At 46.6% G+C, this 57,671-nt stretch carries 49 protein-coding genes (1 of these 49 cut by a window edge); 22 read left to right on the top strand and 27 right to left on the bottom strand.

Annotation, left to right across the window (positions count from 1 at the left end; translation table 11 throughout):
* Positions 1-41 precede the first annotated feature (41 nt).
* The 3 genes from V5298_RS02720 to pedF all read right to left on the bottom strand — a co-directional run bounded on the left by V5298_RS02720 (position 42) and on the right by pedF (position 3,436).
* Positions 42-1,808 carry a PQQ-dependent methanol/ethanol family dehydrogenase gene (locus V5298_RS02720; protein ID WP_332929931.1) on the bottom strand — a complete coding sequence of 589 codons (1,767 nt, stop codon included), beginning with the start codon at positions 1,806-1,808 and terminating at the stop codon, positions 42-44.
* Positions 1,809-2,099: 291 nt separating this feature from the next.
* Positions 2,100-2,984 (bottom strand): substrate-binding periplasmic protein, encoded by an 885-nt coding sequence (locus tag V5298_RS02725; RefSeq protein WP_332929932.1) that lies wholly within the window; start codon positions 2,982-2,984, stop codon positions 2,100-2,102.
* Positions 2,985-2,989: 5 nt separating this feature from the next.
* The gene (gene pedF, locus V5298_RS02730; RefSeq protein ID WP_332929933.1) at positions 2,990-3,436 is read right to left on the bottom strand and encodes a cytochrome c-550 PedF; all 447 of its coding nucleotides are present in this window, start codon (positions 3,434-3,436) and stop codon (positions 2,990-2,992) included.
* A 233-nt stretch (positions 3,437-3,669) separates the two neighbouring features.
* Between pedF and V5298_RS02735 the strand changes: the two genes are divergently transcribed.
* The 5 genes from V5298_RS02735 to V5298_RS02755 all read left to right on the top strand — a co-directional run bounded on the left by V5298_RS02735 (position 3,670) and on the right by V5298_RS02755 (position 8,129).
* On the top strand, positions 3,670-4,905 hold the full coding sequence (locus V5298_RS02735; protein WP_332929934.1) for an ABC transporter substrate-binding protein: 1,236 nt from the start codon (positions 3,670-3,672) through the stop codon (positions 4,903-4,905).
* A gap of 4 nt (positions 4,906-4,909) precedes the next feature.
* The gene (locus V5298_RS02740; protein WP_332929935.1) at positions 4,910-5,866 is read left to right on the top strand and encodes a YVTN family beta-propeller repeat protein; all 957 of its coding nucleotides are present in this window, start codon (positions 4,910-4,912) and stop codon (positions 5,864-5,866) included.
* Positions 5,863-6,597: an ATP-binding cassette domain-containing protein gene (locus tag V5298_RS02745; RefSeq protein ID WP_332929936.1), complete on the top strand. Its 735-nt coding sequence runs from the start codon at positions 5,863-5,865 to the stop codon at positions 6,595-6,597. Before V5298_RS02740 ends, V5298_RS02745 begins: the two co-directional genes overlap by 4 nt.
* Positions 6,594-7,388, top strand: coding sequence for an ABC transporter permease (locus V5298_RS02750; protein ID WP_332929937.1), 795 nt, complete (start codon positions 6,594-6,596; stop codon positions 7,386-7,388). The genes V5298_RS02745 and V5298_RS02750 overlap by 4 nt, the downstream gene beginning before the upstream one ends.
* A gap of 75 nt (positions 7,389-7,463) precedes the next feature.
* The gene (locus V5298_RS02755; RefSeq protein ID WP_332929938.1) at positions 7,464-8,129 is read left to right on the top strand and encodes a response regulator transcription factor; all 666 of its coding nucleotides are present in this window, start codon (positions 7,464-7,466) and stop codon (positions 8,127-8,129) included.
* Positions 8,130-8,159: 30 nt separating this feature from the next.
* Here V5298_RS02755 and V5298_RS02760 read toward each other — a convergent pair whose 3' ends face one another.
* The 8 genes from V5298_RS02760 to V5298_RS02795 all read right to left on the bottom strand — a co-directional run bounded on the left by V5298_RS02760 (position 8,160) and on the right by V5298_RS02795 (position 17,808).
* A complete protein-coding gene (locus tag V5298_RS02760; RefSeq protein WP_332929939.1) occupies positions 8,160-10,859 on the bottom strand; it encodes a NahK/ErcS family hybrid sensor histidine kinase/response regulator in 2,700 nt (899 codons plus the stop codon).
* Positions 10,825-12,033 (bottom strand): nitric oxide-sensing protein NosP, encoded by a 1,209-nt coding sequence (nosP, locus tag V5298_RS02765; protein WP_332929940.1) that lies wholly within the window; start codon positions 12,031-12,033, stop codon positions 10,825-10,827. Before nosP ends, V5298_RS02760 begins: the two co-directional genes overlap by 35 nt.
* A gap of 66 nt (positions 12,034-12,099) precedes the next feature.
* A complete protein-coding gene (locus tag V5298_RS02770; protein WP_332929941.1) occupies positions 12,100-12,837 on the bottom strand; it encodes an ABC transporter ATP-binding protein in 738 nt (245 codons plus the stop codon).
* Positions 12,831-13,619, bottom strand: coding sequence for an ABC transporter permease (locus tag V5298_RS02775; protein ID WP_332929942.1), 789 nt, complete (start codon positions 13,617-13,619; stop codon positions 12,831-12,833). Before V5298_RS02775 ends, V5298_RS02770 begins: the two co-directional genes overlap by 7 nt.
* Positions 13,612-14,583 carry an ABC transporter substrate-binding protein gene (locus V5298_RS02780; protein WP_332929943.1) on the bottom strand — a complete coding sequence of 324 codons (972 nt, stop codon included), beginning with the start codon at positions 14,581-14,583 and terminating at the stop codon, positions 13,612-13,614. Before V5298_RS02780 ends, V5298_RS02775 begins: the two co-directional genes overlap by 8 nt.
* A gap of 8 nt (positions 14,584-14,591) precedes the next feature.
* Positions 14,592-14,864 carry a DUF4242 domain-containing protein gene (locus tag V5298_RS02785; protein WP_332929944.1) on the bottom strand — a complete coding sequence of 91 codons (273 nt, stop codon included), beginning with the start codon at positions 14,862-14,864 and terminating at the stop codon, positions 14,592-14,594.
* 106 nt (positions 14,865-14,970) lie between these two features.
* Positions 14,971-16,488 (bottom strand): aldehyde dehydrogenase family protein, encoded by a 1,518-nt coding sequence (locus tag V5298_RS02790; RefSeq protein WP_332929945.1) that lies wholly within the window; start codon positions 16,486-16,488, stop codon positions 14,971-14,973.
* A 141-nt stretch (positions 16,489-16,629) separates the two neighbouring features.
* Positions 16,630-17,808: a porin gene (locus tag V5298_RS02795; RefSeq protein ID WP_332929946.1), complete on the bottom strand. Its 1,179-nt coding sequence runs from the start codon at positions 17,806-17,808 to the stop codon at positions 16,630-16,632.
* Positions 17,809-18,410: 602 nt separating this feature from the next.
* Here V5298_RS02795 and V5298_RS02800 point away from each other — a divergent pair.
* Positions 18,411-19,703 carry an NAD(P)/FAD-dependent oxidoreductase gene (locus V5298_RS02800; protein ID WP_332929947.1) on the top strand — a complete coding sequence of 431 codons (1,293 nt, stop codon included), beginning with the start codon at positions 18,411-18,413 and terminating at the stop codon, positions 19,701-19,703.
* Between the two features lie 148 nt (positions 19,704-19,851).
* Here V5298_RS02800 and norR read toward each other — a convergent pair whose 3' ends face one another.
* Complete coding sequence (norR, locus tag V5298_RS02805) at positions 19,852-21,447, bottom strand: nitric oxide reductase transcriptional regulator NorR (RefSeq protein ID WP_332929948.1); 1,596 nt, start codon at positions 21,445-21,447, stop codon at positions 19,852-19,854.
* A gap of 233 nt (positions 21,448-21,680) precedes the next feature.
* Between norR and hmpA the strand changes: the two genes are divergently transcribed.
* The gene (hmpA, locus tag V5298_RS02810; RefSeq protein WP_332929949.1) at positions 21,681-22,871 is read left to right on the top strand and encodes an NO-inducible flavohemoprotein; all 1,191 of its coding nucleotides are present in this window, start codon (positions 21,681-21,683) and stop codon (positions 22,869-22,871) included.
* A gap of 24 nt (positions 22,872-22,895) precedes the next feature.
* On the opposite strand, the gene sugE is transcribed toward hmpA, so the two are convergent.
* Together sugE and V5298_RS02820 are read right to left on the bottom strand one after the other, a co-directional pair.
* A complete protein-coding gene (gene sugE, locus V5298_RS02815; RefSeq protein WP_332929950.1) occupies positions 22,896-23,213 on the bottom strand; it encodes a quaternary ammonium compound efflux SMR transporter SugE in 318 nt (105 codons plus the stop codon).
* 154 nt (positions 23,214-23,367) lie between these two features.
* Positions 23,368-24,276: an endonuclease/exonuclease/phosphatase family protein gene (locus V5298_RS02820; RefSeq protein ID WP_332929951.1), complete on the bottom strand. Its 909-nt coding sequence runs from the start codon at positions 24,274-24,276 to the stop codon at positions 23,368-23,370.
* 197 nt (positions 24,277-24,473) lie between these two features.
* Here V5298_RS02820 and V5298_RS02825 point away from each other — a divergent pair, with 197 nt between their 5' ends.
* Positions 24,474-25,160 (top strand): DUF3299 domain-containing protein, encoded by a 687-nt coding sequence (locus V5298_RS02825; protein ID WP_332929952.1) that lies wholly within the window; start codon positions 24,474-24,476, stop codon positions 25,158-25,160.
* 58 nt (positions 25,161-25,218) lie between these two features.
* On the opposite strand, the gene V5298_RS02830 is transcribed toward V5298_RS02825, so the two are convergent.
* From V5298_RS02830 to V5298_RS02865, 8 genes are all read right to left on the bottom strand, one after another.
* Entirely contained in the window at positions 25,219-26,583 is a 1,365-nt protein-coding gene (locus tag V5298_RS02830) for a 5-methyltetrahydrofolate--homocysteine methyltransferase (protein ID WP_332929953.1), read from the bottom strand.
* A 35-nt stretch (positions 26,584-26,618) separates the two neighbouring features.
* Positions 26,619-29,015, bottom strand: coding sequence for a TonB-dependent receptor (locus V5298_RS02835; RefSeq protein ID WP_332929954.1), 2,397 nt, complete (start codon positions 29,013-29,015; stop codon positions 26,619-26,621).
* A 144-nt stretch (positions 29,016-29,159) separates the two neighbouring features.
* Positions 29,160-29,552 carry a ribbon-helix-helix domain-containing protein gene (locus V5298_RS02840; RefSeq protein WP_332929955.1) on the bottom strand — a complete coding sequence of 131 codons (393 nt, stop codon included), beginning with the start codon at positions 29,550-29,552 and terminating at the stop codon, positions 29,160-29,162.
* Positions 29,553-29,578: 26 nt separating this feature from the next.
* Positions 29,579-30,136 (bottom strand): DJ-1/PfpI family protein, encoded by a 558-nt coding sequence (locus V5298_RS02845; protein WP_332929956.1) that lies wholly within the window; start codon positions 30,134-30,136, stop codon positions 29,579-29,581.
* A gap of 181 nt (positions 30,137-30,317) precedes the next feature.
* Complete coding sequence (locus V5298_RS02850; protein ID WP_416351136.1) at positions 30,318-32,573, bottom strand: polysaccharide lyase 6 family protein; 2,256 nt, start codon at positions 32,571-32,573, stop codon at positions 30,318-30,320.
* A gap of 55 nt (positions 32,574-32,628) precedes the next feature.
* On the bottom strand, positions 32,629-33,111 hold the full coding sequence (locus V5298_RS02855; protein WP_332929957.1) for a gluconokinase: 483 nt from the start codon (positions 33,109-33,111) through the stop codon (positions 32,629-32,631).
* A gap of 10 nt (positions 33,112-33,121) precedes the next feature.
* The gene (locus tag V5298_RS02860) at positions 33,122-34,366 is read right to left on the bottom strand and encodes an Nramp family divalent metal transporter (RefSeq protein ID WP_332929958.1); all 1,245 of its coding nucleotides are present in this window, start codon (positions 34,364-34,366) and stop codon (positions 33,122-33,124) included.
* Between the two features lie 50 nt (positions 34,367-34,416).
* A complete protein-coding gene (locus tag V5298_RS02865) occupies positions 34,417-35,184 on the bottom strand; it encodes a glucose 1-dehydrogenase (RefSeq protein WP_332929959.1) in 768 nt (255 codons plus the stop codon).
* 633 nt (positions 35,185-35,817) lie between these two features.
* On the opposite strand from V5298_RS02865, the gene V5298_RS02870 reads away from it, so the two are divergent.
* The 3 genes from V5298_RS02870 to V5298_RS02880 all read left to right on the top strand — a co-directional run bounded on the left by V5298_RS02870 (position 35,818) and on the right by V5298_RS02880 (position 41,122).
* Complete coding sequence (locus V5298_RS02870) at positions 35,818-38,754, top strand: TonB-dependent receptor (protein ID WP_416351137.1); 2,937 nt, start codon at positions 35,818-35,820, stop codon at positions 38,752-38,754.
* Positions 38,755-38,886: 132 nt separating this feature from the next.
* The gene (locus tag V5298_RS02875; protein ID WP_332929960.1) at positions 38,887-40,008 is read left to right on the top strand and encodes a polysaccharide lyase family 7 protein; all 1,122 of its coding nucleotides are present in this window, start codon (positions 38,887-38,889) and stop codon (positions 40,006-40,008) included.
* Between the two features lie 58 nt (positions 40,009-40,066).
* The gene (locus V5298_RS02880; RefSeq protein ID WP_332929961.1) at positions 40,067-41,122 is read left to right on the top strand and encodes a LacI family DNA-binding transcriptional regulator; all 1,056 of its coding nucleotides are present in this window, start codon (positions 40,067-40,069) and stop codon (positions 41,120-41,122) included.
* On the opposite strand, the gene arfB is transcribed toward V5298_RS02880, so the two are convergent.
* The 4 genes from arfB to V5298_RS02900 form a co-directional block, all read right to left on the bottom strand.
* The gene (gene arfB, locus V5298_RS02885; RefSeq protein WP_332929962.1) at positions 41,119-41,535 is read right to left on the bottom strand and encodes an alternative ribosome rescue aminoacyl-tRNA hydrolase ArfB; all 417 of its coding nucleotides are present in this window, start codon (positions 41,533-41,535) and stop codon (positions 41,119-41,121) included. The two genes, V5298_RS02880 and arfB, sit on opposite strands and share 4 nt — an antisense overlap.
* Position 41,536: 1 nt before the next feature.
* Entirely contained in the window at positions 41,537-42,451 is a 915-nt protein-coding gene (locus tag V5298_RS02890) for a DUF2608 domain-containing protein (RefSeq protein ID WP_332929963.1), read from the bottom strand.
* Positions 42,452-42,567: 116 nt separating this feature from the next.
* Positions 42,568-44,079 (bottom strand): acetyl-CoA hydrolase/transferase family protein, encoded by a 1,512-nt coding sequence (locus V5298_RS02895; RefSeq protein WP_332929964.1) that lies wholly within the window; start codon positions 44,077-44,079, stop codon positions 42,568-42,570.
* A 395-nt stretch (positions 44,080-44,474) separates the two neighbouring features.
* Positions 44,475-46,835, bottom strand: a complete 2,361-nt coding sequence (locus tag V5298_RS02900; protein ID WP_332929965.1) for a TonB-dependent receptor — start codon at positions 46,833-46,835, stop codon at positions 44,475-44,477.
* A 251-nt stretch (positions 46,836-47,086) separates the two neighbouring features.
* Here V5298_RS02900 and V5298_RS02905 point away from each other — a divergent pair, with 251 nt between their 5' ends.
* The 3 genes from V5298_RS02905 (at position 47,087) to V5298_RS02915 (ending at position 48,633) form a co-directional block, all read left to right on the top strand.
* Positions 47,087-47,386 carry a hypothetical protein gene (locus tag V5298_RS02905; RefSeq protein WP_332929966.1) on the top strand — a complete coding sequence of 100 codons (300 nt, stop codon included), beginning with the start codon at positions 47,087-47,089 and terminating at the stop codon, positions 47,384-47,386.
* A gap of 60 nt (positions 47,387-47,446) precedes the next feature.
* Positions 47,447-48,007 carry a CBS domain-containing protein gene (locus V5298_RS02910; RefSeq protein WP_332929967.1) on the top strand — a complete coding sequence of 187 codons (561 nt, stop codon included), beginning with the start codon at positions 47,447-47,449 and terminating at the stop codon, positions 48,005-48,007.
* Between the two features lie 164 nt (positions 48,008-48,171).
* Positions 48,172-48,633, top strand: coding sequence for a hypothetical protein (locus V5298_RS02915; protein ID WP_332929968.1), 462 nt, complete (start codon positions 48,172-48,174; stop codon positions 48,631-48,633).
* Positions 48,634-48,652: 19 nt separating this feature from the next.
* Here V5298_RS02915 and V5298_RS02920 read toward each other — a convergent pair whose 3' ends face one another.
* A complete protein-coding gene (locus tag V5298_RS02920; protein WP_332929969.1) occupies positions 48,653-49,441 on the bottom strand; it encodes a siderophore-interacting protein in 789 nt (262 codons plus the stop codon).
* 367 nt (positions 49,442-49,808) lie between these two features.
* Here V5298_RS02920 and V5298_RS02925 point away from each other — a divergent pair, with 367 nt between their 5' ends.
* The 8 genes from V5298_RS02925 to V5298_RS02960 form a co-directional block, all read left to right on the top strand.
* Positions 49,809-50,303, top strand: a complete 495-nt coding sequence (locus tag V5298_RS02925; RefSeq protein WP_332929970.1) for a hypothetical protein — start codon at positions 49,809-49,811, stop codon at positions 50,301-50,303.
* 557 nt (positions 50,304-50,860) lie between these two features.
* Positions 50,861-51,301: a MarR family winged helix-turn-helix transcriptional regulator gene (locus V5298_RS02930; protein WP_332929971.1), complete on the top strand. Its 441-nt coding sequence runs from the start codon at positions 50,861-50,863 to the stop codon at positions 51,299-51,301.
* Between the two features lie 101 nt (positions 51,302-51,402).
* Positions 51,403-52,149: an RIO1 family regulatory kinase/ATPase gene (locus V5298_RS02935; RefSeq protein WP_332929972.1), complete on the top strand. Its 747-nt coding sequence runs from the start codon at positions 51,403-51,405 to the stop codon at positions 52,147-52,149.
* Between the two features lie 180 nt (positions 52,150-52,329).
* Positions 52,330-54,888, top strand: a complete 2,559-nt coding sequence (locus tag V5298_RS02940) for an efflux RND transporter permease subunit (RefSeq protein WP_332929973.1) — start codon at positions 52,330-52,332, stop codon at positions 54,886-54,888.
* A gap of 11 nt (positions 54,889-54,899) precedes the next feature.
* Entirely contained in the window at positions 54,900-55,700 is an 801-nt protein-coding gene (locus V5298_RS02945) for an outer membrane lipoprotein-sorting protein (RefSeq protein WP_416351138.1), read from the top strand.
* Position 55,701: 1 nt separating this feature from the next.
* Entirely contained in the window at positions 55,702-57,003 is a 1,302-nt protein-coding gene (locus V5298_RS02950; RefSeq protein ID WP_332929974.1) for a hypothetical protein, read from the top strand.
* Positions 57,004-57,006: 3 nt separating this feature from the next.
* Positions 57,007-57,222, top strand: a complete 216-nt coding sequence (locus V5298_RS02955) for a DUF2892 domain-containing protein (protein ID WP_332929975.1) — start codon at positions 57,007-57,009, stop codon at positions 57,220-57,222.
* Between the two features lie 121 nt (positions 57,223-57,343).
* On the top strand, positions 57,344-57,671 hold the 5' portion of the coding sequence (locus V5298_RS02960; protein ID WP_332929976.1) for a glycosyltransferase family 61 protein. It continues 1,991 nt past the right edge of the window; 328 of the gene's 2,319 nt are visible here — the first part of the coding sequence; its start codon is at positions 57,344-57,346; its stop codon lies beyond the right edge, outside the window.

Raw genomic sequence — 57,671 nt, forward strand, 5'->3', positions numbered from 1 at the left:
TGACAGGAGGTTGGGACCTAAACCCTGTCACGATCCCCACGTTAAGAGCGAGGTAACTTGAAAGTCCAGACGGTACCGCCCTGATTAATGTCCTTGATGCGAGAGGCAACTTCACCACCCCATAAGGGCACGGCACCACCCCATCCAGAGAGCACGCTGATATATTGCTCTCCGTCCATTTCCCATGTCACAGGGGAACCGACAATACCTGAACCTGTATTAAACTTATAAACAATCTCACCGGTCTTCGCGTCAAAGCCCAGTAAATAGCCTTCAGGTGTACCGGTGAAAACAAGGTTACCGGCAGTGGTTAACACACCACCCCAAAGCGGCGCATTGTTTTTGTATTCCCAAACGATGTCACCGGTTTTAGGATCAACGGCTTTGAGCGAGCCAATATGATCTTCAAAGATGGATTTGATGGTAAATCCGGAACCTAAGTACGCAGCGCCTTTTTTATAGCTAACCGGTTCATTCCAGATATCCATCCCCCATTCGTTTGAAGGCACATAGAAAAGTCCGGTGTCCTGGCTGTAAGCCATAGGCATCCAGTTTTTGCCGCCTAAGAAGGAAGGGACAGAGAATACGGTTTTGCCTTTTTTGCCGTCTTCAGAGTCAGCAGGATTACCCGGACGGCTGTCTTCGTTAATGATAGGACGCCCTTTTTCATCCAAGCCTTTCGCCCAGGTAATGTCTTTAACAAAAGGGAACCCGCGTATAAATTCGCCGTTTTCACGGTTTAAGACATAGAAGAAGCCGTTACGGTCTGCCGTGGCGGCGGCTTTAACGGTTTTTCTGCCTTCTTTGTAGTCGAAGGGGATCAGTTCGTTTACACCGTCAAAATCCCAGCCGTCATGGGGTGTGGTTTGAAAATGCCAGACAATTTTTCCGGTATCCGGATCAATGGCCAAACGGGAAGAGGAATATAGGTTGTCGCCAGGACGCAAATGTGAGTTCCATGGTGAAGGGTTACCGGTACCCATAAGGATAAGATCTTGATCTGGGTCGTAGGTGCCACCAAGCCAGGTAGCTGCACCACCGGTTTTCCAGAGATCACCGGTCCAGGTTTTATTCGCCTGGCCACCGGTAATGCCATTTTCTTTACCGTTTAAGTAGCCCATGTGGCCTTCAACGGTGGGACGCGTCCAAACCAATTCGCCGGTTTTGGCATCACGGGCTTCTACTTTCCCTATAACCCCAAATTCGCCACCGGAGATACCGGTAATCACATTGCCTTTGACAATCATGGGAGCTGCGGTAAAGGAATACCCCGCTTTATAGTCACCCATTTTCTTACGCCATTTTACTTTTCCGGTTTTTTGGTCAAGGGCTACCAAAATGGCATCCAGCGTACCGAAAATGACCAGATCGTCATACAAGGCTGCGCCCCGGTTGATCACATCACAGCAAGGCATGATGCCGTCGGGTAAGCGGGCTTCATATTGCCAAAGCTCATCACCGGTTTTTACATCAATGGCGTAAATACGGGAATACGATCCAGTTACAAACATGACTCCATCATGAACAAGGGGCTGAGATTCCTGTCCCCGTTGTTTTTCTCCCCCTAAGGAAAAGGCCCATACTGGGTGCATTTTCTTTACGTTTTCGGTATTGAGCATATCCAAGGGGCTATAGCGCTGGCCTCGTGGTCCAAGGCCATACGTCAGAATATCTGAGGTGGTGGCTTGATCGTTGAGGATGTCCTTGTCGGTGACGCCCGCAGCCTGTGCATTTGACAGCGCACTTAGCGACAAGGCCAAACCGATAGCCGTGCTAATCAGCTGGCTTGTAACTGTTCGACTTTTCATAAGAATTCTCCAGTGGTTCAACAGGTGCTTGAGAAACATCTGCGTGTTCTCAAAACGCAATCAAACCGATACATTCGACTTGATTGTTGTTCGTTGTGTCTCCCGGTGCATATTGTTTTAGGCATAGAACATCACGGACGACGACAGTGTCAGTATTAGCTAATGTTTTTTTAACAACCATTCAACCTTGGATTATCATTTTTAATCCCTTGGTAGTAATACCCTCTTGTTTTTAGGGTCAATAAGGCGCTTCAACACGCCAAAATTGGCGTGTTGAAAAAGGCCGACAGGTTATTCGGCGTAGAGGTCGGGTTTTAGGTAGGACACCCCATAACGGGTAAAAATGGTGTTCATTGTGCCATCTGTCACCATCGGTTCGGTGATCCCTTCGATGGCATAGGCCAGTTGACGGTAATCTTGTTTTACCGCCATCCCAATATCCCAAGCTTTTACGCTCATGGAGGCCAAACCCACGGTGTTGATGGTGTAATTAGGGCGCAGTGTCACCGCCCATTGAAGTTGGCTTTGCATACCGGCAACGGCAGCAACGTCCCCTTTTTCAAACATTGTCACAGCCTCGCCGGTTGTAGTGGTATGAACAATGTTGTTGCGCAGTCTGCCAGCGAGGGTAGCACTGAGAAAAAAATCCGGTAATGAATCCAGTTCCACCGCGATTTTTTCGTACTGGAATATCGCTAGCGTTTCAATGTTTTCAGTTTTATCTGTATTGCGCAATAAGGCCCATTGCTCCCGATGATAGGGGCCAAACATCACCACCATTTCATTGCGGGGCAATCCGTACCCGTCTAAGGCATAACTGAATTTGCGGTCGTAGGGAACTCGCATCATCACGTCTGCTTTTTTACGGGTGATAATGTGCCCTTTCCATATGGCCTGACGTAGGTCGTCTTCTAAATTTTCATCGGCATTGATCCACATCCAGCGGGGCTCAACGCCGAGTCCTTTGGCGATGGCGGTTGCCACATCAATATCAATGCCTTTGGGCGTATCATTTTCAACAAAAGAATAGGGGGGGAAATTGTTATATACCGCAAAGGTCATATACCCAGTTTCGATGATGTCATCGAAACTTCTCGCCATAACGGAAAATGCGCTGAAAGCCAAAGTGGCAGTCAGCGCGAGGCCCGTTATCCAGCAACGAAATAAGCGAGCCATAGGCGTTACTCCGGCGTGCCGCGGGTCTCAATGTAAGATTTTATGGCCCACATTGCTTCCTGGCTTAAAATACCTTCAAAGGGCGGCATGTATACTCGTCCGTCAATGACGGCTCCATGGCGGATGCGCATTAAAAACCACTCATCGGCTTCTTCGGGGCTGAAAAATTCGTTTTCGTCGTTTAGTTTTCTAAGATCTGGCGTGATGCCGCCGGAAATCACTTCTAATCCATGACAACGGGCACAGTTTTGGTTGTAAGCAGAATCACCAATTTTAATGGCCAATTCATTACCGGTGAACGGGTTTGTGGCTCGCCATTCATCCCCTAACTGGGGAAGTGCACTGGTATCAACGGCCTGGGGTGTGACGTCGCCGTGGGCCAATACGTGTCCAGCTGATAACGCGAGAATGGCAGTAAGCATACTCCGCATGATAATTGAGAAATTTTTCATAATGCATCTCCAAAAGTTGTCAAAGTGTTTCAATGCTGGTTAGAAGTGGCGGACAACTTCAGTGGGTTTATGTTGTATTTGCGACACAACCAGGCACGTTTTAAACGGTATTGGATATGTACAGGGAGGCCAATTGTACTAAGGTAGTAAACCTTTCATCCTTTGTGCTCATTCATAATGGCGGGGGCATAGACTAGTATGCAGTATAGATTTTCCAGTACAGGAACGCTGATATGTTCGCCCACCAACGAGATACAAAGGCGACAGCAGGCTTAAAACACACACTTAAATATCTAACAAGACAGTGTGGCGCAGGGGTCGTATTGCTTTGCGGTTTCTGTTTGTCAGGTGCTGCCCTCGCGGATTTAAACATTCCCATTGCTTATGTAAAGCAGGTTTCTGATGAGTCTGTTGTATCGCTGTCGGTTTACCGTTCACCACAAAATAGCGGCGTTGCCGGTGCTGAGCTTGGGGTTAAAGACAGCAATACCACAGGCCGTTTCCTTAAACATCATTTTGACTTAACGGTGATTGAAGATACCCAGGCCGATGCCCTTATGGCATCTGTTACTCTCTGGCTTAAAGAGCATAAGGGGGCTTTGGTGGTGGATGCCTCCGATGAGGTATTGCAAGCACTGCTGTCAACTCCTGAAACGGCGTCTACCCTTATTATTAATGCCACCAATAAGTCTGATAAATGGCGTAAAAGTCAGTGTCAGGCAAAGCTACTCCATACCTCCCCGAGCTACGCCATGTTAGGCGATGCCCTGGGCCAATTTTTGATGGCTAAACGATGGCGAAAATGGTTGCTGGTGGAAGGGCAGAGCGAGGCTGATAAAGCCATGGCTGCGGCCTACGAACGGGCATCAAAACGCTTTGGTACGGACATTATTGCCCGCAAAACCTGGACCTTTAATACGGATCTACGGCGTAGCGCACAACAAGAAGTCCCCGCTTTTACCCAAGCAGACGACTACGATGTGGTGGTGGTGGCCGATACCCAAAATAGGTTCGGATATTATTTGCCTTATAACACCTGGTTGCCGCGCCCGGTTGTGGGCACCCACGGATTGACCGCCGTTTCATGGCATTCTGCCATTGAGCAGTGGGGCGCCGTGCAGTTGCAAAATCGGTTTTATGAGGGCTATGCCCGTGCCATGAATGAAGATGACTACAATGGTTGGTTGGCGGTGCGGGCCCTTGCTGAAAGTGTCACCCGCACCGGTGTCAACGATCCTGACCGCTTGTATGCCTACCTGATAAGCGACAAATTTGAATTAGCGGCATTTAAGGGCCGTAAACTGACTTTTCGTCAGTGGAATGGTCAGCTAAGACAGCCGGTTCCTCTGACTCAAGCCTATGCCCTGGTGTCCCAATCCCCCCAGCAAGGGTTTCTCCATCCGGTCACCGATTTAGATACCCTGGGTTATGACAAGCCGGAAGTGACCTGTCAGATGATAACGGAGTAAGGAAATGAAAAAACGGTTATTGGCTTTATCATTACTCATGAGTCACGGCGTTTTAGCCGATACCGCTTATGTGACCAATGAAAAAGATGACACCCTTTCTGTTATTGATACCAACACCTTAACGGTCATTGATACCCTTGAGGTGGGCATGCGTCCCAGAGGCATTATTTTTAGTCAGGATTTTCGCTATCTGTACATTTGTGCCAGTAATTCGGATGCGGTACAGGTGATGGATGTGAGCACCCACAAAATTATACACAACTTACCTTCCGGTGAAGATCCCGAGCAATTTGCCCTCCATCCTAATAACCGTTTTTTATATATCGCCAATGAAGACGATGCTGTGGTGACGGTGGTGGATACCGAAAAACGGGATGTGATCGCTCAAATTGATGTGGGGGTGGAGCCCGAAGGCATGGCCGCCAGCCCGGATGGGAAATGGGTGATTAATACCTCTGAGACCACCAATATGTTGCACTGGATAGACGCGAAAACCCAAACCCTGGTGGACAATACTCTGGTGGATCAGCGTCCACGACATGTGGAATTCTCTGAAGATGGAAAACGTTTGTGGGCCTCGTCCGAAATTGGTGGCACTGTGTCGGTCATCGATGTGGACAGCCGTACCATCAGCCATACCATTCGATTTAAAATTCCCGGTGTCCATCGAGATAAAATACAACCCGTTGGCGTAAAACTCACCTCGGACGGTAAGTATGCCTTTGTGGCCTTAGGGCCTGCGAATCATGTGGCAGTGGTGGATGCAAACACCTACGAAGTACTAGATTATCTTTTGGTGGGTCGCCGGGTGTGGCAGCTGGCATTTGCCGATAATCAAACCCGCCTGCTTACCACCAATGGTGTGAGCGGGGATGTATCGGTTATCGATGTCAACAAACTAAAAGTAATCAAAACCATAAAAGTGGGTCGCTATCCTTGGGGTGTGGCGGTGAAACCATGAGTTATGCGTTACAGGTCACGTCCCTGAGTTATGCTTATCAAAAACACAATGTGCTAGAAGGGATTTCCTTGCAACTACAAAAGGGACGGTTCTATGCGTTATTAGGGCCAAATGGGGCGGGGAAAAGCACCTTATTTAGCCTGTTAAGCCAGCTGTTGAGCACGAACACCGGTGATATCTCCATTAATGCTTATCCTATTCGCACAGCTCCCCGCAAAGCTTTGGCATCAATGGGAATTGTGTTTCAGCAAACCACGTTAGATACGGATCTGACGGTACGGCAAAACCTACAATATCATGCCAGTTTACATGGTCTTAATGCCAAACAGGCGAAAGACAACATCGCCCGGGAGCTGAACCGTTTTAATCTTGAACATAAACAGAACGCTAAAATTCGGGCGCTAAATGGTGGCCATCGGCGACGGGTTGAGATTGCCCGTGCCCTACTTCATGATCCCGCTGTCCTGCTACTCGATGAAGCCAGTGTAGGGCTGGACATGCCAACCCGTGACAGCATTAATGAACACATTCGTTATTTATGCAAAGAGCGGGGGATTACGGTGCTGTCCTCTACCCACTTAGTTGATGAAGTGCAAAGAGATGATCATCTTATTTTGCTGCATGCGGGTAAGATTTTGCTCGATGCGCCTTGTGAATCGGCGTTAAGCGCCCGGGGGGTTAGTGATGTGAAAACCCTCTATCGACAGCTCATCCAGGGAGAGACGCCATGAAATACTGGGCCGCTTTTTCCGGCATCGTCATACGGGAACTCAGACGTTTTTGGCACCAAAAAGCGCGCTTAGTGAGTGCATTGGTGCGGCCTTTATTATGGCTGGTGGTGTTTGCCGCGGGGTTTCGGGCCGCCTTGGGCATTGCCATTATTCCGCCATACAGCACCTATATTACCTATGATGTATATATCGTGCCGGGGTTGGCGGGCATTATCCTGTTGTTTAATGGTATGCAAAGCTCCTTGTCCATGGTGTATGACCGCGAGATGGGCAGTATGAAGGTGTTACTAACCAGTCCTTTACCCCGTCCATTTTTACTTGTTAGTAAGCTGGTGGCCGGTGCACTAATTTCGCTGTTGCAGGTGTATGCGTTTTTCGTGTTGGCTTGGTTATTTGGCATTGAGATGAGTTTGCTAGGTTACCTATATGCCGCGCCGGTGCTGTTTTTGACGGCCATTATGCTAGGAGCTTTAGGGTTGGTGCTATCGTCGTTTATCCGTCAGTTAGAAAACTTTGCCGGGGTGATGAATTTTGTGGTGTTTCCCATGTTCTTTCTTTCTTCAGCGTTATATCCGCTATGGAAGTTAAAAGAATCAAATACTTTTTTGTATTACGTTGCCCAGTACAACCCCTTTACCCATGGCGTGGAGCTTATTCGTTTTGCTTTATACGAACAGGCCAATGGCATGGCTTTTGTTATAACATCACTCACTGCTATAGTATTCTGCGGTGCTGCAATTTACGGTTATGATCCTAAACGGGGTATGTATAACCGAAAGGCGGGGCGCTAAAATGACAATTCGTGCTCGACACAGGCAGTAGGAATTGAATACTATTAATTATAATTTTACAATAGGTTTACGATTATGGTAGAAATCCTGGTTGCTGATGACCATCCGTTGTTTCGCTATGCCATTACGGATTTCGTAGAGCGAAACATCGCCGATACGAAGACCATTACCTGTACTGATCTGGACGCCGCCCTTGAGGTTGCAGAAGCCCAGCCTGATATCGACTTGGTGTTACTCGATTTAAATATGCCGGGCATGGATGGCTTAAATGGCATTGTCCGTTTTCGCAATCAGTACCCTGAAATTCCTATTGTTATTGTCTCTGCTGAGGAAGATAAAAACGTAGTATTACAGGCATTTACATACGGTGCTGTGGGGTTTATTACAAAATCTTCAAGCTGTGAGCAAATCGTTGCTGCCCTTGAACAGGTGCTGTCGGGTCAAGTCTATTTACCACCGGATATTATTCGCAAAAGTGGCGCAAGCAAACCCAAAGATGAAAATGCCAAGCAACAGATCGATCCAAAACTTATCGCGGCGTTAACCCGAAGACAATTATTGGTGTTCGAGTGTATCGCCAAAGGGAAGTCGAACAAGCAGATTGCCTATGAACTGAATATTGCAGAAACCACGGTGAAGGCCCATGTCTCGGCAATTCTCAGTAAACTGAATGTACATAATCGTATTCAAGCAGCGTTGTGTGCCGCCAGTATCGATTTTAATCACTATCTTATGCGTTAGAAAAACAAAAACGGGGAAATGAACAAACGCCTAGTCTGGCTGTTTTCCCCGCTGTGACATCAGGTTTGACAGGGCCAGTTTCATTTTATGGGGCTTCACTGGCTTATTGAGCAAGGAATAGCCTTGGGCTCGCACTTCCTGTCTTAAGGCATTGGTATAGTTAGCGGTGATCATGATCACCGGGATAGTCTCGCCAAGCACGGGTTTGATCATGGCCAGTGCGTCAAAACCGGTATCCTTGTTATCCAGATGATAATCAGCCACTACCACGTCCACCTTGATGCTTTCAAGCCAACCCGGTTGCGCGAGTTCTTCTAAGGTTTGTACACTGATAACATTTATTCCCCAGCCACCTAACAGCTTTTCCATTCCCTGACAGATGGCTTCGTCATTATCAATGATAAGCAAGTTTGCCCCTTCAAGGTGACTGTTGAAGCGGTCTTCGACCATCGGCGCGGGCGGTAAATCACTGGGTAAGCGCGGTTTCCCGTAGGGAATGAGTACACTAAAACACGACCCCCTTCCTTCAATGGAATCTACCTGGATACGGTGTTTCATGACCGTAGAGAGTTTATCGACGATGGCAAGGCCTAGCCCCAAACCTTGATCATGGCGTCGTTGTTTGGGATCGACCCGGTTAAACTCTTGGAATATGTCACTGAGTTTGTTTGCTGGAATACCAATACCGGTATCGCAGACCTGAATTTCCAAGCCTTCCACTCGACGGCGTGTACCAAGTAAAATGGCGCCTTCATGGGTATAACGGATGGCATTGGAAAGGAGATTTCGCAATATTCTCGCCAATAAATAGCCATCGGTATGGATAATCCGGGAGGTATTTTTAAAACGAAAGTGAAGCCCTTTTGCTTCGGCTTGGGGACGAAATTCGTTTTCCAGGTTGCCGAGTAATTCCTCAGCGGGAAAGTCATCCATCACCGGCTCTATCAGCCCGGCTTCCAGTTTGGAAATGTCCACTAGGGCGGTAATTAAAGACTCTAAGTTTTCCAGCGAATAGCTTAAAGATTGGGTCAATTTTTGGGCTTCGGGTTTGAGAGTTTGTTCGGCTAAGGCACTGACAAACAGTCGTGCCGAATTCATTGGCTGGAGTAAATCATGACTGGTGGCGGCTAAAAATTTACTCTTTGATTCGTTGGCACGATCGGCTTCCCGCTTGGCTTCCAGTAAGCTGATTTGGGCAAGTTGACGCTCTTCAATTTCCTTTCTTAACTGGGCGTTAATTTCCGAAATTTTCTTGGTACGCTGATTAACCCGCTGCTCCATGTAATCGTAGGCATGTTTAAGGGCTTGTGCGGTGCGCCTTTGTTCTGTGACATCTTGCTCAAGGGCAAAGAACCCCACCACGTTTTGGTTTTGGTCGAAATGGGGAATAAAGGTTTTGTTAGAAATCCGCTGACTACCGTTTTCCAGCGTGTGTTCCACTTCAAAATTCACCGACTGGCCCAACATGGCCCGTTTAATATAGATATAAAGGTTATTAAATTCTTCCTGGCCCAAAACCTGTTGTAAATGATGGCTAATGATTTCAGAACGGGAACGATGGAACCATTTTTCAAATTCCCGGTTTACAAACTCATAGCACATGTCTTTATTGACGTATGAAATGAGGGCAGGCATGGCGTCTGTAATTAAGCGAATGCGTTGTTCGCTTTCCTGCAACGCCCGCTGATGATGGCTTCTGTCGGTAATATCTGTAAGGGTATTTAGCATGCCACCAGAGGCAATAAGGTGGCTTTTGCAGAGTAAAACGATGCCGTTGGCTAGGGTGATTTCCGTCTCACAATAGCCATCGTCATCCCGATGCGCCAAGGGTAACATTTCCAATACCGGAGAAAGGGGAGTATCGGCAATTAATGCATCGTATTTGATGCCGCGATGAATGTCTTTATTGCCCAGCTCGGCAAATTCCACAAATTGCTGATTCCAGGTTTGCAGCTCGTTATTTTCATTAATCAAGGCCACCGCTTCGGTCATGTTCTCTAGGGTGGATTTGAGTAACTGGGCTTGTTCGGCCATGGCCGTCTGGTAGCGCAACTCCTCGGTTTGTTTAATGCTGGTGATATCTGTGTAAACCACCACTAAGCCATCTTCAGCGGTTTTCCGCTCTGACATTTGGATCCAGGTGCCATCTTTTAGTTTGAAGATGGTTTGGGTAATGGAGCTGGGAAAAGCACTGACTTTCTTTTGTACCTTGCAGCTATGATCAACTAAGGGCAAAGACGCCGCGGTGATTTGTTGAAATGTGGTGACACCCAATTGAAAAGGAATATTAAACCGGCGCCAGAATTCACGGCAACGGCTGTTAACCAAAACCATTTTTCGTTCCGCGTCAAACAACACAAAGGATTCCGAAATACTCTCGATGGCATCGGTAAGGCGTTGGCGATCTTGATCTGAGGATAAGCGGTTTTTCTCCGCTTCATGGCGGGCGTGTTCCAATTGTAAGTTGGATTCTTCCAGCCGGTGCAGGGTTTGCTGTAATTTGTAGGTGCGTTCTTTTACTTTGTCTGCCAGTAAGGCGGCATCTTCAAAGGACTGGTACGCGTGGCTGTGGTTGCCCCAGCCCATTTCTACCCGCCGCATTAAAACGGCGTTAATCTTTTTTAATTTTTCATTTTCATAACGCAGTTGTTCCAGTTCATCAGTATGACTACTATCGTCAACCGCAGGGTAAGGACTATGCGCCGGAAAAGGTGGGGTAGAATGGGTCATTTGGATATCCTATAGCAACACCGGTGAAGGTATGATTAAGATGCAACCCGTTGATTTGTTCACCATAGGTGCTAAAACCGATGACATTATGTTCCCTATATAACCCAGACATATCAGATTCTAATTCGAACTGATCAATTTCGGCACGTCGATGGATACAGTCAAAACCAATCAATAACTGAATTTCACCCACAGATTCTTCTAAACAATTAAATATCATTGAGGTGTGAGAAAGTAAACCGGGGGACGTCATCTTTGTTAATACCACACCAGAGTCGATGGCACAGAAAAACGTCAGGCTAAGATCATCATTCACGCGCTGGATACTGCGAATATAAAGCTGTTCGCCAATTTGAACAGCTAGAGGGTGCAGTGCAAAGGTGCGGGAATTAAGATCTTCCAACTTCAGATTATTTATTCGGCAATATTCTAACGCTGCAGGTTCGGCATTAAATTCCTGTACTACCCGGGCATCGGGTGACACCTGGGTGACCACGAGTTTTTCTTGCTGTGGCGCCAAATGATGTTGACTGAAGACCTCAAAACGGCAGGCCGTATTGATTAGCATGATCACCGCGGCATCACTGTAAAATTCGCCGTTGTAGTACACCTGGGTATCGACAAAATGCTGATCGTCACCGGCAGAGCCACCCACCAAAGGAATTTCATGAAGGCTGGTGCTAAGGGCATTGATAACCAGTTCTTCTTTTACGGATAACCCATCAAGTAGTGAAAGGGCAAAGCAGTGCTTTTCAATGGGGGATGGGGTAACGGCCTTTTTTCTCAGATTATCCAGCATTCGGCTAACTAAACTGTCTGAATCATCCGAGGTAAAGGTTGTCAGGTTTTCAATTAAGACCGATTCTACGGAAAATAAATGCTGACTTAAGCCAAACGCGCAGATGCTATTTTTGCGATAGCCCAGAGGGGTGATTTCGCCGGCGGTGGTACAGCCAATGACGGTAATGTCATCGAAGTACCGAGTTAGCTCTCGCGACAACAGGGCAAGAGGATAGCGAGTACAGCAGTAAAATACCACGCACGTAGGTTCACAAGGCGCTAATGCCCGGTAAATTTCGGCGGCGGCAAGCACAGGGTCGGCTTCTTCACTTCCTGCACGAGCAACGCCGTTGAGCGGTTGCTGAGAGACAGCCAGTTGTGATAGTTGACTCATGGATCCTCCAGATGTGTGGAGGAATAATATCTCTTTCACAATTGCTTAACAAGAATGTATTTACGTTTACATACAATTGTCATATTTCAGTTTTCCTGACAATAAACCGGGATATTTAGCGTAAAGTTGCTGACTTAACGCGGCCACAGCCTCATCGTGCATGTGACGTGGTCTGGGTAAATGGACCTGTTGTTCATGAACAAGTTGCATAGGGTTTGCGCGCAAAACGAGCACGCGATCGGCAATAGCAATGGCCTCCTTTAAATCATGGGTTACGTAAATAACGCTAAATGGCCTTTTACTTTTAAGGTCAATCAGCAGTTGTTTTAGGGTTTCCGCTGAGGGCGTATCAAGGGATGAAAAAGGTTCATCCATTAGCAAGATATCGGGCTCAAATAACATAGCTCGGGCCAAGGCGACCCGTTTACACATGCCGCCAGATAGCTGACCGGGATAAGCATGGGCGACGGCAGAAAGACCGATTTGGTGAAGTAGTTGATGTGCTTGCTTTGTGATAGCCGCACTTTGGATTTGTGCCACAAGGGTGATATTTTCCAGCACCGTTAACCAGGGCATCAAACGGGCTTCCTGAAACATCATGCTGATGTTTTTCGCACTGTTGTTTGCCACGGCTCCGTGAAAATGGGTATCTAGCCCAGCAATGATATTAAGCAGGGTACTTTTTCCTGCCCCGGAAGGACCAATCAGGGCTACAATTTCATTAGTTCTAACGGTACAGGTAAAGTCGCGGATCAACGGCTCATTACCTTCATAGGCCTTATGTTTAATATGCACGTTTAACATTGTCGCCACCGTGATACGTAGCGCTCAATAGGGCGCAAAATGAGACTTTCAATGGCGTACACAATGGCTACGAAGGCCAAGGTGTAGGCCAAAATGGCAGTAACATCAAAAAGTTGAAAATAGCTGGATAATTGGAATCCCACACCGCTGCTACATCCTATCAATTCAACCACCAATACAATTTTCCATACCAGAGCAAGACCACTTCGTGCCGCCGCCAGAAGGTATGGGGCGAGTTGCGGCAGATAGACCTTTAAAAAGGTGCGAATAGGGGATAAATGGTAGACCCGGGCCACATCGAGAAGTTTTGTGTCTATTGCTCTGGCACCTTCTCTTAAGGTAACCGTCACGTTGGGAAGTTTATTGATAATAACCGCAAGCAGTGCTGACTTCTCATTTAACCCAAACCACATAAAACACAAGATAATGGTAACCAGCGCAGGTACGTTCAGTAGCAGGGTGAGTAAGCCGTCGAACCATTCATCAATACGCCGGTAGTGGCCCATCAATAAACCTGCCGCCGAGCCGAAAATTAACGAAAGGCTAAAGGTGATCCCTACTCGTCGTAAGGTCTCGGCAAAATGAAACAGCATATTGCCATGTTGCAGCGCTTCTAGCAGCCGGGTGAAAACAGCTGTGGGAGGCGGTAACAGGTTGGGCGAAAATAGCATGACCACGCCTTGCCAAATAACAAGCATAAGCACCAAGGATAAGAAGCGATTTAGCCGTGGCCCAAACAGGCGCAGGATAATGCTTGCTTGTGGGTTGGTGATATCAGTCATAAGGCCACAGAATATCCGTTGGAACCTGTTCAAAATGGCCGGTGACGTTATCCTCGCCTTGATTGGCTTTTAGGTATTGATAGATCGCATCCATATTGGCTGCAAAATCAGGTTGTGGGGTGACGATGGCGCCTTGTCGGTATATTGTTTTTAAAGGTTCATGGGCCTTTGCTGCAAAGCGTTGAAAAGCTGGTAGTTTCTCCCAGATTGCGTCATGACGGAGCAGTTGTTGGCGGGCGTATTGCGATAAGGCCAGAAACTGCGCAATGGTGCTTGGGTGAGCGCGTGCAAATTGATCTTTAAACACCCATCCTAACATGGGAACGGAGGGGCTAACGCCCTGTTTGGCCAGCAGTTGTTGCAACGTGAGCAGCGTGGGCATGCCATCGGCGTTGAGCTGAGCCGCGTAGTGCCAAAAATTAATCACGGCGTCTAATTCCCCTTGTTGCATCAGTGCGTTTAGCATAGGGGCCGCGGCGAATTTAACCGTGAAATCTTTGTTTGCAATTAAACCGGTTGTTTGGTTGATGTAACTACGAAATAACACCCAGTTTTTGTTCTCTCGCCCACCGGCCACACCCAGGGTTTTGTTTTTCAGATCCTGTAGCGTTTCGATGTTGGCCTGGCCATTCACAACGAGATGTCCGGCATTGGTGGAATAGGGGGAAAAGCGATAGTGGCGGCCCATTTCTAGTTGCCGTACTACCCATAACCAATCGCTGAGTATGACATCCACCTTGTTACCTTGTAGCGCAACAAGGAGCGCTTGGGGAGAGGAGAGAGGCACCACAGATAACGATACGTTATAGGTTTTCTCGAGCTTGAGTTCCTGTATCGTCTGGATTTCCCAGTTGACGGTGCCATACTGCAAAACCCCCACCCGTAAGGTATTGGCCGCAAAAAGCGCGGGGGAAAAAAGGAGGCTGCTGACGGCTAGCAGCAATACACTCACTACGCTTTTCATTAGACACACTACTCAGCCGTAGTGGGGTCGATAATGCTAGTTACCTGATTGATTTCATTTGCCGGCAGGCCGAGTTCTTCGGCGTGTTTGCGGATCATGTCAGCGTCGGGGGCAATGTACACGCAATAGACCTTGTTGGCGGTGACATAGCTTTCTACCCATTGGATTTGGGGGCCAAGATTATTGAGCACGCAACAGGAGTTATCCGACGTCTCTTTTAACTGCTGTGCGGTGAGTTTACCTGCATCGGGAATATTTCTCTCTATGATGAACTTAGGCATGATGGTTCCTTATATTATTGGTGCTATTTGGGTGGCCATAACGAAGGAGAAAATGGCATCCGTTGTGTCAACGGATGCCTGGCTTACGCCTTCTCAGGCAACGCTTTTAGAAAAAGCCCAGAGGGTTGATGTCATAGCTCACCAGCATGTTTTTAGTTTGCTGATAATGATCTAACATCATCTTGTGGTTTTCACGGCCCACCCCTGATTTCTTATAACCACCAAAGGCAGCGTGGGCAGGGTAAGCGTGATAGCAGTTCATCCACACCCGTCCTGCTTGAATACCACGACCCATGCGATAAGCGCGGTTAGTATCCCGTGTCCATAAACCGGCACCTAAACCAAACTCGGTATCGTTGGCGATGGCCAAGGCTTCGGCTTCGTCTTTAAAGGTGGTAATGCCCACCACAGGACCGAAGATCTCTTCCTGGAAAACCCGCATGTCATTGCGGCCTTTAAGCAGTGTAGGTTCGATATAAAAGCCTTTGCTGAAGCCTTCGATATTGGCTGGACCACCACCGATAAGCACTTCAGCACCTTCTTTTTTACCCAATTCCAGATAACCTAAGATCTTGTCATATTGTTCGGCAGAGGCCTGGGCACCCACTTGAGTTTCCGTATCCAGCGGGTTACCCCGTTTAATTTGCTGCGTACGTGCTACAACGAGTGAGATAAAGTCGTCATACATATCTTCCTGAATCAATGCACGGGAAGGACAGGTACAGACTTCGCCTTGGTTAAAGAAGGCGAGAACCATACCTTCCACACATTTGCTCAAGAACTCGTCTTCTTGTTTCATTACATCGCTAAAGTAAATGTTAGGCGATTTTCCACCCAGTTCTACGGTTGATGGAATAATGTTGTCCGCGGCACATTTTAGAATGTGTGCGCCAACCGGGGTGGAGCCGGTAAAAGCAATTTTGGCAATCCGTGTGCTCGTTGCCAGGGCTTGTCCAGCTTCAGCGCCGTAACCATTGACAATATTGAGGACACCGGGAGGTAACAGGTCACCCACCAGTTCAGCGAATACCAGAATAGAGGCTGGAGTTTGTTCTGCCGGTTTAAGCACAACACAGTTACCCGCCGCCAAGGCAGGAGCCAGTTTCCAGGCAGCCATTAACAAGGGGAAGTTCCAGGGAATGATTTGCCCTACTACGCCAAGGGGTTCGTGGAAATGATAGGCCACGGTGTTGTTGTCGATTTCACTGATGCCGCCTTCCTGAGCACGGATACAACCGGCGAAATAACGGAAGTGATCGGCGGCTAAGGGTACATCGGCATTCAGTGTTTCACGCACGGCTTTACCGTTGTCCCAGGTTTCCGCTACCGCAAGTGTTTCAAGGTGGGCTTCAATGCGATCGGCAATTTTAAGAAGCAATTTAGAACGTTCGGTGACGGAAGCTTTGCCCCAAGCAGTTTTTGCTTTGTGAGCGGCATCCAGTGCCAGTTCAATATCCTCTGCGGTAGAGCGAGGAATGGAACAGAACACTTCGTTGTTCACCGGCGAAACGTTGTCGAAGTACTGACCTTTTACTGGGGCGACCCATTCGCCACCAATATAGTTGCCGTATTGTTCTTTAAACGTTACTACTGAGTCTGGTTGTCCAGGTGCTGCGTAAATCATAATTATTACTCCGGTTTTCAATTTTAAAAGCGTTGCCAGATGCCGGGATTTAGCTTACAGAGTAATGATAGTGCCCTGTTGCTCCGGCCCCGGTGACCGGAAATGAGTGTCCTGGTTTTCTCTGGCAATGAAAGCCAGGGCTTAGAAATTCACAATGCCACCAATGGCAATGGTATCGGTGTCTTCCGTCGCATCTCCGATGGATATTTCGTTCATGCTGTATTCAAGTACGAAGGTCACATTACTGTTGACGTTGTAGAACCATGCCGCCTGGGTGGCGTCCATTTCCCAAGGGGTTTCGGTTTCCACTTCTGTGTTGCCGTAAGATAAAACAAAGCGGTTATTGGTGGTTTTGTAAGAGCCCTGTACCAGATACCCGCTGCTTTCTACTTCGTCACCTTCTTCATACAAGAGACTTTGTAAATCCAGGGCGTTGTCCGTAGGGCCAAGTAAAAATCCGATGGCATCGCCAGAGAAACCTGAGGCATGTAAAGCAAAACTACCCAGGTTAACTTTTGCGCCGTAAGACACGCCGTTGGAGTCCACATCTCCTTCGATATCACTTTCAGTTGTTTGGTTCAGGAATCCAACCCACGCATTGAACATGCCGTCGTCAAACTTAGTGGTGTAGGTCAGTTCTGCTTCGATACGAGGCCGACTCTCTTCGCTTTCTCTGTTGGCGCCGTCATCGGTAGAGGTGTTTGATGGATCGATCAGTCCCACCGCCAGTTTGAAGCCACCGCCAAATTCCGGTGAACGGTAAGTAATTTGAGCGGTAGGGAAGGGATAGGTGTAACCACTACCAATGTTACCGAAGGACACGCCTTGACCGTCAATCAGCCCTAAGGTGTCATTAACGTTACCGTAGCCTTGTAGCATCTCATCCATAAAAATATTGCTGCGGTTAAACAGGGTAAAATCTTTACCAATTAATATTTCGCCCCAGTTGGCTCCTACGGTGGCGTAAAATTGTCTGACATCAATGCCGGTAGAGGTCAAGCCTGAGTTACTGTCATTAATACTGACCCAAAATGAACTGCGTCCACCCACTTTCAGGCCGTTGATGTCTTTACTGAAATTCATTCCCAACCAGTTGGGTAGGAAGCCCATTTTTACCCGGGATTGATCCCGTTCGATGCCAGTGATTTCACTGTCAGTACTGCTGTTTGCATAAAAGGTGTTAAATGAGGCGTCCACAGAGACGGTGCCCACTTCGCTATCGTCATACAGTGTGATCGCGCCAAAAGAGGCGGTGCTAACGAAGGTGGTTAAGGCGAAGGCAACAGGTCGTAATTTAAGGCGTTTGTTTTGGTTGTTCATGTGTTTTACCTTTTTAAATTGAATTTTTATTTGGTTGAGCAACATGAACTTCGATCCCGGGTCGCTCTCACCCATGTCTCTGATGCGTTGTCAGAAGACTGTTGTGATGTGTAACGAGTATTGTTGTCGGGGACAAAATTGAAAACTCCCCGATAGGGTCTTTTCCGTTACACTTTAGTCTTTTGCAATAACGGCACCATGGTATTGGTACCAAAGTAGTAGGTATGCCAGTGGCTTCAGGTCGGGTTAAAGAGTCGTAGAGAAATAGCCCATAATAGACCTCTAATATCGCTTCTCAGACTGGGGTTTTATGCTTACTATTTGTGCCCTCGTTATTACGAGAGAATAATGGCTACCGCTAAAGGTGATTAAGGGATAATCCGGTTTTTCCGAATCGTCCTTTAAATTATAGGATTAGTCGTTTTATTCATTGATAAATAGGATGGATGTCCTGATATAAGTGCCGCATCCGACATCCATCTCTCTTTTTCTTCATTATTGCGTTATGTGTACAAAACGGGGTTTTGAGTCGTCAGTTTTTCGAGCTATGAGATGCCCTACTGGCATGTTATAGCTGGAAAAATTGAATTTAAGGATCCACCATGAAAAAAATCGTCGTTGTAGGCGGGGGCGCGGGAGGACTTGAGCTGGTTACACGCTTAAGTAAAAAGCTGGGTCGTAAAGGAAAAGCGGAAATTATCTTGGTCGACCGCAGTAAAACCCATGTTTGGAAACCGTTATTGCATGAGGTTGCTGCCGGTGTCATCGATAAAAACTCCGATGGCGTTGACTATCGAATGCATGCAGTAAGGCACAAGTTTCAGTTTCAATTGGGTAATATGCGCCATCTGGATCAACAAAATAAGCGAATTGTGTTGGATCCCCTTAATGATGAAGAGGGTAACCAAATCCTTCCCGAGCGCACCATTGATTATGACTACCTGGTATTGGCCATGGGCAGTGTGTGTAATGATTTTGGCACCCCAGGTGTGGCCGAGAACTGCTATTTTCTCGACTCTCTGGCTCAGGCGGAACGCTTTCACAAAGCATTGTTAAACCAGTTGCTGCGGATCAACCAATCGTGCACCGAACAAACGGCCTTGCACGTTGCCATTGTTGGCGGTGGGGCAACTGGGACTGAATTAGCGGCACAATTACACCATGTGGCCAATTTGGCGCGGGCATACGGTATGCCAGAGATGTCAGCCGAACGGCTGCAAGTCTCCATTATTGAAGCCGGCCCACGTATTTTACCGGCGTTACCCGAGCGTATTGCCGGAGCGGCGAAAAAAGCCCTCACCGATTTGGGAATTCAAGTGCTAGAAGGAGCCATGGTCTCTGAGGCCACCAAAGACGGTTTTGTGACCAAAGAAGGTAACACTATCGAGGCGGATTTATTGGTTTGGTCTGCGGGGGTTAAAGCGCCGGATTTTCTTGTGGATATGGGGATTTTTGAGACCAATAAAGCCAATCAGGTGTTGGTGAATGAATATCTACAAAGCACCGTCGATGATCATATTTTTGTAATTGGTGATTGTTGTGGCTTTAAGCAAAAAGACGGTTCCTGGGTACCGCCTCGGGCCCAATCTGCTCACCAAATGGCGACCGTGGCGGCAGAAAATATCATGGGTATTTTCAACCACATACCGATGAAAGCATACACCTATAAAGATTACGGCTCACTGGTGCATTTAAGTAAGTACAGTACGGTGGGCAGTTTAATGGGCTCTCTGGTGAACAGCAGCATGTTCATTGAAGGCCGGTTAGCCCGCTTGGTGTATATCTCTTTGTACAATATGCATCAGTTTTCCGTTCATGGCTGGTTTAAGGGCACCATGACGTTACTCGGCCGTAAAGTCAGTAACTTTGTGGGGCCAAAATTAAAACTGCACTAGCGAAAAACGGTTAATGACGAAATATCACCGACAAGGTGAGATCCTGTCGGTGATTAGCCTTTCCTTGACGATAGAATAGCGAGATCTTTCACATTGAAATGACATTTTTTGTAGTCGTTCTCGTGGCTTTGCGACTTTTTTGAGCACGTTATTGGCTTGTCACCTGCTTATTTACCGTTATGCCAATGCGCTTAGCAAGGCGTGCTAAATTCGCTCTATCTACAGATAATTGCTTGGCTGCTTTTGACCAGTTTCCCTTGTACTGCGTTAAGGTTTTTAAAATCAGTTCACGCTGAAAGGCCTGAGTCTGATCTTTTAAACTAATGGGGTGATTTGTGGTGTCATCGACGACAGCTTGCTTAGAGAGAGTGTTCTCACTGACAGAAGGGAGCAGCGTTTGTTCACTGTTTAATTCATTGAGGTGTTTAGGGGTAATAATGGTAATGCCCTGAGGGGTTTCTTCCCTGGCGTACAATGCAGCTCTGGAGATCACGTGTTCTAATTCACGGACATTTCCTGGCCATGGGTATGCAATCAGGTGTGACAGGGTTTGTCTGGCCAAAGTGAGTTGTTGTAAGCCCAATTTACGCCGGGTTTGTTCCGCAAAATAACCGGCCAATAGCGGAATATCATCCCGTCGCTGTCTTAGCGGGGGCACGTGGATGGGAAAGGCGCCTAGGCGGTGGTATAAATCGGCGCGAAAACGGCGGGCTTTTACCTCTTCTTCCATACGTCGGTTTGTGGCGGCTACGATGCGCACATTCACTTTTACCGGTCGGTCTTTACCTACCACCTGAATTTCCTGATTTTGAATCGCCCGTAATAATGTTCCTTGCACTTCTAGCGGTAGTTCGCCAATTTCATCAAGAAACAAGGTGCCACCATCGGCCAGTAGAAATTTGCCTTGGCGGTCTTCGCTGGCACTGGTAAACGCCCCTTTGACATGACCAAATAATTCACTTTCTATGAGGTGTCTGGCGATTGCTGCGCAATTGACGTAAACCAGTGCCTTGTCTTTACGGTTAGATTGCTGATGGATGGCGCGGGCGACAAGCTCTTTGCCCACTCCACTTTCCCCTTCAATGAGAATGGTTAAATCGGAAGGTGCCGCCAGGCGGATGGTTTTGCTGAGCTTTTTTATGGCTTTACTATTGCCAATCATTTCTGCCGAGTTATGTTTCCCGCCTGCCTGTTCATTTAATTCCCGCAATATGTTTTGTGTGTGAGATGACTGGCTTTCAAGTTTGTCCATGCGGCGGGCCGTGGCCAGGATCCGCGAAACCAATTCAGCCATCACATCGAGGGCACCATCGTCGAGTTGATCAAACACATTGGGCTCTATGCTATCGAGGGTCAGTACGCCCATAAGCTGGGCGTGTTTGTATAAGGGTAAGCCCATACACGAATGTACGGACATATCTTCACTGTGACCGATAACCATGCCATCGTAGGGATCCGGTAACGGCGAGTCTGCGGGAAACCGCATTACGACTTTGCGTTGGCATATCTGGTGTAGCCGAGGATGCTCATCAAGCACGAAGCGCCGGCCCATGAGATCGGGACTTAGCCCCCGTTGCGCCATCGGCTCAAGAACGCCTTTTTGGTAAATTAATAGCGCTGCGGCATCACAGTTGATGGTGGCACATACGGCACCTATGATGCTTTCATAGATATTGCTGTGCTCTAATGCGGCGGTTAAATCCATGGCAAAATTGACAAGTGCATGGTTGGATAACTTGGTCATTATGGCGTCACCCTAAATACAAAGATATATTATGACACGATTTAGTCATTTTGACTCTTTTTGTATTATGTCAAAATGACACATAATTGACTTTGTATTTATAAATTATTGATATTAAGTGATATTTTAATTGGCATGAAGTTAGCTATGTGAAGGGTTAAGTAGTCTTTCTTTGTAATCGAAAAACCGCTTTTTTCTTTTATTCCTCATTTTACGTTAACTAGAGTGTACCCATGCTAAGTCAAACTCATATCGATACTGTAAAAGCGACCATTCCTTTACTGGCTTCTGCCGGCACGGCCATTACTGAACATTTTTATGTGCGCATGTTTAAGCATAATCCTGAGCTAAAAAATGTGTTTAATATGACTCACCAAAAAAGTGGCCGTCAGCCTGCGGCACTTTTCGCGGCCATTGCGGCCTATGCCCAAAACATTGATAAACTGGATGTACTCACCGACGCGGTGATGCGTATTGCCCATAAGCATACCAGCTTTAATATTCAGCCTGAGCAGTATGCGATTGTCGGCCATCATCTTATTGAAACCCTGCGAGAGCTTGCCCCTGATGACTTTACCCCTGAAGTTGAAGAGGCCTGGACTGCCGCCTATGGTCAACTGGCCGATATCTTCATCAAGGTAGAAGGTGAATTGTACGAATCACGGGCGCAAAAAGAAGGCGGCTGGAAAGATTTTCGTCGTTTTCGTGTTGTTTCTAAAACACCGGAGTCTGAACTGGTGACAAGCTTCGTGTTGGCCCCCGTAGATGGTGGCCCAGTGATTGATTATCTTCCAGGTCAATACTTAGGCGTGAAAGTGCGTCCCCAAGGCAGTGATTACGACGAAATTAGACAATACTCTTTATCTACCTCACCCAATGGTAAAACCTACCGTATTAGCGTGAAACGGGATGGTGAGGTTGATGCTGCGGGGGTTTTATCCCACTATTTACATGATCATGTTAACGAAGGTGATGAAATCGAAGCGATGCCACCGGCAGGGGATTTTTTCCTTCAACAATCCGACGCTCCCGTGGTGCTGATTTCAGCAGGCGTAGGGCTCACGCCGATGCAAGCTATGCTGGATACCTTAGTCCAACAACAGACGCAGCGCCCCGTTAGCTATTTGCATGCTTGCATTCATGAAGGTCAGCATTCATTTAAAGAACACGTTAAATCCTTGCAAAGTGCGCTGAACTTAACGGTTTATACCTGGTATGAACGCGCTGGCGAACTCAAAGAGGGTGAGTTTGAAGGCCGAATGGATATTGCTGCGATAAAATCCCAGCTACCGCTGAATGACGGCGAGTTTTATCTGTGTGGACCATTGCCCTTTATGTTGGGAATAAAACAACAGCTGCTGGATGCAGGTGTGGCGGATAATCAGATCCATTACGAATTGTTCGGCCCACACCAGAACCTGTAGTGTGCTCGCAGGTTTGTTGTCAATTTAAGCTTGGGATACTTTAAGGCCAACAATACCTGCGCATATTAAGCCTAAGCTAACGAGCTTTACCACGTCTGAAGATTCATCGAATAAAAGGATCCCCATGACCGCCGTGCCGAGGGCGCCGATCCCCACCCAGATGGCGTAGGCGGTGCCAACGGGTAAACTTTTTAGCGCCAATCCCAGTAAAATAAAGCTGGCCGTTAAGGAAACCACGGTGAAAACCGACGGCCAGAGCTTTGTAAAGCCATCAGAATATTTAAGCCCTACCGCCCAGCACACTTCTAAAATGCCCGCAGCAAATACAAAGATCCAGTTCATCAATACCTCTCAATTTTTATGAGGCCGTCCCCGATGAAAATTGAGCGGTGGGGTCGTCCCCACTTCCTGTTGTTCGTTCACTGAGCGCTATTATTTCCGAAGATGGGTCTTCTAGCAAACCATCACGCGCCGTACGATGTGCATTACGCCTGACTTAAGGCATAATTGCTAAGGAAACGGCGCAATGATCACTTAACATGGCCGCTTCGTGCATGTCAGCATAAGGATGTACCTGAACCGGTGACAATATGGATGAGGCAGAGATCCCCCCTAGGATAATATGATCAATGGGCACCGGATAACGGGGGTGGCAGCCAGTCATGTTATCAGTGGCAAGAATAGGGCTGGGTGTTGTGCTTAATAGGGCATGACGAAACCGATTTTGGGGTAAGGAAAGCCGGTGATTAAAATCGCCCATGATAACAAATTTGTGATGGGCAGCTTGTTGTTGGGCTACCCAATCTTCTAAGACGGAGGCTTGACGGCCATAAATTTGGCATGATCGCTCATCGCTGGATTGGTAATCATCAACAAAGCAGCCACTTTTTAAATGTACATTCAACAACGTGATGGGGCCTGACACTTCATCCACCGTAATGGCTAATCCGTAACGCAAGCCCGGCATGTTCAGTGCTAATGCTTTGAAGGTCTCGATATGGGAAATCGGCAGGGCGTTTTTTACCACAAAAGCCACTTTTTGTTGTGTCGATGTATAGCCCGAACCCCGACATTCATAAGCGGGACTATCGGGGCGGGCCGACAAAATAATTTGCCATGTTGGCTCAGGGAAAATCGCCGCTACGGCGGCTTTCGATGCCACTTCTTGCAGGGCAATGATGTCGGCATCCAAGGATTTGGCATAGCGTTTCATTGCTTCTAGTTCTGATGGCTGTCTGGGTTTACAACCTGACAAAGCCGGCGAAGCGAGGTGCTCTGTATTCCATGTTGCCACTTTTAGAGGCTGTTCGGTGACCGTATCAGGAGTGTTAACTTGTGGGGTTTCGGTGGTGCAGGATAGAACGAGAAAGCTTGCTACAATAACAAGCAGGTTGTTTATTTTCATAGTGGGTTAGCCCTTTATCCCATGGCGTGGCAAGGTGATAGGAGGCGGAAAACATCGTCTTTAATATTAGATAATTAACCACCATAACTAAACTATGTTATAACATAGCTGTCTACCTTTGTCTTTAGTGTTCAATGAGGTTGGGTAATCGCTTACTGCGGTCTTGTTAATGCCATTTTTAAACGTAGGGTTTTCTCATGAAATTAGCAAATTATTTCCGCAGACCACGCACTATTCTATTGGCTTTAGTGTGTCTTGGTGGGGTGGGTATAGTGTTAAAGGCGTCTTCCATCACAGCCTTGGTATCCCAGATCGTATCACGTGCTAACTCTGTGTATGTTACCGATGATCCCTTGTTGCAGCAGCGCTTTGAAGGGCAACCCCGCCGGATTATTGGCTGGAGTACCTTATTGCCTGAAGATGAGTTCGAGGTGTTTCAAAAGTATCAATCCAATGTCGACCTACCGCTGCATGAACAAATTTTTACCGCACTACAAGCGTCATTTGATGACCAATATCAGTCATTGCGCCATTCAATGGAAACCGTGCCTGAAATGAATAATCTGTCGGTTCAATTAAGCGGCTTTATCGTGCCAATGGACACCGGTGATGAACATGAAATACTGAGTTTTTTTCTGGTGCCTTATTATGGCGCTTGTATCCATTTTCCACCGCCTTCGCCTAATCAAATGGTGTATGTACGCACGCCCGGTGGATTAAAAATAGAAAAGATTAACGAGCCTATTTCGGTAAGTGGCATTTTACAAACCTCTATGTTTGAAGATCCCATGGGATCATCTGCCTACTTGATGGATGCGGTGAGCATCACGCCTTTTGAAGGGCAGCCGGACGATGTACGAGAACATGATTTTGAAAGATATTAAGGGGCTAAACATAAAAAAAACCGCCAGAAAAATCGGCGGTTTTTTTATGGTGATTTATCTAGTGTTCTTCGGCAATGCCCAGCCAGCTTATGGCAGCCGGTGTCACGGTTAATTCAATATCGCTTGTTACCTCTGCGTCATCCAAATCTACGGTAAGAACGTGCCCTGCAATGGGATCGGCAACATAAACTGTATGGGCATTTTGTGATATGGCCATACTGAAGCTGACGCCTTCGGGCATGGTGGTGAGATCTTCATCACTGATGTCAACACGGGCAGTGACTTCCCAATGTTCGTGATCATCGTGCAGATGCGCCGTTAAGATAGAAAGGTAGCCTTGATCATCTAAAATCAAGAAGTGCTCGCCATCAAAGGAGAAGCCATAACTCACGGGTGTTGCATCGGTTTGAGGCTCCCAGTCAACCACTTCCATTTCACTTTCATCTGGGGCAATAGCCATGATGATTGCGCCGCTTTCTCCCGATACCGAGGCAATGCCGAAAAAGGTATCAGCATCATGATGGGCGTAAACGCTGCCGATGCGGGTATCGGTTAGCTCATCGGTGTTGCCAATTTTTGTCGATTCATAGACTTCGTCATGGGCATGTAGCACCAACAAGCCATCACTACATCCAAACACGGCATAATCGTCGTTTACCGCTGCACCGTGTAAGTCTGGGCATTCACCGGCGAACAATTGTTCCTGTTCGTATTCACCGTCGTGAAGGTGATAAATACCCACACTGTCTGGCAAAATAGGGTTGGCGGACAAGGTGTCACTATCCTCTCTGCGTACAGTGGTAATTAACATGTCATCCACGGGCTCAGCCACACCGTGCATATTCACATCGAAAGTTAATGAAGCAAGGTCATCTGATTGTGCAGCTATATTGGTGTCGGTAAGCACGGTAACCGATGAAACCTGACTGCTGTCGGCATCGCCGTCAAAAAATACCGCCATCTGTCCATCATGGGTAACCACATGTGTGGGACTGCTACCCGTTAGGGTGTAGTCAGACATAACTGGATCTTGCGCATAATCATGTAAATGTTCCACATGATCTTCACGCCATAAACCACTATCGACAAACTCGACTAAATCGTTGCTACGGCTGGTGATCACGGCAAAGCGATAATCCGCCGAACTGCTTAAGGCACTGCCTGAATAGGTAACGGAAAAGCTATCGAGCAAGCTGCCATCATCCAAATCATATATCGCAAGGGCGTTTGTGTCGGCATCCATGACAGATAACCGGCCTAAGCTTTCAATGGTGTATTCGTCGTCATGGTCGTGATCACCATCATCATCGTCCTCGACAATGGGATCTTGCTCTACGATATTGGTTTCGGCATCGCCACAACCGGTTAATAAGATCGTGCCTATAAGTACGGCCAAGTAGCTAAGCTTTCTGCTTGTGTTCATTATTGAGTTCCTTTTAATCGTATTATTTGAAAAATTTAGAAGTAGCCTCTAAGGCCAATGCCGATGCTGCGTCCGGGGCGTGGCGCCAGATCTTTCAAAAATGAAGTGTGAACACGGGCTTCTGTGTCGGTAAGGTTTGTGCCTTTTAAGAATAAGGCGATATCCTGTTGAAAGAGTTGCGTATTATAGGTGACAACGGCGTCTACTAAGGTGTAGCTGTCAGTTGTGGTTTCATAATCAGCAATACGATCTTGTTCGCCGTAGTGGGTAATGTCCAAGTGCGCGCTATATTGTTCTGTTTCGTAACTGAGTTGGGTACCAAATCTTAAGGGCGGTGTACGTGGCAAGTCGCCCCCATCTTTTAAACGGGCTCTGACATAATCGGAAAAGATCTGTGCTTTAAAGGTATCGGTAACCTGCCATGCTATTTGGGCTTCAAAACCATGAAGAATGGCATCATCAGCACCAAATAGGTAAACCGGTAGCTCGTCAGTATGCTCGTCGGTTTCGGCCTCTTCTTCGCCGTGATCGTGATCATGACTGCTTTCGGCAAATAAACCGGTGTTGGTTTGGTAGTAGTAGTTATCTACCTGGTTATAAAATACGTTAAATACAAAGCCGATATCGCCATCTGTTTTTCTAAAACTGATGTCGATATTATTGGCGGTTTCCAAATCGATAGCCTGGCCAGACAAGGCAAAGGCCGCATCCTCATCGCCACTGAGGGCGAACAAGGCGCCTATTTCATAAGTGCCTGTACCAATATGAGGACCAAAAGAAAGGAGTTCAGAGGCAGAGGGTGCCCGTTGAGAACGAGATACAGACAGTGCCACATTGTAGCCTGGCGTGAAATCCCACACGATACCGGCAGAGACAGAGACCGGGGTGAAGGTTTGGTCAACGGCGAAAACTCGACTTACGCTGGTTTCTTCCTCATGATCATGGTCGTGCTCGTCTTCTTCTTCCTCGTCTTCGTGATTGTGTGCGCTCAGTTCGGGCAGTAGCACATTGGGGGCATCGATAGTCACCCGTTCGATTCGAGCACCAAGCTGAACTAAAAAGTCGCCAAAATGCCGTTCTTCCATGATACCAAGTGCCAGCAATTGGGTTTCCGAGGGTGGGGTAAAGGCTTCTTCGCCTTGAGCTGAAACGTCGGCATTTTTGTAATGCAAGCTGATGCCGCCATTCCAGTTGGCAATTTTATTATGCAGCAGTTCAAGACGCACTTCTTGGGTGGTATTTTCAAACAGGGTACCAACGCTTCCTAATTCGATTTCTGCATGTTCATAGTCGGTGTAGCCTGCTTTAAACTGTAGTTGTCTTAGCCATTCACCGTTTACATTATACTCACCAAGCAGCTGTACCTTGGTTTGTTCAAGGTCTGCGTAGACTTGTTCTTCCTCGTCCAGATCCTCTTCATCCCCATGAGAGTGACCGGGAATACCGTATTCACGGTTAAATTGTTCTACCGCGATCCCCAGATAGCCTTCATCAAACAGATAACTCGTTCCTAGGGTAAAACCATTTGATTCTTCGGCGCTGTTTTCAACCGTGTGAGCGCCATCAGGGTCGTCAATGTCAGGGGCTACGGGGGTGTCATAATCATCGGTTTCGCGCCAATAACCATCGGCGTAAAAGCCGATGTCATCAGCACCGGTTGTGACGTTAAATGCCGCCAGTTTTTTATTGTTCACCGAATCAGTTTCCAGTGACCATTCGCCTCGAGTGTCATTGCTAGTGGGAACCCGTCCGTCCACCACGTTGACGACGCCACCAATAGCACCACTGCCGTAAAATAAGGTGGCCGGACCACGCAATACTTCTATTTGCTGAGACGTAGATGCCTCAGATGCTACTGAGTGATCGGGACCGACCCGTGATACATCACTGACATCCAACCCGTTTTGAGCTATTAAAACTCGCGGGCCGCTTAAGCCGCGAATGATGGGCGTACTGGCCACATTGCCATGAAAGTTACTTTGCACTCCCGGTTGCTTTTCTAATGTGTCTCCGAGTGTTGAGGCTTGTTGACGGCGCAGGGTTTCGCCACTTAATACGCTTACCGGTGCCGCCGATTCCATAATGGACATGTGCATGGGCGAGGCAACAATATCAACCACTTCGATGGGAGAACGTTTCAGATAAAATGAGATGGGCGCAACCGCACCATTTTTAACTTGTACGGCTTGATGAAGGTGCGCGTAACCTGGGGACACAATGTGCAGTACATACTCACCTTGAGCAAGATCCGGCAAGGTAAACTTACCGTCTTTGTCGGCAGTGACTGTGACGTTCAGTGATTCAATCTCTACTGTTGCATATTTAAGGGGCGTACCATCTTGGTTTAGCGCCTCTCCGTTTATCGTTGCAGCCATGGCAGCACCGGGCAGTAGCATGCCCATAAGCACCGCCAATTGGGTCCTGTTTTTCATCTCACATCCATATCGGGGTTAAAATTTCATTATGTTATATTATAACAACTTTGCAAATGCAAGGTTTGTCAACGTCCGTTCCATAAGCCTTTATGGGTAAGGGCGAAAAACTAGCTCGATAAATCTTTACATATTTACAAAGCTTTAATGTTTATCTGTGCGGGGCATTGAGAAGCGAGATTTACGCTTGGCAAGAGAGTGGGCTTCTTTAGTGATCAGGTTTTGGGCATCCATATCTCCAAGTGGGTGAAGACTGTCCCGTTGAATATGACCATCGGCCACCATGGAGAGGTAACGGGTACAGCAGACCCGTAAAAAGGACGTGAAATTACCGATATCGTGATCGGCATCCAGTGATTCAAGGTACAACTTGGTGATGAGTTGGTTGATGGCGAGATCGTCGCGATAGGCAATTTCTTGCAGAATATTCCAAAAAAAGGTTTCCATGCGTATTGATGTCACCACACCATCAATGCGCAATGAGCGGGTGGTACTCTTCCACAAGTTTGGATCCGCATTGATGAACAAGCTGCACATGAAAACCTCCCAATTGAATCAATAGATTACAGTAAAGCCATAAACTGACGCAGCAATGCTGGGTGTGCAGGCCATGCAGGCCCTGTGACCAGTTTTCCATCGGTAATGGCTTCATCCATGCCGACACTGACGTAAGTGGCGCCTGCCAATTTGATTTCCGGTTCGCAAGCAGGATAAGCAGATACCTTTTTACCGTCAAGTACGCCTGCGGCAGCCAGCAGTTGTGGGCCATGACAAATAGAACTTACCGGTTTATTGGCGTCGAAAAAGGCTTTTACCATAGCGATTACCTTGTTATTTAAGCGCAGGTATTCTGGGGCACGACCGCCGGGTATATACAAGCCGTCGTAATCGTCCACATTAACGTCATCAAAACTCGCATTTAACGCAAAGTTGTGGCCAGGTTTTTCAGTATAAGTTTGATCACCTTCAAAATCGTGGATAGCGGTTTTTACGGTTTGGCCGGCTTTTTTATCCGGACAGACGGCATCAACATCATGCCCACAGGCTTGAAGCGCCTGAAATGGCACCATATTTTCATAATCTTCCACAAAATCGCCGGTAATCATTAATATTTTGCTCATAACCTTGTCCTGTTAATAGAGTGTAAATTTCACTGTTACAACTTATTCATATGAGCATATCTAAGGCAGGAGTAGGTAATATTATAATACTACATAGGACAAAAGAGCTTACTGGAAGGGTTGGGGCGTCAAGTGTAACGCCAGCCTAGGGGATATAGGCTGGCGATCTTGTGACTTGCTTTTATTGATAGGTGATATGGGTTGCCGTATAGGCATCACTATTGGATTTAATTTCAGGCGTGTTAATCATGTTAAGGTTTTTAAGTACCGTAATGGGTTCGCCATTGGTGAGGTACAAGGAAATCGGTGCGCTATCTTTAAAGGTCGAATCGTTGATTTGCAGATTCTGTACACCATGAAAATACATGGATGCACCGGTTCTGTGAGTTTTTCCTTTCCCTACATTTGTTATCTCGTTATCTGATACTGTGACCATAGGACCAAAGGTACTTTCATCAAATCCACCACGGTATACCGTAACCACTTCTTCCTCGATATCAGAGAAGGTGTTTCCTTTTATGGTCAGATTTTCTACGCTGTAAACGCCCAGATCTTCGGTTTCTTTATCAAGGGACAGGACGGCTCCGGTAATGTTGTGCATGTCAGAATCCAGGATCTCAATATAATCGGCAAAGGTACCTGGATGGGCTTTGAAGAAATAGAAGTAACCATTGATATCAAGATCGGTGACTTTCACGTTCTTCACTGACAATGCGTAATTGATATTCATGGAATAGCGACTGGTTCTAATGATGCTGTTACCTTTGTAATCCGGTGATGCAGCGCCGTCAAACCATAGGTTTTCCACTTCCAGCGCGCCGCCATTTTCAATGACAATAAACGCCGGTTTTTCAGAACGGATCACCGGTTTGTCACCGGCTTTGGCCATAATGGTGATGGGGTGGTGTACGGTAGCAAAGCGAGTGAGCAGGTAGTCAGCGCCATTTTCAAGAACCAGAATATCGCCGGCTTCACTTTTTGCCAGTGCCTTAGCTAAGGTATCTATGCCGGGTTTAACGGTAATGGTTTTGCCACTTTTAAACGCCACCTGATGGTCTTTTTTAGGGTAATAGGGCGCCCCTGTGTCAGCCTTTTCAACCGGTAATTTGACGTCGCCGAAGTCAATGGCATGGAGTAACGACGAGTCTGGCACATACAAGCCATTTTCGTTTTTAGAAATGGCATAGGGCACCTTGGTAAATCCGCGGCCAATGGGGTTTTGAGCATCTTGGTTAAGGAAGTTGCCAGCAAATTCAATGCCGGATACATCATCAAAAACAGTGATAGGGTTGAGGTTTTGCTTACCCAATATAATGTTGTTTTTCATTTCAGTGGTGGTGGGCGGCGCAGAGCGTTCTTCGTCGGCACCCGCACCAAGCTGAATGTAATCGCTATCGATTACCACGTTATTATTCATGGCCGAATCAATAACGGGGTCGTATCGGTTTGGCGGTGAATTTGGCACCCCATTCATGATCACCAGTGCGCCGCGGAAACGGCGGCCGGTTAATCCATAGAGGTAATTGTTATTCACGGTTTGGTGTTCATTAATAATTCGAATACCACCGGTATTGGGTTTTCGGTTGCCTAAAAAGTAGTTATTTTCTACCGTGGTGTAATGGCCATGGCGCATGGTTAATGTGCCTTGGGCTTCGAAAAATACGTTGCCTTTGAAGGTGTTTCCACTGGATTTGTTGGAAATGATCTCGTGCTCACCACTGGTACGATCAAAGTAGTTGTATTGCACTAATGTGTTGGCGTATTCCCGGGAAAAATGGCTGGTGCCAATACGCAGCGTTTCACCACCGTTTGCGCCTAATACTTGTCGTGGTCCAAAGTAGTTGTACTCAATAACGTGATGGTTTTCGCGGCTGCCTTCTGAGTTCATGCGCACCGCAACGGTGACACCCCGATTTCGTTTATTAATAAATGAATTGTGATCGATGTGATTATGTTTGCCATAAATGGCCACCCACAGATCAGAGAGTTCTCTTTCAGGGTGACTAAAATTATCTATCACGGTGTTGGTTAATCGCGAGTGATTCGCCAGTTCATCGGGTGAGGTACGAAAGGCGATGACTTCACCGGTTGGCGTATGCCCGTCGGTAAATAGCAGGCCGTCGACAACCAGATACTCACCGGAAAAGCTCAAGTTAGAAATACCGGTGATTTTCACCATTCCCGGGGTTTGCGCTTTTAACGTAATGGGGTTTTGTTCCGTTCCTGTTCCTTTAAATACCAGTTCAACATCATGCCATTCACCGTTAGCCATCACGATGGTATCGCCCGGTTTTGCCTGTTCAACAGCGTCGTTAAACTGGTCGATGTTTGCCACCACCTGGGCGACGGAAATTTGATGAAACATGAATAATAATAGAGCGATAAACGATTTTTGGATTTGCAACCTTGGCATTCCAAACATAATTAAATTCCTCATTTTCAGTTCCGTACTTTTAAAAAAATCCATTTAAAAGTCACGGCGTCAGATAACCTTATCTAATATAGTTGAGTGCGTTGGTAACGATGGACTCAACTGAGTCGGATACATCCACAGTCAGACCATATTCGGGTAACTCTAAGGTGGATAATTGTGTGGCGAGTAAGCGGCCATCAAAAAAATGGTTTTTCCTGGCTGACAGTCGTTGCGCTAATAATTCGGCGCTACCGGTCAGCATGATCCATTTAACCGGAAGGGTGCCATTTCTCATCAACACCCGTCGGTAAGATTCTTTTAATGCGGAACACGCCAGTACCGCACCTTCACGTTTTTCATACTGGGCCAACAAGGCGGCGAGTTTTTCCAGCCACGGCCAGCGATCTTCATCGGTAAGGGCCAATCCAGACTGCATTTTGTTGATATTGGATGGGGGATGAAAATCATCCGCATCAAAAAATGGTAGCTGTAAGTGTTCGCTAATGGCTTTACCAATAGTGGATTTGCCCGTGCCGGAGACACCGGCCACAACAATGATCATTTATGTCTCCTTAAACTTGTTCAGCAATGGCAATGATGCCATTGACCGAAATGACAATGGCAAACAATAAAGCCAGGCCAAGCAGGCTATTTAATAGCTTGCCGGGGGCATAGTTTTTCATTAACTCCCGTTTATTTATCATGATCAAAATGCCGGCAACCACCAGTGGTAAAACAAAAACATTAAAGACCTGGGATAAAATCTGCCCTTTTATGGGGTTAAAGCCAAACACGGGAATGATAAGTGCCACTATGCAGGCAATACCGGTGATAATTCTAAATTGCTTGGAGTTGGTATCGAGTTTACCTGAACGATAATCGGCAATGAGCAAGGGGGCAATTAATAAACAGGGAAAGACTGAAGAGAGTCCGGCGGCAAGGGTGCCAAAAAAGAATACCGTTAAAGCGGTTTTTCCGGCAATGGGTTCAAGGGCATTTACCATATCTAATACATGGGTGATTTTTTTTCCTTCGTGAAACAAGGCTCCTTGGGCCACCGCCATCACAGAGGCACTGATAATAAACACCAAAAATGCCGCTACAAAAGCATCTTTCTTTTGCTGCTTTAAGTTGGCCATTCCCCATCCTTTACCTTGAATAAACAAAGGTCGAGATAAAAAGGTCGCCGCGGCCATGGTGGTGCCGACAAAGGCGGCAACCATCATTTTTCCGCCTTCAACCTGAGGGATTGAGGGGACAAAACCGGCCACCACTTCAGCGGGCATGGGATGCACAATAAACAAGGAAAAGACAAAGGAGAGGCCCATACAGGAAACGAACATCACCAGTATTTTTTCGAACAACGAATATTTACCGATGAGCATAATGGCGTACATGATGCCAATTACGCAGACGGCAATGCCCAGCACTAATTCGTATTTGTAGGGCTTTAATGAGGGGGCATACAGGGCCAGCATTTCATAGATAATATTCGAGGAGATACCCAAAATACCCATGAGGGAGTTCCATTGGCCAAATGTCACACCAATGATAATAAGAATGGCGATAGGACGACCGAATTTCAGGTGTTTTTTGAAGCTGTATAGGGCGGTTTCACCGGTAACAATGGCATAGTTACCGTAGGCGTAAATAAGTGCCCCGGAAAACAAACAGCTTAAAAATAATACCCAAAGCAAATCCATGCCATAGGTGCTGCCAGCAACGATCATGGACGTCACACTGCCCGTTCCAATGGTGTAGCCTATGGCAAAAAACGCGGGCCCGAACGCCATTATTTTTTTTAATAGTGATGACATCTTGCTACCTCTGTTCTTGTTATATGTACGTGTAGGGTACTTTTTGCGGCTTACGCCATATAAACGCCACCGTTGATGTCTAAGGTTGCGCCGGTAATAAATCCGCTGTACTCCGAGGCGAGAAATGCCACAGCCCGTGCCACATCCATTGGGTTTCCTGCCCGTTTTAACGGAATTTCGCTAATGGTTTTATTGGCAGACTCATCGGTGGTGTGGGTTGCATGAAAGCGGGTACCTAAAATTAAACCAGGGGTAACGGCGTTGACGCGAATATCATCGGCTGCCAGTTCCGCTGCCAAAGAGCGGGTAAAGGTGAGTACTGCCCCTTTTGAGGTGGAATAAGCTAAGGAGCCGCCGTGGCCGCCTTTACGGCCAGCCAGAGAGGAAAGGTTAACAATAGAAGCCCCTTCTTTGGCGTTTTGCAGCAGCGGCAACATGGCACGGCTAACCATCATCATGGATGTCACATTCACGGCCATAACCTTTTCCCAGAATGTATTTTCAATGTCGTCTAGGGTATGCCTTTCAACGAGATCGCCGGTGTTATTCACCAATACATCCAGGGTGTCAAAGTGACTTTTTACCTGCGCGGCAAAGGCCGTCACCGTGGCTTCTTGCGTAAGATCTGCCTGTAACGGGATGATTTCACCCACACCGCTGGCTTTGACTTCTTTTTCTAATTCTTCCACTGCGTCTTTAGAGCGAAAGTAATGGACGATTACCCGTGCACCTTGTGATGCAAGCTCTGCTGAAATGGCACCGCCAATACCACTGGCGCCGCCGGTGACCAATACATTTTTACCAGATAATGAGTTCATATGTGTATCTACCATCGAATGAAAAAAAGTCGTGTTTAGCTGTGGTGGAGACATGCTTTTGACGCGTAATTTATCGCCAAAAAGCGTGTTCAGGGCATAGGCTGATCACCAAGCTAAACCGTTTTAGTTCATCAGTAAGCTAACATAGGAAGTCATATTGTCAACGCTAAAAGTAAACGAAATGATACATGCTTGGTTCTTTTTATTAACATCAGTCGACATTTGATAAACCGTTAATTGATTAAAAATCAATGATTTATTTTTGATTTGTAAATATTATGAGAGGTTTAAAAATTTACCTTTCTCTTTTGCTGGCGCAGATAGGGCAAGGCAACCCATGATGAGATCACTGTACCGAATTCTGATCAAGGTTTAGTTATTTTTTATTTTCAGTTATTTAGCCCACCTGAAATTAAATTTTTATAAAAAAATTGAACTTTTTTTGCTCCAAGTGTTGATCTTATGACTATAAAGTGTAAGTTTATTGTTAATTTCCTGGGCGCCAGGAATTTTTTTGCCGGCTAGCTAAACCGATTTAGTAGACCGGTTTACTAGAGAGCAGCATCTTCACATGAAAAGAAAGGACATGCGGTGCGTGTGAAGTACCAGCTGATCAGCTTTTGGAGAAGCAACATGAATAACAAATTGTCTAAACTCACGATTGCCATTTTATCTGCCACAACCGTTGGCATGTCATTGCCGTCTTTTGCCCAAGAAACGCAGGAAGCCCAAGCGGCGGCTTCCTCAGAGCCGGTAGAAGTGATTGAAGTCCGAGGTATTGCGAACAGTATTGCTGAATCTGCACGGTTAAAGCGCTTCGATTCACGTATTGTGGATGCCATTGTTGCTGAAGATATCGGGAAGTTGCCGGATAACAATATTGCAGAAGCGCTGCAGCGCATCACCGGTGTATCAATCAGCCGTGACTTCGGTGTGGGCGAGTCTGTCACCATTCGTGGTATTTCACAAAACCGTGTGGAACTGAATGGGCGTTCCACTTCGGGGAGCGGCCGTGGCGGTATTAGTCTTGATGACTTTCCATCAAGTTTCTTAAAATCCGTCGAAGTGGTTAAGTCACCGACGCCAGAAATGATCGAAGGCGCTTTGGGCGGTACCATCAATATGACTACGGTACGTCCCCTTGAGTTAGATGAGCCTCTTGTTGCTATTACTTTAGATGGCGAATATGCCGATAAAGCCGAGAACTGGGCGCCCATATTTACCGGTGCCGCAGGTACAAATTGGGATTTAGGGGATGCCGGTACATTTGGAGCATCGGTGGTGGTGTCATATCAGGATCGTACCTTGCGCCGGGACCAATTCTTTAATTTGGTGACGCCCACCGAATTGGATTTAGATGGCGATGGAACCAGTGATGAGGCCAACACGCCCAGTGGTAACTACCTGGTGCGCAGTCAAAATACCGTTGAGCAGAAAACCGAACAGCGTGAACGTACCGCGGTAGGGCTGTCATTGCAGTGGGCACCAAAAGATGCCGATGGCTTTATTTACCTTGATATTAATACAACGGATTTAGATGGCGGTCAGGAAGCCTATTCCGTGCTCAATGACAGTAAAGATTATTCAGATTTGATACTCGACGATGCTTATGGTGATGCCAACGGCCAGTTGCAAAATTTTGGTTCCGGCAGTGTGTTTGTGCAGCCTAAAACCTGGGCTGACTTTACCACCAACGAAACCATGTCCAATGCCTTGGGCGGCGAGTGGTATATAACTGATCAATTAAAAATATCCGGTGAAGTGGCCTATACAAAATCGGAAAGTCGCCGTACCAATTCCGAATTTAACTTACGCCCCATTTCCCGCTCTCAGTATGAAGAGGACGGTACCATTACCGAAAACTTGTTTACGATTACCATGACTCAGCAGGGTGACAAGGTACCGGGTATTGAATTTTCCGATCCTGACGCATTATTAGATCCAGACAACATGGCCATTCGTCAGTTTACCCATCAACGCTATTATGAAGATAATGAAGAAACCGCCATCCGTTTTGATGTGGAATATAGCGAACCCTTCGCGGGCTTAGATTTTATCAGCAAAATTAAAGCCGGTGTACGTACCACAGATAGGGATTACGAGCTTGATCGTTATGATTTGCGTATAAACGGCAGTGAGCTTAAAAACTTACAGACCAGTGTTACCTATGATGGCGTGGTCACCCCCGTATGGGTTGATGACTTTAATGAAGCCTATGGCGGCTTTAAAGAAGTGAACTACAGTAATTCTTTTGAGCAAAGTGGTATTTCCGGTAGCAACGCGCTTACCCACTATTATGTGTACGATGGCGCGGAACTCGCTTACAACATAAACGGTACCTTTGATCGGGTGAAACAAATGTTGGAAGGAAGTAACTATGAAATTAGCGGTACGCTCAATGACAACATGGTGCGCAACACCGGTGCTTATGCTCAAATCAGCGAAGAAACCCGCGCCATATATACCCAGTTCCATTTAGATTTCGACCGCATATCCGCTGTGGTAGGTGCCCGATATGTGCAAACGGATTTAACCTCTAATACCTATGATCAAAGTGGCACAAACGAGTATTCGGATCTGCTGCCTAGCATCAATGCAACATATACTTTAACGGATGATACGCTGTTACGTTTTGCTGCGGCAAAAGTGATGCGTCGTCCTGAATTTAGTGAACTAAGTCCTGCGGTTAGTATTGATAATTCCTTGGTCACAGGTACGCAGGGTTCCTATCAGCTAGACCCGTATCGGGTAACCCAATATGACCTGTCAGCAGAACATTATTTTGGTGAAGGCGGTATGGTGTCTGCGGCCATTTTCTACAAAGATGTTGAATCATTCACGGTATCAAGCAGCTACTGTATGGCGGACGGGGATACTGTCGAAGGACAGAATGTCACAGAATACGTGAACGTATGTTTGCTGGATCAGGCCGGTGTGAGTCAATCCAACATCAATTATGTGAGCGGTGATCAAGGTTTAGAGTACGTTGAAGCTCAGCGAGATGCCGGCCTTACCGGTATTGTTATCGATACCGATGTGAACGGTGGCAGCGGTGAAGTTGCCGGGGTTGAATTGGCTTACCAACAACAGTTTAATTTCTTACCGGGGCTGTGGTCTGGATTAGGGGTGAGCGCGAACTATACCTACGCTGACAGTGAGCAGCCTGACGGTAACCCGTTACTGGATATCTCAAACAATACTTTCAACGGTCAGGTGTACTGGGAAAATGACGGGATCCAGATTCGTCTGGCGTACAACTGGCGTGATAAATACCTAGACACTCAGGACGAGAAACGGGTACGACCTGTGGGGGCATTGGCCACAGGGGTTTATAACCGCACCGATCCTGATAGTGCCTATTATGACCCCACGTTGGGGAACAATTACCGTGAAGCCCGTGGCCAGTTTGATTTCTCTGCCAGCTATGATTACAACGAGCACATCACCTTGGTGGCCAACGCTGTGAACCTTACTGGCGAGCCGGTAACACAGGTCACAGAGTTAGGTAGTATCTGGCAATACAGTGAATCTGACCGTCGCTTTACCGTGGGAGTCAGAGCCCGCTGGTAAGCGTTTTTTCAACGGCTAGCAATGGCAAAATTATAGATAAGATGGTAGTTAACCTCTCCCTTCAATATCTTTTGCTAGCCGTTTTTTCTTCTCTTCTGTGTTATCAAAAACGATTATAATCTGGAACAACAAATGAAAAAGATTAAATTAACCTGTACCGCCGGTATGGCGTTACTCGGTACAACCCTGCTGGCTGGATGTAATGAAACTGGCGACGAGCCGATGGCAAACGCCGACGACCATCACAGCACGGCAACCCATAAAAAAGCGCCGGGTGAGGTCTTTGACCTGTCATCTTGGAATATTTTGCTGCCCTTGGACAGTGATGGTGATGGACAAGCTGATAGGGTGAACAATAAAGATCTGCAAACTTTTCAGGTGGATGACTTTTTCTATCTTGATGATGACAATAATATGGTTTTTGCGGCGGCGAACAAAGCCTTTACGTCGCCCACCTCAACCAATACCCGTAGTGAGTTGCGCCAGGTGTTTGTGGATGAACACGGCAATGTAGCGGATATGGACAGCCCGAAAAATTACTTTGCCCTTTCGTCTAACCCCCGAGCTGAAGAATTTGCCACATTAGGCGGACGCATGGAAGCCACGTTAAAAGTGAATCATGTTTCGGTTAATGCCAAATACAAAGATAAAGAACCGGCCTACTCGGTGGTGGTGGGACAAATTCACGCCGGTAAACTGGACGAATTAAGAACCAATGATTCGGGGTTTGGTTGGGGTAACGAACCGCTTAAAATCTACTATAAAAAATTCCCTCATCATAAAACGGGATCGGTGTTTTGGAACTACGAGCGTAATCTGGTGAAAGATGATCCTAACCGTATTGATATTGATTACCCTGTGTGGGGTGTAGGTTGGGATGACCCGTCGGATCCTGGCGATGAAGGTATCGCTTTGGGGGAGTCATTTAGTTACACCGTCAATGTTTATGGCGATATAATGTATCTTACATTTACCGCAGATAATCATCCCACGGTAAAACATCAGATTAATCTGGCCAATAACGTGGATGGGAATGGAGACCTAGATAAATTCGATGATCCTAACGGCTATAAAAATGATTGGCTTTTCTTTAAGGTGGGCGCGTATAACCAGTGCAGCACGAAAGATGCCCCCACTTTCCGTTACCCCGCTTGTCCTGGCACAGGGGATTGGGAAACAGATAAGCGGGATGGAAACTATACCAGTGTGTCATTTTCTTATTTGAATGTAGGTGAAGCAGTGCCTGTGCAATAGCACAGGCTTTTAATTCTGGTGTCGATGCGAGCCGTCTTTTAATAAGAGAAACATGTGAATGAATAAGAATAAAGTTAGACTTATCGATGTGGCGACCAAAGCGGGTGTTTCTAAAAGTACCGCATCTCAGTTTCTAAATGGGCGCTTTGACTTTATGTCGTTAGATACGCGATTGCGTCTGCAAAAAGCGGTAGAAGAATTAAACTACGTTCCTAATAATATTGCCCGCAGCCTTAAAACAAACAAAACCCGCACTTTGGGTGTGATTGTGCGGGATATCTCCAGCTACTATACCAGCCAAGCCATTCGTGGCATGGATGACTATTGTAAAAGTCATGGCTATGATTTGTTTATTTATAATTCCGACTTTGAACCGAAAACAGAGAAAAATGCTCTTACCGCATTGTGTCAGCTGAATGTGGATGGGGTAATTATTGCGTCTTGTGGGAATAATGCCGCGCTCATCGAAGAAATATCCAATCACACCGTGCCGGTGGTGCAGTTTCAGTTAGAACATGATGATTGTGACACCGGCATTGTGGTGGCCGATTATAAGCGTGCTTCCTTTGAGGCTACCGAGTATTTAATTGGCCTTGGCCATCGCAATATCAGCTTTGTGACCCAGCAATTTGAAACAGTAAAGTCCCGGCTGGAAAAATATCAGGGGTTTGTGGATGCCCACAATAAGCATAATATTCCAGTGCAAGAATCCTTAATCATCCATTGGAATCGGAAGCTCGGCCTACAAAGCTCGCCGGTGGAAATGCTGAAATTGGCTAATCCGCCCACAGCGTTTTTTACCCAACAAATTGCCATTACCATCGACGTGTTAAAAGCGTTGGAAAATGCCCATATTGCCATTCCGCAACAGGTGTCTCTGTTAGGGTTTGAAGAAATACCGATGGCGGAGTTTTTTAAGGTACCCATTACCATCGTCAAGCAACAACCTTATGAAATAGGCAGCGAAGCTGCCAGAATGCTAATGAACAAACTGAATAACCCTAAATCGGTGAATACCCGTATGCTTGTGCCTTGCTCATTGGTAAAACGTCAATCTTGTGCTCGCCCTCATTTGCCAGATAATAGCGAAAATACGGCGGTAAGTGTCGGCTAAAAATCGATTTTCTGACGTCTTTGTTTGCGTTCGCTATGCTGTTTTTTTGATGCTTCTCGCCTTTTTTTCACGCCCTTGCCTATCTTTGTTGGTCGCCGTTTTTTCTGCATAATGGTGGCGGCCTTTATCCAGCTGACTAAACGGTTTTGTGCATCGGCCCGGTTCTGCTCTTGGGTGCGAAAATTTTGCGCTTTTAATACAAACACGCCATCAGCGGTTAGTCGGCTGTCTGCCTTAGACAGGAGTCGCTGTTTAATGGGATCGGGCAAAGAAGAGGCTTTGACATCAAAACGTAGATGAATGGCGCTACTGACTTTGTTGACATTTTGGCCGCCCGCGCCTTGGGCGCGGATGGCCGTCATCTCTACCTCGGCATCATCAATCATCAACGATGAGGTGATCATAATTGCCATATTATCTAACGCTCAGACAGTGTTGAGTCGGGCGCTCTGGAAACACTTGTTGTAAGGTCGTGGTCAGTTTTTGGTAGTCGCTGGCCATTTTGTTAGCCTGCTCCGTGGTGAGTACGCTGCCATTGGCGGTAATGCGCTCGTGTTCAATACGGGTGTAATAGAATATGTGTACTGCTGTATTATCGTTCTGCCAGCCGGCATACATATCATCAATGTTCTTTTTCGAATCATCAATAAAGACAATGGCGCGGTATGTTTGCCCGGTTTGGGTTAACAACCAGTGCAACATGGTGCCTTTGTTCATGCCGGTGGTCATCATTATGCCCTGGCTGTAACTCATTTCTCTTTCCAGCGTTTGCCGGTAAATGGTAGGTGTGTCGCCATGGGTATCGGCATCCTTTATTGCCGCTAAGGATAGGTCAAAACCGTTGCGATACAATTCCCGTTCTGTGGCAGTGCGGTATCTTGGTGAGCGGGAGGTCAGAGCGATAACGGTGTTACCTTGTTGTTGCCATGCCGCCACCCGTTTATCTAAATTTGGCTCTGTGGGAACCATGGGGTTTAACTCGTAGAGCAGCCCAATGGTGTCCTCAAACAAACAATCTACCGTTTGGGTATCATCCGGTTTTATTGGTAACTTTCCTCGTTGCCACTGATACCAGATATCACCACCTAAATCTGACGTGCTGGTAAGCAGGGTGTTGTCGATATCAGAAACCACAAGCACATTTTTCGCGCCATACTGGTTGTTGAGGGCGGTTATCTGCTTATCAATAACTGAAAAATCCCGCACCTCTGCAACGGTAACCTTTGAAGTCTGGTTTATGTGCTCGTCTGCAGTCGATGTGACAGTACACGCCGACAAAGTGGTTAAACTGAGTATGCTAAACAGAATGATAAAAGGACGATATTTCATACAGGTGCCATGACAATAATAGAGCCTGATACTTTATCAGGTTGTGTCTAAAGTTGAAGAAAGAATTCGTTGGAAAGGAAAAATGCGCAACAAGCATGTTGCGCATGGGGTTGGGGTTACATGTGGCCCGTTTGTTCAAATCGCTGATGCCAGCTTAGCGATTCTTCGAGTATATGGGGTGTGTGCATTCCTCGTCCGCTGTGGCAGGCTCGCTCGTAATAATCGAGCAATTTCTCTTTGTACATGGGATGGGCACATTTTTCGATAACCGTGGTAGCCCGTTGTCGGGGAGACAGACCGCGCAAATCCGCTAAGCCTTGCTCAGTGACAATGACTTTTACGTCATGTTCAGTGTGATCTACGTGGGAGACCATAGGCACAATAGCGGAAATGGCACCGTTTTTCGCAATAGATGGAGTCATGAATATGGACAGGTAACCGTTACGGGTGAAGTCGCCTGAACCACCGATACCATTCATCATGCGCGTTCCCATGACATGGGTAGAGTTTACGTTGCCATAAATATCCGCTTCCAATAGTCCATTCATGGCAATGACACCAATGCGACGCACGATTTCTGGGTGATTACTGATATCCTGCTGACGCAAGATGATCTTTTCCCGATAGAAGTCGATATTCTCATTGAGTTCATCCATGGCTTGGGGGCTAAGGGAGAACGCGGTAGCTGAAGCAATAGACAAGGTGCCGCTTTTCAGCATATTAAGCATGCCGTCTTGGATCACTTCGGTATAGGCGGTGAGGTCTTTGTAAGGGCCTTTGTCTAAGCCGTCAAGCACCGCATTGGGAATGTTACCCACGCCAGACTGAATAGGCAAAAGGGAAGCGGGTAATCGCCCTTGTTTGACTTCATGATCAAAGAAATCGAGGATATGCTCGGCAATTTGATTGGAGATGTCATCGGCCGGCGAAAACGGACTGTTACGATCAGGCGATGAGGTTTCAATAACGGCAACGACTTTCTCTGGCGGAATTTTAAAGTATTGCTCACCAATGCGATCAGAGGGTTTGGAAAGTAAAATAGGTTTCCGATTGGGCGGCAAGGCGGTGCCATAGTATATATCATGCATGCCTTCGAGCTTGATGCTCTGCTTATTGTTCACTTCAAGAATGACTTTGTCGGCCTGCTCAACCCAGGTTTTATTGTTACCGATAGAGGATGACGGAATTATGCGTCCGTCTTCGTGTATTCCTGCAACTTCAATAACCGCGGTATTTAACTTACCGAGAAATCCTGACCATGCATATTGGGAGACTTCGGATAAATGAATGTCCACATAATGCATATGGCCTTCGTTGATTTGTTTACGGCATATGGGATCTGACTGATAAGGTAGTCGGCGGTTTATGCCTTCGACTTCGGCTAACAAGCCATCCAGTTCGGGGGCCGTTGAGGCGCCTGTCCATAAATCAATGCGAAAGGGTTTACCTTCTAAATGGTGGGATTTTGCTTTTTCTACTAATGCAGCGGGCAATGCTTTGGGATGCCCCGCACCAGTAAAGCCACTCATACCCACGGTATCGCCGTTTTCTATAAATTGCGCAGCCTGATCCGCTGACATGATTTTTTTACGTAGTTGTGGGCACAGAATTCTGCTTTGAGAAAACATGAAAACTCCAATAATAAGCTTGTGCAACTTGCTATTCGATCAAGACGAATGAATGTTATTGGTATACCGCCGACCTCGGCGTTTGTTAACAAGCTGCAAATAGAAAAGAGTATTTACTTTACCTGAATGCTACAACTTAAGTATAAGACCTAAGTTGTATGAAATCCCCATTTTGTTTTTATAATGTAATCAGTGTTTATTAATCTGGTTTGTTGTGTTTTTAGAATGTAAAAATATCTTATTAAGATATTGTTTTATAGCCTCTATATTATATATTTATGTTCGTAATTTCCATCATGTATAGGTCGATGTGACCGCGGCGGGCTGGAAAGTGGGCCAATGGGCGGGGTAGGCCAGGTGCTCGAATTCACACCACCTGACCTTGCTATCACGGGTTAAAAAAGCCAGCTGGCATAGGCGGTAAAGGTGCGGGGTTGACCTACACCGACAAATTCCGTTGATTCGATATCGTCATAAATATCTTCTAGCACTTCATCGGCTTCACCATAGGTACCAAAGGTGTCGTAGTCTTTGTCCAACACATTATCAATCCGTAAACCGAGCTCTAAAGCTTGAGAAACCTGCCATGAGGCTGAAATATCAAGCAGGGTATAGCCCCCTAGCTTACGGTTTTCGTTGGCTTCATCGCCTCTAAAATATTGGCCGCCGGTGTAGTCGATGGTTGCACTGATAACCAGTGTGTCCATTGCTTGCCAATCTAGATCTAAGCCGGCCTGAAACGCCGGTTGGCCGGGGATGGTATCACCGGCTTCCACTTGTCTGTTGGGACCGAGTGGGTTTTGTGGACTAAAAGACGTAAATTCAGATTCATAGGTGGCTTTTAAATAACTGGCCGATGCACCAACCGAGAGGCTGTCGTAGTGTTGTCTGGCAGAGATTTCTGCTCCCTGTCGCCGGGTTTTATCAATATTGACAAAGTAACCCACAGAGGCACGATCGCCGGCTTGTTGGAAGATAATATCGTCATCGGAATCGCTATGGTAAACCGCTGCAGCAAATTCAGTATTGTCTTTTTGCCATTGGTAGCGGAGCTCTAATGTATCGGTGATAACTTGGTCGAGGGGGGGATCGGCCACAAATCCATTGGGTAATTTGCATGGATCATCTTCATCGGCACAAGATAGTTCAGCGGGGCTAGGTGTGCGGGAAGACTGGCTATAACTTAATGTGATCATGCCATTTTCTTGCAGATATTGAAGCCCCACAGAAGGGTTCAAGCGGCTATAACTATGATCGCCGTTGAGTGAGCCTTCGCCTTCGTCGATTTGATCCCGCATTTCAATTTCTGAGTGATTGTAGCGTGCTGCAACCCAAAGTTGCCATTGGGGGGATAGGGTTAACGTATCACTAAAAAGGAGGTGATAGTGAGTCACATCGGTTTTAAGGAAAACTTCTGAGTCGGCATCATAAACGCCAACACCCGTTACTCCTCGAGTATCTTCTGCGGTATCGTTGGCGAGAATGGCAAATTCTGTGCGGCTGCGAAAATCAATCTCCGCTTTATCTAAACCACCACCGAATACCCAGTGATGGGTCAAGTTACCGTCATTTACGCCACTGAGTTCAAAGCTCACTCCATATCCCTGATTCTCTGTAGAGCTTGTATTGGCCGTGCCGTCAAGTTCCTCGGGATCTGTGCTGATAATATCGCTTATGGGCGTGTCAGGCAGGTAGCCGGTAAACTGCACAGGCGTACCGTCATCCTCCTCCTCATCATCCTTATCCTCATCGTCGTCATCCTCCCCTTCTTCGCATAGCGTTTCACCGAAGCCCACATCACAGGCTTTGTAATCACTGTCATCGCCATTGTAGGTATCGATATCGTTTTGCCGATAATAGGCGTTGACGGCAAGGGCAACAGAATCAGAAACATCGTAGTGGTGATTGAGGCTGACAAAGGTAAGATTCGTCAGTGTTTGATCCGGGCGGGTATAAATGGCATCACGCCCTTCGTGGGCAATGAGATCAACGGGGATGGCACCGTTACCAATAAGATCGTTGTCGGCCAACGCCAACGTCACTAGGGTTTCACTGTGGGTGGTTTTTCGCGTTACAGTACCAAACAATTGTTTTACTTGGGAAGGAGAGTAATCCCGCCATCCATCTTCTTCGTAAATACTGGCGTTAATGTAATATCCCCATTCACCATTATTGCCTCCGCTTTCAAAGGTACCGCCTTTTTGGCCGTAACTGCCGCCCTGTAAGGTAAGTTTATTATCTTCATAGGAAAACCCCGTCTTACTGCGCAGCGACAGAGCGCCACCCAAGGTATTTTGCCCAAATAGTGGATTGGCACCGCTTATCATACTGGCGCTGTCTAATGCCGACGCTGGCAGTAAATCCCAGTTGATCGTATCACCGAAAGGTTCGTTAAAGCGGGTACCATTTAAGTAGACGGAAAGTCCTTGGGGAAGCCCCAGAAGGGGAGAGGCGGTGAAGCCACGGTATTGCACATCCGTTTGAAACGGATTGTTTTGTACATCGTTAATTGAGACCGACAATAGCTGGCTATCTAGCATTCTTGCTAGTGTTGCCCCTTTTGCAAGAGACAGATCATCCCTAGTTAATATGCCGTTAACCTGTGAGTCATCTTCTGAATAGGCAGATAAAGGAGTATAGCCATAGATAGCGATATGCTCTTCGTCCTCCCAGTTAATCTCTGCGGCATGTACCGAGGGAATAATAGCGCTTATGGCGAGTGCGAGGGCGCGTTTTTGACTAGTGAGCGTGCTCATAAGGAGACTTCCATTGTTATGTGTCTCAGAGCTTAAAACAGCCCCTATTTACAAAACATTAACTTATGGTCGGTAGTGATGTACTACTTTAGAACTAATACACTTTACTTTTTTAGGGGTATAGACGGCTTAATTGACGTTATCTCGACGAATGCTGCAATTCTATAGTTAAAAGGGGCTTTCCTTTTACTGGAACGGTCGTATGGTTAGCTATAGGGTAAAAAATTTGTTTTTACCTGTTGGAGAATATTATGGGCTACTGGTTAATTGCGATCCTGCTGTATATGCTGTTTCCATTCAATGGGGACGGTCGGGTTGCGACAACTGAAGTAAAGTCTGAAATCGCTGTTATTACCGCCGATGTATTTGTTGCTGAACAAACAGACAAGGTGGAACCGGATAATGAAAAAGACGGTGGCGATAAGTTTATTTCAAGTAGCTTCTCCATTGCTCCTAGTATTCTGGTGGCTGCGTTTTTCGACACATCCACTTCGCCAATTTCTATCACCCATAGTGCCAATGCCATTCGAGCCCCGCCCGTATTTTCCTAAACAAAATTATTAAGGCCACAGTGCCTTCCCATGTCTATAAATTTGTTGAGGATAGTCCTTATGCACGCTTTACCTTTATTTAAAACTGAAAATGTTGAAAAGCTCGTTTGGCCTGAAGTGCCTTTAAAACTCACTTTGCAATCGCCTGCAACGGCGGTGTTCACTGATTTTAAAGAGCACCTTCCCCTGGTCATTGGTTGTAACGTAAAAGCGCTGGAATTAGAGCGATTGATGAAGCAATCCCACGTGAAAATGAAAATCGTATTGGATAACAAGGATGAGTTTGCTGGCATCATTACACTGCACGACATCACTGAGCAGGCAATGATGCAAAAAGTGGCGCAGGGTATGAGCAGAGAAGAGCTAACCGTCGCTGATTTTATGCGCCCTAAATCGACAATTCAGTCTTTCGATTACGAGCATATCATGACGTCAACGGTGGGAGATATTGTTGAAACCTTGAAAGACAATGGCCAGCAACACTGCCTGGTGGTGGATCGCAAAGAACAAGTGATCCGCGGTATCATCAGTGTTAGTGATATAGCTCGCGAATTGCGCTTGCCTCTGGATATACAAGCGCAACCATCATTCGCTGCGTTATCTAACGTAATCGCTGCATAGTAAGCCGATAATGCCTGGAGCCAGACTCACATTACAATGGTCTGGCTCCGTCTTCTTATGGCCCTCTACTTCCCTTCTCTGACCGCTAGACTCAAGCACCTACGCGAGTTAAAAAACATCAACTATACTTATCTGTATTAATGGCAATGGTATTGTTGTTCGCTATGAATAAGGTTCACGGAGAATTTATCGTTACCCTTTCGGGCAATGTGATGTTGATTCAAGCATTTGGCCCTTGGAATACCGAATGCGCTGAACAATTTTCGAAGGGGTATGCGTTAGCCCTTAAGGCACTGAAAGACAAGCATTGGGCTGATCTTATCGTACTGCGTGGTGAGAGTTTATTGATCCCCGATGCAGAACGGACTTTACTTGAGAAAATTCGTTGGGCAAGAAGTGAAGGGCTAGAACGTGTGGCCATTGTCACGGGGAAATCAAACGTCGGTGTTACATCCCGCATGCAGCTTGAAAACCTTTATGGGCACTTTGAATTTGCCTATGGCTTTTTTGATGATTATGAACAAGGGTTAGCGTGGTTGACGCGCCATGGTCATCATGTCGATTCTGATACGGAAAGTACGTTCAAAAACCGTCTGTCTGATACATCGCTGTCCGCCAACCTATAAACTAATAGAAAATCCGGTGCTATTTGTCCGCCGCGAAGGCTTCGGCATCTTTACGCTTATCTATCTTGTGTTGGTCCTCAGAGCGGCCTTGTCGCCAGTAACTACTGATATAAATTTGTGAATGAGCAACCTGCCGCTGTTCTCTAAACAGGGTTCTTAACCCTCGCATGGCGGCAAACTCACAGGCGGCCCAGATTGCGGGAGTGCCTTCTGGCCATGGCAGTTGAGCCACCGTGTCTGCCAGTTCTTCCTCATCGCCCACAACCCATACAAGCGCCACATTCTCCGGCTTTGTGAGTGCTTGCTTATCATCTTCACTGGTAATTTTTATTACTGCATAACCTGGAGTGTGTTTGGGTAATCGCTCCAAATAGGCAGAAATCGCGGGCAGAGAGGTCATATCGCCGGCAAATAATACCCAATCGTAATTTTCACTAAGTGGTTTGGTTTTTCCGGGGCCGGCAATGAGTATTTGTTCACCTGGTTGTGCATGTTTAGCCCAATGTGAGGCCGGACCATCCTCACTGCCATTGCCATGCAAGGCCATATCAATTGACATGGTTTTATTTTGCCTGTCCAGAGCACGAATGGTGTAAGTACGCATTAATACGTCATCTTTTGACGTTGGCGGTGCACTTAAGGGCTGACCTTGCAAATCGAAAAGTAGTTTTACATAGGCTGAGGTGGTGATTTCAGGATAATCAAGGAGTGCTTCCCCTGTTAACACGATACGGCGCATATTTGGGGTTAATTCACTATTCTTTTCTACCCTCAGGCACACAGGGCGGGGTGGGGCTTGCTTTTTCATACATATCCTAACAAATTACGATAGCTGCAATCTTAAATGAGAATGATTGCTAATTAAATGTCAGTTTTCAGAACAATTAATCCCATTGTGGCCGTATTTATCGAATAAAAAAGCCGGAATCAAGGTTCCGGCAAAAACATTTAGGAAATCGCAACAACACAGCATCATAGGAAGTAATGAAGCTGTTATTGAGAGTGTAGTTGCCAGGTTCGAAAATAGCGATATGGGGATTTATATTTAGGTGGCGGGTTCTATACCTTTTGGGTTTTTTAATGAAGAGAAAGGCAGACTTAATGTTTGTGGGGTTGGAAATCGTAACTGGGTTTGGCACAATTTTATTCATGATATGCCAGCAGGACGATGATCAGTGACGAGAATCACCTTATTGACAGTACTTATTGTGGCGTTAAGCGGGTGTTCTCCCCGTCCGTCTTCCAATGAGTTAGCGTCTCAATTTCGAAACAATCGCTCCACCTTTACCATGCTGGCTACGTTGGCGTGCTGGGTTGGCAATGCACAAGAAAAGCAGACTTATCGTATTGGTGGCTCTGAGAATGAAAAGGCAATTATCGCCCTTGCTGATACCGTGGATATCGAAGGCATTAAATATCGTACTGTGGATGGCCGCTGCACACTGAAAATGCCGGTTTGGAATGACGAAGACGGCAACACACGTACGTTGATAAGCTACCGTTACAATGATCCTTTGCAAAATCAAATTGATGGGATAGAACAGGTTGATAGTGCCTCTATTGACGAATTTATTGAACTGCCCCAACAGCAGGATTTGTCAGAAAACACGTTAATACGGCCACTTTCAAAGCACTGGAATATCAGTGTCACCTATAAAAAGTCTGTGTAGCTCGCAGGCCAGTATTTTGGTGATCCATAAAAAAACTCCCGCCTTTCAGCGGGAGAAAATCAGAGGTATAAAATAGGCCTGAATGGCCTAGGGGAGATAACTGCCCGTTAGGACAGTTCACTTTCAACGTCAGTGACGTTAATCAGTGTCCTTGATATGAATGTAGTCGATGATTTCCCATCTCTCCACATCCATGCACGTTAAAGCTGAAATTAAAACACTCAGCATTACCGTAAAAGCGTTATCGGCTGCAATCCCATTTTGCCCAGAAATATTTGCCTATGGGGTACCGGTTGGGTGTTTGAAACCTTCCACCACCGTGAAAGCGGCTTTGCCTACATCTATGCAGTGTATAGCGATATATGTGCCAATACGTTTAACCCCAGTAATGATTTTTTAAGTTATTGAAAATAAAGTTATTTTGTTTTATTTTTTATATTTAGTGAGAATGAGAGAAAAATTAAGGGAATTATTTACACAATAAGTGTCTATATTTTCATACACACTTTGCTGTCAATTAGCATTTTTCTATTCACCCACGCATCAGGAGTATTGCTTTGGGCTCTGAGCCAGTATGTTATTTAGAAACCCAGACGACCAATATTTGTCGGTCAGTTTTTCAACTGCGTAATGCCCTTGTGGCCAAGTTAGATTCCACACTGGAAGCGTGCGGGGTGACCGCGGCGCAGTATGGTGTGTTGATCAACTTGGTGGAATTACAGTCTGCTACCCCGGCTCAGCTTTGCGAGTCCTTGGCCTATGATAAAGGTGCAATGAGTAGAATGCTCAAGCGTCTTGAATGTAAGTCATTGATATATCGAGCATCACAACCTGATGGACGCTCCTTTGTGGTGGCGTTAACTGCCCAGGGCATAAGCCAATTTACTCAGGCGCAAAAATGCGTAACCCAGGTATTTGATTGCTGTTTAGCGTCCATCGAACCGCAAGATCGAGATTTGCTGCAACAGGTATTATCCATAGCAATAAAGTCACTGTAACTGCCACTCGTCTTACTTTTTTGACCAATTCTCGCCATTTAGTTGCCTAGGCAACGTTGTGGTTTCACAATGCGCCCCTTGTTATTCGACGGGGGAAAGTGATGAATAATACACAAGCGGAAAAGTGGTTATCTGATGCGATGCAATCACAGTGTAAAGTGAGCCGCGTTAAATTGTTACATGCCGGACGTTGGGCGAATGCCAAGGTCTATCTGGCGAAAGCAAATCACGGGGATTTTATTATCAAGGACTTTAGCCATTGTCCTTGGTGGTTGCGTCACACCCTTGCAAAGAGTTTCGTCAACCGGGAAGTCAGAGCCTTATCCATGTTATCCAATAGCGCCTACTTTGATGTCCAATGCTACCGTTTAAACGAGGTGGCTTTTGCTTATCCTTATGTGGAAGGGGAGTCGCTTCGGGCTATTCGATACCGTGAAGGAAAGTTACCGGCTAGGTTTTTCTGTGAGATGGAGCGTATGATCGCTGCAATGCACCGTACTGGCCTAAGCCATCTGGATTTGCGTAACTTTGGCAATGTACTTTGCACTAAAGAAGGCAAACCTCATATTATCGATTATCAGTCGGCGGTCCGTTTGCGTCATTTTCCAAAAGCCATTCAGCGCTTTATGCGTGGTGCCGATGTGACTGGGGCCTATAAGGCTTGGCAACAAATGGGGGAAACTGATTTACCCGCAACCAAGGCCAGACTATATGAAAAATACAATAAAAAGCGCAAATTCTGGGTATTTAGAGGCTATCCTGTGGCCCGCTTACAAATGCGTTTGCATGCAGTTGCTGCCCAGTTCTTCAGTCTTGATATTATTCGTAACCTCATCGATAAATTCTAACGCTAGGCTTTAGAAGGGAGTCGCCTCTAGCCGGTGGGTGACATTTTCATGTTAAGGGCACGGGAAACCTTGTCGTATTGTTAACGAGGGCTTAAACGTCTTAGCAAGGGGATTTCTTTAACTTGATATATTAGTTTTTTGTTATATAATCGTTGTCAGATTCATTCTGGACGATTGCACATGAACAACCTTGTGTCCTATGTTATCGCTGCAAGTACCCATCATCCCAAATGGGTATATGGCATATTATTGCTCATTACCCTTGGGGCGGGGGCCATGATTCCGGGTTTACATATTGATACGGACCCAGAGAATATGTTGGCGGCAGATTCCCCTGCCCGCATTTTCCACAATCAAACGAAAAAAACGTTTGCCATGCATGACGCCATTGTGGTTGGCGTGGTAACGGACAACACAGAAAATGGCATCTACACGCCGCAAATTCTAACCCAGATTAGTCAGCTCACGGATTCTATTTTGCAGTTAGATGGTGTGCTTGACGCTGATTTAATGTCGCTGTCCACGGTGGATAACATATCCCAGGAAGGGCCCGGTACCATCCGCTTTGAATGGATGATGCGTAATCCGCCACAAACTGAAGTAGACGCGCAGAAAATTGAACAGGCAATCGCCAGATTACCGTTGTTGTATGACACCTTGGTGGCTCAAACGGGTCAGGCTGCGGCCATTTATGTGCCCATTGCAGACAAAAACGAAAGTTACCGAATTGCAGAAGCTATTCGCGCAGAGATTAACGCATTAGGTTCCTCGGAACATTGGTATATCACCGGATTACCCGTAGCAGAAGATCAGTTTGGCGTTGAAATGTTTGTGCAAATGGGGATCTCAGCACCCCTGGCAGGGCTTATGATTTTTGTGCTGATGTTTTTATTCTTTGGTAATTTCCGACTCATTATTGCGCCCATGATTGTGGCTATGGCCACGGTCATTGTGACCATGGGGATCATGATTGGTATGGGGTATACCGTGCACATCATGTCTTCCATGATTGCTATTTTTCTGATGCCCATTGCGGTGGTGGATTCAGTCCATATTCTTTCTGAGTTTTCCGACCGTTATAAACCCAAAGCCAATGCCAGCGAAGTGATAAGCCAGGTGGTAAAACACCTGTTCACGCCAATGCTGTTCACATCCATCACCTCAGCGGTGGGGTTCTTTTCTTTAATGCTGACCCCCATCCCGCCAGTACAAATCTTCGGGGCCTTTGTGGGCTTTGGTATCTTATTTGCCTTTATGGTAACGCTTATTTTTGTTCCCGCATATGTATCGAGGATGAGTGATGGGAGTCTTGAAAAACTCCAGCAGGCCATGCACGGTGAGGGTGAAAAAAACAGTAAAGTGGCGGCGCTAGCCCGTTCAATTGGCAAACTTGCCTTGTCTTGGCGTCGAGGTTGGCTGTTTGTCTTTGCTGCCCTATTTTGCGTGTCGATTTGGGGTATTACGCAAATTCAAATCAATGATAATCCGGTTCGCTGGTTTAAAGCCGATCATGAAATCCGAGTGGCTGATAAAGTATTAAATGAGAACTTCGCCGGTACTTACAACGCTTATTTGGTGATGGAAGATACTCGCACTGTGCCAACGGTTAGGGATCTTATCGGCCAAGATGATGTGCCTGAGTCACTCATTGACTGGCAGCAGCAGGTGCTTGATAGACTCTCTAACGAAACGGGTACGGTCGCGCTGGAAAGTCTTATTACGGCCATCGATGATGCCATGTTTGAGGTGCAATCTGATGCGGCCATGGATTATTTAGAAACCTTAATGGATAAGGTGGAAACCCTTGTTTCAAAAAGTAAAACGTTCCAGTCACCTGAGAAGCTGGCCTACATTGCCGATCTTCAACATAGTTTAGCCCAAAGTGGTTTGGTCGGGAAAACCAATACCCTGGCTGATGTGGTTAAAGTGGTCAATCGGGAGCTGCGTAGTGGCGAGGATAAAGACTATGTGTTGCCTAAAAGCTCCCAAGGCGTCGCCCAAGCCTTACTGCAATATCAATCTTCCCATCGTCCTAACGATTTGTGGCACTTTGTGACACCGGATTACCGGCAAACCTTGCTTTGGCTACAATTAACCAGTGGTGATAATCAGGATATGACGGCGCTTACCCAACAGGTAGCAGAGTATGTTGCCCGTCATCCGATGCCCGAAGGCGTAACTTATCATTGGGCCGGAAAAGCCTATTTGAATGTGGTGTGGCAGGAAAATATGGTGGCTGGCATGATCGATAGCTTGATCGGAGCCTTTATTATGGTCTTTGTGATGATGGTGCTGTTGTTCCGCTCCTTTATTTTTGGGCTGCTAGCCATGCTACCTTTAACCATTACCATTACGTTTATTTATGGCTTAATCGGTATTATCGGCAAAGACTATGATATGCCGATTGCCGTGTTATCCGCGCTTACGCTGGGGTTGTCCGTTGACTTTGCAATTCATTTTCTTGAACGGGCCAGGGCATTGTTTCGTGAAACGGGCAGTGTTTCAGCTACGTTTAACGCCATGTTTGAAGAGCCAGCGACAGCCATCACCCGTAACGCTTTAGTTATTGCTTTAGGCTTTACACCACTGTTGTTTGCACCCTTGGTGCCCTATATCACCGTTGGCGTATTTCTCGCCAGTATTATGGCGATTTCGGCTTTGGTCACCTTATTGGTTTTACCCTCGGTGTTGAGCTTGTTGCGTCGCTTTGTTTTTCGTCCCCAAGACGTGACGAAATAGAGGAAAATAAAATGGGTATAAAATCGTTTTACAGTGTAATGCTTGGTTTTTGTGCGTTTTTGTCAGCGTCCACGGTGGCGCAAGACATCGATGTTGATGCCCTTATTCTCGCATCAGAAAAAGCGGCCTACTACGCCGGAGACGATGGGCGTTCGAATGCGCGCATGATCATCGTGGACGGACAAGGACGAAAGCAAATGCGTCAGTTCACCATTTTACGCAAAGACGTGGAAGATAACGGTGATCAGAAAATGATGGTGTTTTTCTCACGCCCTGCGGATGTGCGAGATACGGTATTTCGCGTAGAAAAACACGCCGATGTGAATATCGATGATGATCGCTGGTTGTACTTACCCGCGTTAGATCTGGTTAAACGGATTTCAGCTGGTGATAAGCGAACGTCTTTTGTGGGTTCGCACTTTTTCTATGAAGATGTATCAGGACGTGCCGTTAGCGAAGATAGGTTTACACTTGAAAATCAAACCGATACCCGTTTCATACTGAAAGCGGAACCCAAGGATCCCGATTCTGTGGAGTTTGCTTATTATTTGGTGGAAATTGACAAGCAAAATAAACTGCCGGTTGTTATTAATTTCTTTAAGCAAGACGGCACTAATTATCGCCGCGTAGAAGCGGTAAGTGTGGCAACCATTGAAGGCTATCCCACGGTGACGCGGTCAAAAGTGACGGATTTAAACAGCGGGGGGTATACCCTGATGGAATTTAGAAACATGGATTACAACCTGGGGCTGGATGATGGCGTATTTTCCGAGCGAAGCTTACGTACTCCGCCGGTTCAGTGGCTGAAATAATATGTTCAAGTCTATCGCGGCCAGTGTCCTGTTGGGGCTATGTTTATCGGCGCATGGGCAAACCAGTGACGATCCCTGGGCTGATATGGACGATTGGGAAGCGCAAGAAACATCCCCTTTTAGCTGGGCCGGATTTACCGAGCTGGCGTTAGGGCGTCGTTTAAAAAGTGATGATGTCATTGGCCAAAACACCACGTTACAAGATGCCCGCTTACAGCTTCAAGGTGATTATGTTCTGTCGTCGTCGAAGCTCAGTTTTCGCGGTGATCTTTACTATGATGGCGTAAAAGAGAGTTTGGAAAGCCAGATTCGGGAATGGTACTGGCAGGGAAATCTGGGCTTTTTAGGTGCTGCGGGAAGCCATTTTGATATCAAGGCTGGTCAGCAAGTACTTACCTGGGGCACCGGTGATTATCTCTTTTTAAATGATTTGTTCCCCAAAGATTACCAGTCTTTTTTCGCCGGACGGGATGACGACTACCTCAAAGCGCCGTCGTTATCGGTAAAACTCAGTGGCTATTTTGAGTTTGCTAATTTTGATGTGGTGATCACGCCGGAGTTTGAGCCAGATAATAGCATTAATGGCGAATATTTTTCCTATTTTAGTCCTATGACGGGCACCTTAATCGCCGATGAATTTAGTGTCTTAGACAGCAATATCCCCGCCGATCCGGAATACGCAATACGGATCTACGGCACTTTGGCGGGCACAGAATTAGCGCTATACGGGTACAAAGGGCACACAAAATTGCCAGAAGCGGCGGATGCGTTAGGTAACCCGCGTTATAGCGACCTTACGGTGACGGGGTTCAGTGCAGTCCGGGCCATGGGGTCAGGGATTGGAAAGCTGGAATATGCCTTTTATGACGGTGACGACACCACGGGCGCTGATCCCTTTGTTCCCAACGATCAAAGTCGTTTTCTGGTGGGATACGAACAAGAGCTTATCAGTAATTTAACCGGTAGCGTGCAATGGTATACCGAATTTAATCACGACTATGAAGCCCTTATTGCCAATAGCCTTTGGCCCCAATATGAAGATGAAGAGCGTCGCCATGTGGTGACAACAGAACTTAGGTATTTGGCATTGCAGCAAACCTTGACCCTACAGCTTTTTAACTTCTATTCACCCACCGACAACGATGGCTATTTGCGTTTGCGGGGAACCTATTCACCCACAGATCGCTGGCAGATAAGCGCCGGTGTAAATGGGTTTTACGGTGATGAAACTTACACCTTTTATAGTCAATTTAAAGACGGTAGTAACCTTCATCTCGCCTTTCGTTATTTCTTTGAGGAGTAATCTATGTCTGCTGAACGTGCCCTTACGGCATTTGCCGGTATTATGGTGTTGTTAAGTGTAGTGCTAACGGTTTATGTCAGTGGCTATTATGTCTGGCTAACGGTGTTTGTGGGCGCCAACTTATTCCAACAAAGTTTCACCGGTTTTTGTCCGGCCATGATTGTGCTACGCAAGGTATTTGGCTTTAAAACGGAAAGAGAACTCGCCCTAAAACAATAAACGGTGCTCGTATTTATCTGCTGTTAGCGCCATAAGGACGGTCTTTGTAGGCTTTTCAGATTCGCTGAATGAGTCCTTTGTGCTACCATTCCCGTCGTTTTAGCTAAACAGGGCAGTAGCATTGTCAAAACGGGTCGTTTTTCATATTGGGCCACCTAAAACCGGTAGCTCTGCGATACAGCATTTTCTTCATCAACATCGTACCGAACTGGCTTCTTTAGGGATTTTGTATCCGAATCATACGATTGATGAAAATGGCATCAGCTCTGGCAATGCGCGGGTGGTGTGTGTAAGTGATGATAAAGGCCGTCTTGTTTTTGATCCGAAAAAGTTAACACGGACCTTAGATGCCTTTCAAAAGGCATCTGAATATCACACCCTGCTGTTAAGTTCAGAATCCTTCTTTCGTATCGCCGATGATGTGATTGCGCAGGTGCCGAACGCCGAAA

Origin of the sequence: Alteromonas sp. 14N.309.X.WAT.G.H12 (genome assembly GCF_036697315.1) — a bacterium.
Lineage (GTDB): Bacteria > Pseudomonadota > Gammaproteobacteria > Enterobacterales > Alteromonadaceae > Alteromonas.

Bases quoted from the DNA above. Each gene is read 5' to 3' on its own strand.
- V5298_RS02720 (WP_332929931.1), bottom strand. From the start codon at position 1,808: ATGAAAAGTCGAACAGTTACAAGCCAGCTGATTAGCACGGCTATCGGT.
- V5298_RS02725 (WP_332929932.1), bottom strand. From the start codon at position 2,984: ATGGCTCGCTTATTTCGTTGCTGGATAACGGGCCTCGCGCTGACTGCC.
- pedF (WP_332929933.1), bottom strand. From the start codon at position 3,436: ATGAAAAATTTCTCAATTATCATGCGGAGTATGCTTACTGCCATTCTC.
- V5298_RS02735 (WP_332929934.1), top strand. From the start codon at position 3,670: ATGTTCGCCCACCAACGAGATACAAAGGCGACAGCAGGCTTAAAACAC.
- V5298_RS02740 (WP_332929935.1), top strand. From the start codon at position 4,910: ATGAAAAAACGGTTATTGGCTTTATCATTACTCATGAGTCACGGCGTT.
- V5298_RS02745 (WP_332929936.1), top strand. From the start codon at position 5,863: ATGAGTTATGCGTTACAGGTCACGTCCCTGAGTTATGCTTATCAAAAA.
- V5298_RS02750 (WP_332929937.1), top strand. From the start codon at position 6,594: ATGAAATACTGGGCCGCTTTTTCCGGCATCGTCATACGGGAACTCAGA.
- V5298_RS02755 (WP_332929938.1), top strand. From the start codon at position 7,464: ATGGTAGAAATCCTGGTTGCTGATGACCATCCGTTGTTTCGCTATGCC.
- V5298_RS02760 (WP_332929939.1), bottom strand. From the start codon at position 10,859: ATGACCCATTCTACCCCACCTTTTCCGGCGCATAGTCCTTACCCTGCG.
- nosP (WP_332929940.1), bottom strand. From the start codon at position 12,033: ATGAGTCAACTATCACAACTGGCTGTCTCTCAGCAACCGCTCAACGGC.
- V5298_RS02770 (WP_332929941.1), bottom strand. From the start codon at position 12,837: ATGTTAAACGTGCATATTAAACATAAGGCCTATGAAGGTAATGAGCCG.
- V5298_RS02775 (WP_332929942.1), bottom strand. From the start codon at position 13,619: ATGACTGATATCACCAACCCACAAGCAAGCATTATCCTGCGCCTGTTT.
- V5298_RS02780 (WP_332929943.1), bottom strand. From the start codon at position 14,583: ATGAAAAGCGTAGTGAGTGTATTGCTGCTAGCCGTCAGCAGCCTCCTT.
- V5298_RS02785 (WP_332929944.1), bottom strand. From the start codon at position 14,864: ATGCCTAAGTTCATCATAGAGAGAAATATTCCCGATGCAGGTAAACTC.
- V5298_RS02790 (WP_332929945.1), bottom strand. From the start codon at position 16,488: ATGATTTACGCAGCACCTGGACAACCAGACTCAGTAGTAACGTTTAAA.
- V5298_RS02795 (WP_332929946.1), bottom strand. From the start codon at position 17,808: ATGAACAACCAAAACAAACGCCTTAAATTACGACCTGTTGCCTTCGCC.
- V5298_RS02800 (WP_332929947.1), top strand. From the start codon at position 18,411: ATGAAAAAAATCGTCGTTGTAGGCGGGGGCGCGGGAGGACTTGAGCTG.
- norR (WP_332929948.1), bottom strand. From the start codon at position 21,447: ATGACCAAGTTATCCAACCATGCACTTGTCAATTTTGCCATGGATTTA.
- hmpA (WP_332929949.1), top strand. From the start codon at position 21,681: ATGCTAAGTCAAACTCATATCGATACTGTAAAAGCGACCATTCCTTTA.
- sugE (WP_332929950.1), bottom strand. From the start codon at position 23,213: ATGAACTGGATCTTTGTATTTGCTGCGGGCATTTTAGAAGTGTGCTGG.
- V5298_RS02820 (WP_332929951.1), bottom strand. From the start codon at position 24,276: ATGAAAATAAACAACCTGCTTGTTATTGTAGCAAGCTTTCTCGTTCTA.
- V5298_RS02825 (WP_332929952.1), top strand. From the start codon at position 24,474: ATGAAATTAGCAAATTATTTCCGCAGACCACGCACTATTCTATTGGCT.
- V5298_RS02830 (WP_332929953.1), bottom strand. From the start codon at position 26,583: ATGAACACAAGCAGAAAGCTTAGCTACTTGGCCGTACTTATAGGCACG.
- V5298_RS02835 (WP_332929954.1), bottom strand. From the start codon at position 29,015: ATGAAAAACAGGACCCAATTGGCGGTGCTTATGGGCATGCTACTGCCC.
- V5298_RS02840 (WP_332929955.1), bottom strand. From the start codon at position 29,552: ATGTGCAGCTTGTTCATCAATGCGGATCCAAACTTGTGGAAGAGTACC.
- V5298_RS02845 (WP_332929956.1), bottom strand. From the start codon at position 30,136: ATGAGCAAAATATTAATGATTACCGGCGATTTTGTGGAAGATTATGAA.
- V5298_RS02850 (WP_416351136.1), bottom strand. From the start codon at position 32,573: ATGAGGAATTTAATTATGTTTGGAATGCCAAGGTTGCAAATCCAAAAA.
- V5298_RS02855 (WP_332929957.1), bottom strand. From the start codon at position 33,111: ATGATCATTGTTGTGGCCGGTGTCTCCGGCACGGGCAAATCCACTATT.
- V5298_RS02860 (WP_332929958.1), bottom strand. From the start codon at position 34,366: ATGTCATCACTATTAAAAAAAATAATGGCGTTCGGGCCCGCGTTTTTT.
- V5298_RS02865 (WP_332929959.1), bottom strand. From the start codon at position 35,184: ATGAACTCATTATCTGGTAAAAATGTATTGGTCACCGGCGGCGCCAGT.
- V5298_RS02870 (WP_416351137.1), top strand. From the start codon at position 35,818: ATGAATAACAAATTGTCTAAACTCACGATTGCCATTTTATCTGCCACA.
- V5298_RS02875 (WP_332929960.1), top strand. From the start codon at position 38,887: ATGAAAAAGATTAAATTAACCTGTACCGCCGGTATGGCGTTACTCGGT.
- V5298_RS02880 (WP_332929961.1), top strand. From the start codon at position 40,067: ATGAATAAGAATAAAGTTAGACTTATCGATGTGGCGACCAAAGCGGGT.
- arfB (WP_332929962.1), bottom strand. From the start codon at position 41,535: ATGGCAATTATGATCACCTCATCGTTGATGATTGATGATGCCGAGGTA.
- V5298_RS02890 (WP_332929963.1), bottom strand. From the start codon at position 42,451: ATGAAATATCGTCCTTTTATCATTCTGTTTAGCATACTCAGTTTAACC.
- V5298_RS02895 (WP_332929964.1), bottom strand. From the start codon at position 44,079: ATGTTTTCTCAAAGCAGAATTCTGTGCCCACAACTACGTAAAAAAATC.
- V5298_RS02900 (WP_332929965.1), bottom strand. From the start codon at position 46,835: ATGAGCACGCTCACTAGTCAAAAACGCGCCCTCGCACTCGCCATAAGC.
- V5298_RS02905 (WP_332929966.1), top strand. From the start codon at position 47,087: ATGGGCTACTGGTTAATTGCGATCCTGCTGTATATGCTGTTTCCATTC.
- V5298_RS02910 (WP_332929967.1), top strand. From the start codon at position 47,447: ATGCACGCTTTACCTTTATTTAAAACTGAAAATGTTGAAAAGCTCGTT.
- V5298_RS02915 (WP_332929968.1), top strand. From the start codon at position 48,172: ATGAATAAGGTTCACGGAGAATTTATCGTTACCCTTTCGGGCAATGTG.
- V5298_RS02920 (WP_332929969.1), bottom strand. From the start codon at position 49,441: ATGAAAAAGCAAGCCCCACCCCGCCCTGTGTGCCTGAGGGTAGAAAAG.
- V5298_RS02935 (WP_332929972.1), top strand. From the start codon at position 51,403: ATGAATAATACACAAGCGGAAAAGTGGTTATCTGATGCGATGCAATCA.
- V5298_RS02940 (WP_332929973.1), top strand. From the start codon at position 52,330: ATGAACAACCTTGTGTCCTATGTTATCGCTGCAAGTACCCATCATCCC.
- V5298_RS02945 (WP_416351138.1), top strand. From the start codon at position 54,900: ATGGGTATAAAATCGTTTTACAGTGTAATGCTTGGTTTTTGTGCGTTT.
- V5298_RS02950 (WP_332929974.1), top strand. From the start codon at position 55,702: ATGTTCAAGTCTATCGCGGCCAGTGTCCTGTTGGGGCTATGTTTATCG.
- V5298_RS02955 (WP_332929975.1), top strand. From the start codon at position 57,007: ATGTCTGCTGAACGTGCCCTTACGGCATTTGCCGGTATTATGGTGTTG.